The sequence below is a fragment of the Pseudomonas sp. GL-RE-29 genome, from assembly GCF_019947275.1.
In the GTDB taxonomy this organism is placed as follows: Bacteria; Pseudomonadota; Gammaproteobacteria; order Pseudomonadales; family Pseudomonadaceae; genus Aquipseudomonas; species Aquipseudomonas fluorescens_A.
This window is the reverse complement of sequence record NZ_JAGYGD010000024.1, coordinates 1-57,671: the sequence shown is the minus strand read 5'-3', so window position 1 is coordinate 57,671 and position 57,671 is coordinate 1. Positions and strand designations below refer to the sequence as shown.

Below are 57,671 nucleotides of genomic sequence, written 5' to 3'. Positions count from 1 at the left end.
TTACCGTGGCATGGACATTGGCACCGCCAAGCCTTCCAAAGAACTTTTGGCGCAGTTTCCGCACCGCTTGATCGATATTCTTGACCCGGCAGAGAGCTATTCGGCCGCGGATTTTCGCCGTGATGCCCTCGAAGCCATGGCCGAGATCACGTCGCGAGGAAAAATTCCGCTGTTGGTAGGCGGCACAATGCTCTACTACAAGGCTTTGCTCGAAGGTCTGGCGGACATGCCGGCAGCCGACCCCGAGGTCCGCGCGCAGATCGAAGAAGAAGCTGCACGCCTTGGCTGGCAAGCCTTGCACGACCAATTGGCAATCATCGACCCGGTTTCCGCTGCGCGCATTCACCCGAACGATCCGCAGCGTCTCAGTCGAGCACTGGAAGTATATCGCGTGAGCGGTCAGAGCATGACTGAGCTACGCTTGCAACAATCTGCGCAAAGTACTGAAGCAGCCGCTTCGGGACGTCAACAATTGCCCTATACTGTCGCGAACTTGGCCATTGCTCCGGCAAATCGTCAGGTACTTCACGAGCGAATTAAACAAAGATTCACTTTAATGTTGGAACAGGGATTCATCGACGAGGTCGTAGCCCTGCGTAAGCGAAGTGACCTGCATGCCGGGTTGCCGTCTATACGTGCGGTAGGCTACCGACAAGTCTGGGATTACCTGGATGGCAAACTGACGTCAGCCGAGATGCAGGAGCGTGGAATCATTGCCACGCGCCAATTGGCAAAGCGCCAGTTCACCTGGTTGCGCAGTTGGGCTGATTTACACTGGCTGGACAGCCTGGATTGCGACAATCTGCCGCGCGCCTTGAAATACTTGGGGACCATCTCCATATTGAGCTGAGTCCTTGCAATTGCCGTCTATCCTTGGGGGTGGGGCGGCCAAAGCCATTTTTTCACCTATTTTTATATTGAATCCTTAAAGGAGTGCGGCACATGTCAAAAGGGCATTCGCTACAAGACCCTTACTTGAATACTTTACGTAAAGAGAAAGTTGGGGTGTCCATCTACCTGGTCAACGGGATCAAATTGCAAGGTACGATCGAATCTTTCGACCAGTTCGTTATTTTGCTGAAAAATACCGTCAGCCAAATGGTCTACAAACACGCTATCTCTACAGTAGTGCCGGTTCGTCCAATTCGTCTGCCTAGCGCAACCGAATCGGAAGCGGGTGATGCTGAGCCAGGTAACGCCTGATAGGAGTCTCCTTTGTTCTTTGAGCGCCACGGTGGTGGTGAGCGAGTCATCCTCGTTCACTTGGATGGACAGGACCCTGAGGCGCGCGAAGATCCGCAGGAGTTTCAGGAATTGGCTAATTCGGCCGGCGCCGAGACCGTTGCGTTTTTTAACGTGCCGCGTCATCGGCCAACCGCCAAATTCCTGATTGGCAGCGGCAAGGTCGAGGAACTGCGCGACCTGGTTAAAGCCGAAGAAGCCGATCTGGTGATTTTCAATCACGTCCTCACGCCCAGTCAGGAACGTAACCTCGAACGTGTTTTCGAGTGTCGCGTGATCGACCGTACCGGTCTGATTCTCGATATTTTCGCCCAACGCGCCCGTACCCATGAAGGCAAGCTCCAGGTAGAACTGGCCCAGCTTGACCACATGAGCACCCGGCTGGTTCGCGGCTGGACTCACCTTGAGCGCCAGGGTGGCGGTATCGGCATGCGTGGCCCGGGTGAAACCCAACTGGAAACCGACCGCCGTTTGCTGCGGGTTCGCCTGCGCCAGATCAAGGGCCGGCTGGAGAAAGTGCGCAGCCAGCGTGAGCAGTCGCGTCGTGGCCGTTCGCGTGCAGATATCCCTACCGTGTCGCTGGTGGGATATACCAACGCCGGTAAATCCACGCTGTTCAATAACGTGACGAAATCCGACGTCTACGCGGCTGACCAATTGTTTGCCACGCTGGACCCGACCCTGCGTCGTCTGGATCTGGACGACCTGGGGCCGATTGTCCTGGCGGACACGGTAGGTTTTATTCGCCACTTGCCCCACAAGCTGGTCGAGGCATTTCGGTCTACCCTCGAAGAGTCGAGCAACTCCGACCTGTTGTTGCACGTGATCGACTCGGCCGAACCGGATCGCATGTTGCAGATCGAGCAAGTGATGGTGGTGTTGGGCGAGATTGGTGCCCAGGACTTGCCGATCCTCGAGGTCTATAACAAACTCGATTTGCTTGAAGGCGTTGAGCCACAAATCCAGCGCGATGAAAACGGCAAACCCCAGCGGGTCTGGCTGTCTGCGCGTGATGGCACTGGTCTGGAATTGCTTGAGCAAGCCATTGCCGAGTTACTCGGCGGTGATTTGTTTATCGGTACCCTGCGCTTGCCGCAACGATTCGCTCGACTGCGTGCGCAGTTTTTCGAACTCGGTGCGGTGCAAAAAGAAGAACACGACGAAGAAGGCATCAGTTTGCTGGCCGTTCGTTTGCCCCGGGTCGAGTTGAATCGACTGGTAAGCCGCGAAGGATTGCAGCCGATGGAATTCATCGAGCAACACACTTTGCAATAAAAGCCTGAGAAAGCGGTTGTGCCGTGGTGACAGGCATTCTGTAGCATTGGTCGGCGCGCCGTGGGTGCGTCTTTGCTTTATCAGATGGAGAGCGCTATGGCTTGGAATGAGCCGGGTGGCAACTCGAATAATCAGGATCCTTGGGGTGGCAAGCGCCGTAATAACGGCGATCGCAAGGGGCCGCCAGATCTCGACGAGGCCTTCCGAAAGCTGCAGGAAAGCCTCAACGGGTTGTTCGGTGGTGGTAAGAAACGCGGTGATGACGGCGGTGGATCGGGCAAGAGTGGCGGCTTCGGCGGCCTGCTCGGCATCGGTCTGGTCGTGTTGGCGGCCGTATGGCTGTACAGCGCGGTCTATGTAGTCGACGAGCAGGAGCAAGCCGTGGTGCTGCGCTTCGGCAAGTACTACGAAACTGTCGGCCCGGGTCTGAACATCTATTTCCCGCCGATCGACAAGAAGTACATGGAAAACGTCACGCGTGAGCGTGCGTACACCAAGCAAGGCCAGATGCTGACCGAAGACGAAAACATCGTCGAAGTGCCGCTGACCGTGCAGTACAAGATCAGCAACCTGCAGGACTTCGTGCTGAGCGTCGATCAGCCGGAAATCAGTCTGCAGCACGCGACCGACAGTGCCTTGCGCCATGTGGTGGGTTCCACCGCGATGGATCAGGTGCTGACCGAAGGTCGTGAATTGATGGCCAGCGAAATCAAGGAGCGTCTGCAACGCTTCATGGATACGTATCGCACCGGTATCACTGTCACCCAGGTCAACGTGCAGAGCGCAGCGGCACCGCGTGAAGTACAGGAAGCCTTCGATGACGTAATCCGTGCCCGTGAAGACGAGCAGCGTTCGCGTAACCAGGCTGAAACCTATGCCAACGGCGTCGTGCCGGAAGCCCGTGGTCAGGCCCAGCGCATTCTCGAAGATGCCAATGGTTACCGTGACGAAACCGTCTCGCGTGCCAAGGGTGAGGGTGATCGCTTCACCAAACTGGTCGCCGAGTATCGCAAGGCACCTGAAGTTACCCGCCAGCGTCTGTACCTGGACACCATGCAGGAAGTCTTCAGCAACACCAGCAAGGTTCTCGTGACCGGCAACAAGAATGGCCAGAGCAATCTGCTGTACTTGCCGCTGGACAAGATGGTCGAAAGTGGTCGCAGCTCCAGCACTCCGGTGACCGGCGCGGCAGCCAGCAGCAATGAAGCGAATGCGCGTGCGGCAGCTGATCTGCAGCAACAGCAAGCACGTACCAGGGAGAGTCGCTGATGAGCAATAAATCGCTGATCGCCCTTATTGTCGGCGTCGTCGTGGCGATCGCTGCCTGGAACTGCTTCTACATCGTGGCTCAGACCGAGCGTGCGGTGTTGCTGCAGTTCGGTCGCGTGGTCCAGACCGATGTTCAGCCTGGGCTGCATGTGAAAGTGCCTTACGTTAACCAGGTGCGTAAATTCGACGCCCGCCTGATGACGCTGGATGCACCGACGCAACGCTTCCTGACGCTGGAAAAGAAAGCCGTAATGGTCGATGCCTACGCCAAGTGGCGCGTGAAGGACGCTGAGCGTTTCTACACCGCGACTTCCGGTCTGAAGCAGATTGCCGACGAGCGTCTGTCTCGTCGTCTGGAATCGGGCCTGCGTGACCAGTTCGGTAAGCGCACCTTGCACGAAGTCGTGTCCGGTGAGCGTGATGCGCTGATGGCGGATATCACGGCTTCGCTGAACAAGATGGCCGAAAAAGAACTGGGCATCGAAGTTGTCGATGTTCGGGTCAAGACCATCGACCTGCCGAAAGAAGTAAACCGTAGCGTGTTCGAACGTATGAGCACCGAGCGTGAGCGTGAAGCTCGCGAGCACCGCGCCAAGGGTAACGAGCTGGCTGAAGGCATCCGTGCCGACGCCGATCGTCAACGCCGCGTGCTGCTGGCTGAAGCCTATCGTGAATCCGAAGAGATTCGCGGTGACGGTGATGCCCAGGCCGCTTCGATCTACTCCAAGGCGTACGGTCAGGATCAGGAATTCTACGCGTTCTATCGTAGCCTGCGTGCCTACCGTGAAAGCTTCGCGAACAAATCCGACGTCATGGTCCTCGACCCAAGCAGTGACTTCTTCCACTACCTGGAAAAAGCCAAGCCTTGATACGACGTTGACCTGATTCATCCCGCCGGGCGGCTAAAACCTCTGGCGGGGTGATCCTTTGGGAAAACGTGTGTATGATGCGGCAGCCGGGAAATTCCCGGCTTTTTTGCGTCTGCATGTTTGATTGCTGTTTTGTGCGGATGCCCGAGCCTGACGGCTCGACAGGTTTTACGAGGAAAGTGCTTGGCGAAGCCCATTTCAGGCTTTTCGCTTCGTCGCTCATGCGCGGGGTTTGCGCTGAGCTGATCATTTTCTGCTTCACTCAAGGCTCGCCCAAAGGCTTGCCGCCCGGATCATAGGGGAATGGCGTAATGGCAACGGTAGACCGCTGGCTGCTGCCAGATGGCATCGAAGAAGTACTGCCACCGGAAGCGGCGCGCATTGAAGTCGCGCGTCGTCAGGTGTTGGATCTGTTCCAGAGCTGGGGTTACGAGTTCGTCGTGACTCCCCATATCGAGTACCTGGAATCCCTGCTGACCGGCGCGGGCCAGGACCTGGATCTGCGTACCTTCAAGGTCATCGACCCGCAGTCGGGCCGGCAGATGGGTTTCCGCGCTGACATCACGCCACAGGTCGCGCGTATCGATGCGCACACCCTGCGTCGCGAAGGTCCGAGCCGCCTGTGCTACGCCGGCAGTGTGCTGCATGCTCAGCCCCGTGCCTTGTCGTCCTCGCGCAGCCCGATCCAGTTGGGCGCCGAGTTGTATGGCGATGGCAGCCCGAGCAGCGACGTCGAAGTCATCAGCCTGATGCTGGCCATGCTGCAACTGGCCGATGTGCCAGATGTGCACATGGATCTGGGGCATGTCGGTATCTACCGCGGCCTGGCCCGTGCCGCCGGTTTGTCCGGTGAAGTTGAACAACAGTTGTTCGATGCGTTGCAACGCAAGGCCATTGATGAGGTCATTACCTTGACCGAAGGCCTGCCGACCGATCTGTCGGGCATGCTGCGGGCGTTGGTCGATCTGTGTGGCGGTCGTGAAGTGCTGGCAGCTGCGCGTGAGCGTCTGGCCAAGGCGCCGGCCCCGGTTCTCGCGGCGCTGGACGATTTGCTGGCGATTGCCGAGCGTCTGTCCGTGCGTTTCCCGGAGCTGCCGCTTTACTTCGACCTGGGCGAGTTGCGCGGTTACCACTACCACACCGGTGTGGTGTTCGCGGTGTTCGTGCCGGGTGTTGGCCAGTCCATTGCCCAGGGCGGTCGTTACGACGACATCGGCGCCGATTTTGGTCGCGCCCGTCCGGCAACCGGCTTCTCCACCGATTTGAAAACCCTGGTGACCCTGGGGCGTGCTGAGATCGAGCTACCGTCTGGCGGTATCTGGATGCCTGACAGTACGGATGCGGCACTCTGGCAGCAGGTTTGCCAGTTGCGCAGTGAGGGTCAGCGTGTCGTTCAGGCTTTGCCTGGGCAACCTTTGGCCGCCGCCCGTGAAGCGGACTGCGACCGGCAATTGATTCAGCAGAACGGGCTTTGGCAAGTATCGCCACTGGCTTCTTGAGTTTTCCTGCCGGCTGCCGCCGGCACCAAGTTTGCGCGAATGAGGACAAGTGTTATGGGTAAGAATGTCGTAGTCCTGGGCACCCAATGGGGTGATGAGGGCAAAGGCAAGATCGTTGATCTGCTGACCGAACATGCTGCCGCCGTAGTGCGCTACCAGGGTGGCCACAACGCTGGTCACACCCTGGTGATCGACGGCGAAAAAACCGTCTTGCACCTGATCCCGTCGGGCGTGCTGCGCGAAGGCGTGCAGTGCCTGATCGGTAACGGCGTGGTGGTTGCACCTGACGCCCTGCTGCGCGAGATCACCAAGCTGGAAGAGAAGGGTGTGCCGGTGCGCGAGCGCCTGCGTATCAGCCCGTCCTGCCCGCTGATCCTGTCCTTCCACGTTGCGCTGGATCAGGCCCGTGAAAAGGCCCGTGGCGAGCTGAAGATCGGTACCACCGGTCGCGGCATCGGCCCGGCTTACGAAGACAAGGTTGCACGTCGTGGCCTGCGTGTGGGCGACCTGCTCAACATGCCGCGCTTTGAAGACAAGCTGCGTGAACTGGTGGATTACCACAACTTCATGCTGGTGGGTTACTACAAAGAGCCAGCCATCGAGTTCGACAAGACCCTGGCCGAGTGCAAAGAATACGCTGAGCTGCTCAAGCCGCTGATGCTGGACGTGACTGCCGAGCTGCACGACCTGCGTCGCGCTGGCAAAGACATCATGTTCGAGGGCGCCCAAGGTTCCCTGTTGGACATCGACCACGGCACCTACCCGTACGTGACCAGTTCGAACACCACCGCTGGCGGCGTTGCTACCGGTTCGGGCGTTGGTCCGATGTTCCTGGACTACATTCTGGGCATCACCAAGGCTTACACCACGCGTGTAGGTTCGGGTCCATTCCCGACAGAGCTGTTCGACGAAGTCGGCGCGCACTTGGCCAAACAAGGTCACGAGTTCGGCGCGACGACCGGCCGTGCTCGTCGTTGTGGCTGGTTCGATGCCGTAATCCTGCGTCGCGCTATCGATGTGAACAGCATCTCGGGCATTTGCCTGACCAAGCTGGACGTACTCGACGGTCTGGAAACCATCAATATCTGCGTCGGCTACAAAGATGCACAAGGTAATGCGGTTGCCCCGACTGATGCGGACAGCTACGTAGGTCTGCAGCCTGTATACGAAGAAGTGCCTGGCTGGACCGAGTCGACCGTGGGTGCCAAAACCCTGGAAGAGCTGCCAGCTAATGCTCGTGCTTACATCAAGCGCGTCGAAGAGCTGATCGCTGCACCGATCGACATTATTTCGACGGGTCCGGACCGCAACGAAACCATCGTTCTGCGCCATCCGTTTGCCTGATAAGCTGTTGATGTAAAACACAAAGGCCCCTTAATCGGGGCCTTTGTCGTTTATGCCTGTTGGACGGCATGACCTTTGCTATTAGCTTTGATTAAAACGCCACTTTTGGCGTGCCATCAATTTAATGGCGCTTATGCAGAGGGATATCAAGTGTCGGCCGTTCTCTCATTGTTACAAAGCCGTCTCTTGCGGCCAGTGTTCGTTACCCTCGGTATCGCCCTATTGGTGCAGGTGCTGGTGGCTGTTGCCCTGACCCGGAGCACAGTGACTGCGCTGGAAGCAGACTTGGGTGTGCGTCTGGGGGCGGACAGTCAAAAACTCTCCGGCGAACTTGAGCAGGCGGGGCGTGAAGTCACCTCGAGTCTCGACAGCCTCTCCACCAGTACGCGTCAACGACTCACGGCCGGTTTGTCCTCGCGTTTGGAGGAGGAGCAGGCGCAATTGCGGGCCACGCTGGAAAAAGACCTGAAGGACTCCGCCAATGACATGGCGCAGCTTCTGGCGTCGGTCGCACCCCGCGCCATGTGGGACAGCGACGTTCCGACCCTTTCCGAATTCGCCCGCCGGGCGCAGCGCAATCCCAACGTGTTGTTCGTCGTGTACGACGACGCAACAGGTCAACACCTGACGCGCTACCTCAACCGGGAAAATCCGATCAACAAGGCCTTGTTGGAAAAAGGTCAGGGTGAACGGGCGCTGGACAAGGTGTTGGACGCGGCGAAGAACGATCCGTCGGTCTACTACCTCGAGGCCTCGATCAATCCCAATGGCGTGGAAATCGGCAAGGTCTTGATGGGTGTCTCCACGGCTTCGGTGGAAACCGATCTCGCGGCCCTCGACAAGCGCTTCTCGGCCCTGATTGCCAGCAGCGATCAACTGGTGGGCGACAGCCTCAAGGGCGCGGCGGCGGACAGCGCAGCCGCAATGCGTGCGCGCCTGACCTCCGCTCAGTCCACCGCCTCTGAAATGAAAGCCAACACCACCAGCACCGTGCAGGAAGCGGCAGCCACTTTGCGCTGGCGCATCGGCATGGGCCTGGCGCTGGTAGGCGCCGGCGTTCTGCTGTTGCTCGCCGTGGTACTCGGGCGTCGTGTGGTTAACCGCCTGAAAATGCTGATTGCCGCCATGGACGATCTGGCCGCTGGCGAAGGTGATCTGACCAAGCGTGTGCAGATCAACAGTAAGGACGAAATCGGCGACATGGCCTCGGCGGTCAACCGTTTTGTGGATAAATTGCAGCCGATCGTGCGGGAGGCGGGTGATGTGGCCCAACGTACCGGCGTGGAAATCGGCGCCATGACCCTGCGCAATGCCGGCGCCGATGCGGCGGCGGGCCTGCAGCGCGATGAAGTGGCCGAGAGCCTGCGTGCGTTGTCGCGGATGGCGGACGAAGCTCAGTCGGAAAGCCATGCCATGCAAGCGGCTTTGAAACAGGTTGTGGATATCCGCCAGGCCACTGATGAAAACACTCGGACCTCGGCGAAAGTCGGCGGTCTGATCGAGGCGTTGGCCGGTCAGGTCGATACCGGGGCGCAAGTCATCGAGCGATTGGCGCAGCAAAGTGAGCAGATTGAAGTGGTGCTGACGGTGATTCACGGGATCGCCGAGCAAACCAACCTGCTGGCGCTGAACGCGGCCATCGAGGCGGCGCGAGCCGGGGAAACCGGACGCGGGTTTGCGGTGGTGGCTGACGAGGTTCGGGCGCTGGCGAGCAAGACCCAGAGCTCCACGGGCGATATTCAGGCGCATATTGTCGCGCTGCAGCAGGGCGCACGCGAGGCGGTGGCGGCGATCGGGCAGGCCGGGCGCCAGGCCAGCGAAGGTTTGCTGGTGTTGCGTGACAGTGCGCGGTTGCAGCAATCAGTGCAGGCGTCGGTGGAGCAAGTGCATGCGGCGATCGGTCTGGCGACCCAGGCGGCGGCACATCAGGCGCAAGGCGCACAGGCGGTGCGTGGTCGGGTCGAGACCATTCATGCGCAGGCCGAGAAAGCGGCTCAGGCGGTGGTGGAAACCACGGCCAGCGGCAAAGTGCTGGATGGGTTGGCGGCGCAGTTGAAGGCGAGCTTGGGGCAGTTCAGGGCTTGATGCCTTAAAGATCAAAAGATCGCAGCTTGCGGCAGCTCCTACATGGGAATACGCGTTTCACTGTAGGAGCTGCCGCAGGCTGCGATCTTTTTGCTTTATCAGCGGCTCAAATACATCCGGGTCGTTAACAGGTAGACGGGCAACCCCGACACCAATATCAGTAGCGCCGCATAAGGCGCCGCCGCCGCAAATTCCACATTCGCGGTATGCGCCCAAACTTCGGTAGCCAGCGTATTAAGCCCGGTCGGGCTCAATAGCAAGGTCGCCGTCAGCTCCTTCATCGCATCCAGAAACACCAGCGCGAACGCCGCTCCCAGCGCCGGAAAGATGATCGGCAGGGTCACTCGGCAGAACGCGCTGAACGACGATGCACCCAGCGTACGGGCCGCCTCTTCCAGTTGCGGTGCGGCCTTGTTCAGCGCCGTGCGGATCGGTGCCTGAGCCAGCGGCAGAAACAGCAGCGCATAAGCGATCAGCAACAATGCCGACGTCTGGTACAGCGCTGGCACATAGTGCAAGGCGAAATAGACCAGGGTCAGTGCGATGACCAATCCTGGCAGTGCATGCAGCAGATACGGCAAGCGTTCAGCCCAGATTGCCAATTGGCCTTTGTATCGCACGACCAACAGTCCCACCGGCACCGCCAGAACCAGGCAAAGCGCCGCGCCGCCCAGCGACAGCGCCAGGGACGAAAGCAGCGCTTCTCCGATGGCTGCCACCGGGAATGCCGCCGACGAGCCCACGGCCAGCCAATACGCCAGCATCCCCAGCGGAATGCCGCTGCCGATAATGGCCAGCAACAGGCAGTAAAGTTGTCCGGCGATCGCCCACGGTCCCAGACGAACCTGCTCCGCTTGCCTCGCTGCGCCTTGCCCTGTGCGAACGTGTCGGCCCTTGCCGCGAACGCGCAATTCCAGCCACAGCAGCATCAAGCACAGGGCCAGCAACACCGCCGACAGCATCGCGGCGTTGGCGTTGCTGAATTCCAGCTCAAACTGTTGATAGATCGCTGTGGTGAAGGTTTGCAGGCCGATGATCGACAGCGCGCCGAACTCCACCAGCATGTGCAGGGCGATCAGCAGGGAGCCGCCAAGCAGCGATGGCCAGAGCAAGGGCAGGGTGACTTTGAAGAACACACCCCAGCGATTCTGACCGAGGGTGCGGGCAGACTCTTCCAGGGACGGGTCAAGATTGCGCAGGGTTGCCGCGACCGGCAGAAAGATCAGCGGATATTTGGACAGGCTCATCACCAGAATCGCCCCGCCCAAACCTTCGAACTGAGCGCTCAGCGAAACCCAAGTGAAGCTGCTGACGAACGCTGGTACGGCGAACGGCAGGCACAGAATCACGCCCCAGAGCCGCCGTCCCGGCAGATTACTGCGTTCCAGCAGCCACGCCAGCGACAGGCCGATCACGCCGCACGCCAGCGTAACGCCGACCATCAGCGCAAGGGTGTTGCGCAGCAAACCAAACACATACGGCCGCCACAGCAGATGCAGCGCTTCGGCCCAACCCGCTTGCCAGGTCTTGAGCCCGACATAGGCCAGTGGCAGCAGGCTGAGTACGACCAGCAACAAAACCGGCAGCAGCAGCCAGATCGATGGCTGCTTGCGCCGCGGTACGTAACCGCCGTGTGCTGTGGGTGCGGGAAGCGATGGGTTCATCAGTTCAGACCAACATCACGTTCCAGGTCCAGGGCTTCTTCGGCATTGCCGAGGTCGGCTGGCGTGACGTTTGGTGCTTCCAGTTCGCTGAACGGCTTGAGGCCGCGATCCGACTCCATGCCCTTGTGCAGTGGATATTCAGCGGTGGTCTGGGTGATCACGCGCTGACCTTCTTCGCTGGCCATGTAGGCGAGGAATTGCTGGGCTTCTTTTGGATGCTTGCTGGATTTAAGTACGGCGGCGCTGGAAACCGTGATCAATCCACCGACGTCGCCACCGGTGAAGTAGTGCAGTTTCGAATCCAGCTGGCCTTTTTCGCGCTGCAAGGCGAACCAGTAGTAGTTGTTCACTAGAACAGTGGCCACTTCGCCGTTTTCCACAGCCTTCAACGCGACCATGTTGTTGCTGTAGGTCTTGCCGAATGCGCGCAGGCCGGTCAGCCATTCTTCGGCGGCGTCCATGCCGTGGACCTTGATGATCGCAACGGCTTGTTCCTGGAATGCACCGCTGGTAGGCACGAAGCCGACCTTGCCTTGCCATTTCGGATCGGAGAATTCCATCACCGATTTCGGCAGGTCTTTTTCATCGATCAGTTTCGGGTTGAAGGCAACGACGCGAACCCGGGCGGTTACGCCAATCCAGGTGCCATTGCCGGCGACGTATTCCTTGGGCAGAACCGCCAGGGTTGAATCGTCGGCCTTGGCCAGGAGCCCTTGTTCACCGAGTTTGTTCAGCGGTGGTGATTCTTCGGTGTAGATCACGTCGGCGGGGGAGCGATCACCTTCTTCGACGACTTGGCTGGCGAGCTGGTTGCTGCTGCCTTTGCGTACATTGACGTGAATGCCGGTCTTGGCTTCGAAGGCTTTGGCGATGGCATCGCCGACCTCCTTGTGTTGACCGTTATAGAGTGTCAGGGAAACTGGATCAGCAGCCTGGGTGAGGGGAGTGGCGATTGCCAGGCCGAGCAGGGTGATGGTCAGGCCGCGGCGCAGGGTATTTCGAAACATCATTCGCAGGGTTCCTCACTGTCGCATTGCAAAAACTTGCAACAATGATAAACGATATTGTTTCTCAAATGCGCCTTGCAGTGAGGGAGTCGTTCTGTTGGGGCAGGGTGAGGATGCTCATTGTGGCGAGGGAGCTTGCTCCCGCTCGGCTGCGAAGTAGTCGTATATTCTGCAGGCGGGATCTGACTCAAGGAAGAACTCGGGCCGCTTCGCGCCCAGCGGGAGCAAGCTCCCTCGCCACAAAAGGCTCAGCGCTGAAAATTTCAGAAGGGCAGAAACGCAAAAACCCGCTTTCGCGGGTTTCTGTGAAATCCAAGATCGTAACCTTGAATTTGAATTGGTGCCCAGAAGAAGACTCGAACTTCCACGACCTTGCGGTCACCAGCACCTGAAGCTGGCGTGTCTACCAATTTCACCATCTGGGCATTCATCTTCAGCGTTGCCGCTGTTGATGTGGCGCACTATACGGAGAGCGTTTTGATCTGTAAACCCCTGATTTTAAAATTAATAAACCAGTGGTCCAGAATGCAGAAAACCCGCTTTCGCGGGTTTTGTGTGAGCCTTGAAATTGATCTAATCTCAAGCTCGAAATTGGTGCCCAGAAGAAGACTCGAACTTCCACGACCTTGCGGTCACCAGCACCTGAAGCTGGCGTGTCTACCAATTTCACCATCTGGGCAGTATCGGCAACGTTGTCCGTCGTCGATGGCGCGCACTATACGGAGCGTCTTTTTAACTGTAAACCCCCGTCATCAAAAAAACCTGGAAAATTTCGCCAGCGGTCTGCAAATCAGCTTTGATGTGTCGATACAGGGCTTTAGATGGGTCGTCTTAGCTTGAAATTTCCCGTTTCATTACGCCTATGCCAAACTAACCCGCATATAGACAAGGTGAAAACTCTCTAATGGCCGATTGGCAGTCCCTCGATCCCGAGGCCGCTCGTGAAGCGGAAAAATATGAAAACCCTATCCCTAGCCGCGAACTGATCCTTCAGCACCTTGCTGATCGAGGTTCGCCTGCTAACCGCGAGCAGCTGGTCGAAGAGTTTGGTCTGACCACAGAAGACCAGATCGAAGCCCTGCGCCGCCGCCTGCGCGCCATGGAGCGCGATGCTCAACTCATCTATACCCGTCGCGGCACGTATGCACCGGTGGACAAGCTCGACCTGATCCTCGGTCGCATCAGCGGTCACCGTGACGGTTTCGGTTTCCTGGTGCCGGACGACGGCAGTGACGACCTGTTCATGAGCCCGGCGCAAATGCGCCTGGTGTTCGACGGTGACCGTGCCCTGGCCCGTGTTTCCGGCCTGGACCGTCGTGGTCGCCGCGAAGGCATGATCGTTGAAGTGGTGTCCCGCGCTCACGAAACCATCGTCGGCCGCTATTTCGAAGAGGGCGGTATCGGTTTCGTGGTTGCCGACAATCCGAAGATCCAGCAGGAAGTGCTGGTGACACCGGGTCGTAACGCCAACGCGCAGATCGGTCAGTTCGTCGAAGTGAAGATCACTCACTGGCCGACGCCACGTTTCCAGCCGCAGGGCGACGTGGTTGAAGTTGTGGGCAACTACATGGCGCCGGGCATGGAAATCGATGTCGCCCTGCGTACCTACGACATTCCTCACGTCTGGCCAGACGCCGTGCTCAAGGAAGCCGGCAAGCTCAAGCCGGAAGTCGAAGAGAAAGACAAAGAGAAGCGCATCGACCTGCGTCATCTGCCGTTCGTCACCATCGACGGCGAAGATGCCCGCGACTTCGATGATGCGGTCTACTGCGAAGCCCGTCCGGGCAAGCTTCGCCTGTTCTCCGGCGGCTGGAAGTTGTACGTGGCGATCGCCGACGTATCCAGCTACGTGAAACTCGGTTCGGCGCTGGATGCCGAGGCCCAGGTTCGCGGCAACTCGGTGTACTTCCCCGAGCGCGTGATCCCGATGCTGCCTGAGCAGTTGTCCAACGGACTTTGCTCGCTGAACCCGCAAGTCGATCGTCTGGCCATGGTTTGCGAGATGACCATCTCCAAATCCGGCGAAATGACCGACTACTGCTTCTACGAAGCGGTGATCCACTCCCATGCTCGTCTGACTTACAACAAAGTCAGCGCGATGCTCGAAACGCCGAAAGCCACCGAAGCGCGCAAGCTGCGCGGTGAGTACACCGACGTTGTGCCGCACCTCAAGCAGCTCTACTCGCTGTACAAGGTGCTGTTGGCCGCCCGTCATGTGCGTGGCGCGATCGATTTCGAAACCCAGGAAACCCGGATCATCTTCGGCTCCGAGCGCAAGATCGCCGAAATCCGGCCGACCGTGCGCAACGATGCGCACAAGCTGATCGAGGAATGCATGCTGGCGGCCAACGTGGCCACCGCTGAATTCCTGAAAAAGCACGAAATTCCTGCGCTGTACCGCGTTCACGATGGTCCGCCACCAGAGCGTCTGGAAAAACTGCGCGCGTTCCTTGGCGAGCTGGGTCTGTCCCTGCACAAAGGCAAGGACGGCCCATCGCCGAAGGATTACCAGGCACTGCTGGCCGGGATCAAGGATCGTCCGGATTTCCACCTGATCCAGACCGTCATGCTGCGTTCGTTGAGCCAAGCGGTGTACAGCGCTGATAACCAGGGTCACTTCGGCCTGAATTACGAAGCGTACACTCACTTCACTTCGCCGATCCGCCGCTACCCGGACTTGCTTACGCATCGGGCAATCCGCAGCGTGATCCATTCGAAACAGGACACCCCGCACGTTCGCCGTGCTGGTGCGATGACTATTCCGAAGGCGCGCATCTATCCGTACGACGAGGCGGCCCTGGAGCAACTCGGCGAGCAGTGCTCGATGAGCGAGCGCCGTGCCGACGAAGCGACCCGTGACGTAGTGAACTGGCTCAAGTGCGAGTTCATGAAAGATCGCGTGGGCGAGTCGTTCCCGGGTGTGATTACCGCAGTGACCGGTTTTGGTCTGTTCGTTGAACTGACCGACATCTACGTCGAAGGCCTGGTGCACGTCACCGCGCTGCCGGGCGATTACTACCACTTCGATCCTGTGCACCACCGCCTGGCCGGTGAGCGTACCGGTCGCAGCTTCCGCTTGGGCGACACCGTTGAAGTGCGTGTCATGCGCGTCGATCTCGACGAGCGCAAGATCGACTTCGAGATGGCTGAAAAAACCATCAGCGCGCCGATCGGTCGCAAAAAACGCGGCACCGAAACCGCAGCGCCAGCCGCCAAAACCGCAGCAGAGCCGGCCCCGGCGAAAACCGGTCGTCGTCCTGCCAAGGAGAAGGCTGTCGAAGCCTATCGCCCGAGCGATGCAGCGGCTAAAAATGCCGAAGTGCGCAAAAGTCGTGAAATGAAAAAGGCCTTGCTGGCCGATGCGAAAAGCGGCGGTAAAGCGGCGTCTGCGGGAAAGACCGGACGGTCGGCGCCTGAAAAGGCCCCCGGCGGCAAGCCAGCAAAACCAAGCAAACATCGTAAAGGCCCGCCAAAAGCGGGTTCCGCTCCAGCTGCGAAAAGCGGCGGGGCGCGTAAACCTAAGGCCAAGCCATGAGTCAGTTGGAAAAAATCTACGGCGTGCATGCGGTAGAAGCGTTGCTGCGTCATCACCCGAAACGCGTCAAGCAGATCTGGCTGGCGGAAGGTCGCAATGACCCTCGGGTCCAGACGCTGATTGAGCTGGCCAACGAAAATCGGGTCCAGGTCGGCCAGGCCGAGCGCCGTGAAATGGACGCCTGGGTTGAAGGCGTGCACCAGGGCGTGGTCGCGGACGTAAGTCCGAGCCAGGTCTGGGGTGAGGCGATGCTCGACGAGTTGCTCGATCGCACCGAAGGCGCGCCGTTGCTGCTGGTGCTCGACGGCGTGACCGATCCGCACAACCTCGGTGCCTGCCTGCGTTCCGCCGATGCGGCGGGCGCGCTGGCGGTGATTGTGCCGAAGGACAAGTCAGCGACCCTGACTCCGGTTGTACGAAAAATCGCCTGCGGCGCAGCGGAAGTGATTCCGCTGGTTGCCGTGACGAACCTGGCGCGCACTTTGGAAAAACTCCAGCAGCGCGGCTTGTGGGTTGTCGGTACGGCTGGTGAAGCTGAGGTCAGCCTGTATGACCAGGACCTCACTGGTCCGACCATCCTGATCATGGGGGCCGAAGGCAAGGGCATGCGTCGCTTGACCCGCGAGCATTGCGACTATCTGGTGAACCTGCCGATGGCCGGTAGCGTCAGCAGCCTCAACGTTTCGGTGGCAACCGGCGTTTGCCTGTTCGAAGCCCAGCGTCAGCGCAGCGTCAAGGCCAAGGCTGCCGCCAAGAAGTCCTGATTCCCGCATAACCTGTAGGGGCTGGCTTGCTGGCGATTCAAGCGACTCGGTTTGTCTGACATACCGAGTCGCTTGAATCGCCAGCAAGCCAGCTCCTGCAGTTATAGGGTAAATGGGGGTTGTTCAAATAATCACCAATTACCTTGCGCCTCTCTCGACCCTTCTCTACAATTGCGCCCCTTGCTGTGATGGCAGGCACGCATGTGTCTAGCGTCCGCAAGTCCATAAGTGTCATTCACTCCTTGTCTGACCGCTTTTGAGCGGCAGGCTACAACCCGTAAGGAGCATTCATGCGTCATTACGAAATCATCTTTTTGGTCCACCCGGATCAAAGCGAGCAAGTCGGCGGCATGGTTGAGCGTTACACCAAGCTGATCGAAGAAGACGGCGGCAAAATCCACCGTCTGGAAGATTGGGGCCGTCGTCAACTGGCCTACGCAATCAACAATGTTCACAAGGCTCACTACGTGATGCTGAACGTTGAGTGCACTGGCAAGGCCCTGGCCGAGCTGGAAGACAACTTCCGCTACAACGATGCAGTGATCCGTAACCTGGTCATCCGTCGCGAAGAAGCCGTTACCGGCCAATCCGAGATGCTCAAGGCTGAAGAAAACCGCAGTGAGCGCCGTGAGCGTCGCGACCGTCCTGAGCACGAAGGCGCTGAAAGCGCTGACAGTGATGACAGCGACAACAGCGATAACGCTGACGAGTAATCCACGGACCTTTTAAGGAGCCTATCAAATGGCACGTTTCTTCCGTCGTCGTAAATTCTGCCGCTTCACCGCTGAAGACGTGAAAGAGATCGATTACAAAGATCTCAACACTCTGAAAGCCTACGTATCCGAGACCGGCAAAATTGTTCCAAGCCGCATCACCGGTACCAAAGCTCGTTATCAGCGTCAGCTGGCCACCGCTATCAAGCGCGCCCGCTTCCTGGCCCTGCTGGCCTACACCGACAGCCACGGCCGCTGAGACCGGGCAGTCGACACGTAGCAAAGGATTGAATGTATGCGTGCCTTAGCTGAGTTCATCATGCGGGGCCGTATGCAGGCCACTCTGGTAGTGGCTGGATGCGCGGCATTGCCGTTGTTGTATTGGTTGGGTGCTGCCGCCGGATGCCTTGTGCTCCTGCGGCGCGGATTGAGGGACGCCTTGGGCGTTCTTGCTCTGGGACTGCTGCCGGCATTGGTCTGGTGGCTTAAATTCGACGACCCACGGGCACTTCTGGTGCTGCTGGGGTCTTCGGGCCTTGCGTTGGTTTTGCGCGCAAGCGAGTCCTGGAACCGCGTGCTGCTGGTCAGCATAGCGATGGGAGTGGTGTTTTCAGTGGTGCTGGGGACGGCTTTTGGTCCTCAGATCGAGATGCTGGCGCAGGCTTTGATAAAAGTCATGCCGTCGCTACTCGGTGAGGTCTACCAGAAGATGTCGGTAGACGAGCAAGCGCGTTTCGCGTCCCTGATAGCACCAATCCTGACCGGCCTGATTGCGGCCTTGTTGCAAATCGTCAGTGTGCTGAGCCTGATTATCGGGCGCTACTGGCAGGCGTTGTTGTACAACCCCGGTGGTTTCGGTCGCGAGTTTCGCGCCATCCGAATCCCGCTGGGTCCCGCGATGTTGCTGCTGGCGGGCATGGTTGTGACACCGAATTTCGGTGCCCAGATGTCCATGCTTGTGCCGTTGTGCAGCGTACCGCTGGTTTTCGCCGGGCTGGCCCTGATTCACGGGCTGGTGGCGCGAAAGCGACTGGCCAAATTCTGGCTGGTGGGGTTGTACGTCACGCTGTTGCTGTTCATGCAGCTGATCTATCCGTTGCTGGTGGTCCTGGCCATCGTCGACAGCCTGATTGATTTTCGCGGTCGTCTGGCGTCGAAAGACGCCGATAACGCGAACGGTGAAGGTTAAAAGTTAAGAGGATTTTCACATGCAACTGATCCTTCTGGAAAAAGTCACCAACCTGGGCAACCTGGGTGACAAAGTGAACGTTAAGGCTGGTTACGGTCGTAACTACCTGCTGCCTTACGGCAAAGCTACCGCCGCGACCCCAGCCAACCTGGCTGCGTTCGAAGAGCGTCGTGCTGAGCTGGAAAAAGCAGCAGCAGATCGTAAATCGTCGGCTGAAAGCCGCGCTGCCCAACTGGCCGAGCTGGAAGTGACTATCACTGCCACCGCTGGTGACGAAGGCAAGCTGTTCGGTTCGATCGGTACTCACGACATCGCTGACGCACTGACCGCCTCCGGCGTTGAAGTGCAGAAGAGCGAAGTTCGTCTGCCGAACGGCACCATCCGCAACGTAGGTGAATTCGACGTAGCCGTGCACCTGCACGCCGAAGTTGAAGCCACCGTACGCGTTGTCGTGGTAGCAGCTTAAGCAGCACTTGTCGGCTGGCACCCTCGGGTGCTTGCCGGTAACATCGGGCACGATCCTGTTTACAGGTCGTGCCCTTTGTCTTTCTGGTAACACCTGTTTTCAAACCCCTGCTTTTCCTTAAAAAACCAAGTGGCCATGAACGAAATCTCCGCTCCCGAGCAATACGATCTGCAAACCGCCGCGCTGAAAGTGCCGCCGCATTCCATCGAGGCCGAACAGGCTGTACTCGGTGGTCTGATGCTGGACAACAACGCCTGGGAACGCGTGCTCGACCAAGTCTCCGACGGCGATTTCTATCGACATGACCACCGACTGATTTTCCGTGCGATCGCCAAACTGGCCGATCAGAACTCCCCGATCGACGTCGTGACCCTTGCCGAGCAATTGGACAAGGAAGGTCAGACTTCGCAAGTCGGTGGCCTCGGTTACCTTGGCGAGCTGGCGAAGAACACGCCGTCCGTCGCCAACATCAAGGCCTATGCGCAAATCGTTCGCCAGCGAGCGACGTTGCGCCAACTGATCGGCATCAGCACCGAGATCGCCGACAGCGCTTTCAACCCGGAAGGCCGTACCGCCGAGGAAATCCTCGACGAAGCCGAGCGTCAGATCTTCGCGATTGCCGAGGCCCGCCCGAAAACCGGCGGCCCGGTAGGTGTGAATGACCTGTTGACCAAGGCCATTGACCGCATCGACACCTTGTTCAACACCGACAACGCCATCACCGGCCTGTCCACCGGTTACACCGACCTCGACGAGAAAACCAGCGGCCTGCAACCGGCCGACCTGATCATCGTCGCCGGCCGTCCATCGATGGGTAAAACCACCTTCGCCATGAACCTGGTGGAAAACGCCGTACTGCGCAGCGACAAAGCGGTGTTGGTGTATTCCCTCGAGATGCCAGGTGAATCGCTGGTCATGCGTATGCTCTCCTCGTTGGGGCGGATTGATCAGACCAAGGTGCGTTCCGGCCAACTGGAAGATGACGACTGGCCGCGCCTGACCTCGGCGGTCAACCTGCTCAACGATCGCAAGCTGTTCATCGACGATACCGCCGGCATCAGCCCGTCGGAAATGCGTGCGCGTACCCGACGTCTGGCGCGGGAACACGGTGACATCGGCCTGATCATGATCGACTACCTGCAACTGATGCAGATTCCAGGATCGGGCGGCGACAACCGAACGAACGAGATTTCTGAAATCTCGCGTTCCTTGAAGGCTCTGGCCAAGGAATTCAACTGCCCGGTGGTTGCCCTGTCCCAGCTCAACCGCTCCCTGGAGCAACGACCGAACAAGCGGCCAATCAACTCCGACCTCCGGGAATCCGGAGCGATCGAGCAGGACGCCGACGTCATCATGTTTGTGTACCGCGACGAGGTGTATCACCCCGAAACCGAGCACAAAGGCATTGCCGAAATCATCATCGGCAAACAGCGGAACGGCCCGATCGGGTTTATCCGCCTGGCCTTTATCGGTAAGTACACGCGATTCGAGAACCTGGCGCCGGGTAGCTATAACTTTGATGATGACGAATGATTTATAGCACCTGATCGGGCCCCATCGCTGGCAAGCCAGCTCCCACAGGGTTCTGTGTGATACCAAAATAGCAGGTACACCATAAATCATTGTGGGAGCTGGCTTGCCAGCGATGGGGTCACCGCAATTTCCGACCACAGCCGTCGGAATTGGTCAAAATTTGTGCTATATTCCGCGCCCGCGAAATTCAATGAAAGCCAACACCGGTTATCGACATGCAAGCAGCCAAGCCGTTATTTGACTATCCCAAGTACTGGGCCGAATGTTTCGGGCCAGCGCCATTCCTGCCAATGAGCAGGGAGGAGATGGATCAGCTTGGCTGGGATTCCTGCGACATCATCATCGTCACCGGTGATGCCTACGTCGATCACCCGTCGTTCGGCATGGCAATCATCGGCCGGCTGTTGGAGTCCCAGGGCTTCCGCGTCGGGATCATTGCCCAGCCAAACTGGCAGTCCAAAGACGATTTCATGAAGCTCGGCGAGCCGAATCTGTTCTTCGGTGTCGCGGCCGGCAACATGGACTCGATGATCAACCGCTACACCGCGGACAAGAAAATCCGTTCCGACGACGCCTACACCCCGGGTGGCCTGGCGGGCAAGCGTCCGGACCGCGCAAGCCTGGTCTACAGCCAGCGCTGCAAGGAAGCCTACAAAAACGTGCCAATCGTGCTCGGTGGCATCGAAGCGTCCCTGCGCCGCATCGCTCACTACGATTACTGGCAGGATCGGGTTCGCAACTCGATCCTGATCGACGCCTGCGCCGACATCCTGCTCTACGGCAACGCCGAGCGTGCGATCGTCGAAGTCGCCCAGCGCCTGTCCTACGGCCACAAGATCGAAGACATCACCGACGTGCGCGGCACCGCGTTCATTCGTCGCGACACGCCGAAAGACTGGTACGAAGTCGATTCCACTCGCATCGACCGTCCGGGCAAGATCGACAAGATCATCAACCCGTACGTGAACACCCAGGACACTCAGGCCTGCGCGATCGAGCAGGAAAAAGGTCCGGTTGAAGATCCGCAGGAAGCCAAGGTCGTGCAAATCCTGGCCAGCCCGAAGATGACCCGCGACAAGACCGTGATTCGTCTGCCGTCGGTGGAAAAAGTCCGTGGCGACGCCGTTCTGTATGCTCACGCCAACCGCGTGCTTCACCTGGAAACCAACCCGGGCAACGCCCGTGCGCTGGTGCAGAAACATGGCGAAGTCGATGTCTGGTTCAACCCGCCACCGATTCCGATGACCACCGAAGAAATGGACTACGTGTTCGGCATGCCTTACGCGCGCATTCCGCACCCGGCGTACGGCAAGGAGAAAATTCCAGCCTACGACATGATCCGTTTCTCGGTGAACATCATGCGTGGCTGCTTCGGCGGCTGCACCTTCTGCTCGATTACCGAGCACGAAGGCCGGATCATCCAGAACCGTTCCCACGAGTCGATCATTCGCGAAATCGAAGAAATTCGTGACAAGGTCCCTGGCTTTACCGGCGTGATCTCCGACCTCGGCGGCCCGACCGCTAACATGTACCGCATCGCGTGCAAGAGCCCGGAAATCGAATCCGCGTGCCGCAAGCCATCGTGCGTGTTCCCTGGCATTTGCCCGAACCTGAACACCGACCACTCGGCGCTGATCCAGCTGTATCGCAGTGCCCGTGAATTGCCGGGTGTGAAGAAGATCCTGATTGCTTCCGGCCTGCGCTACGACCTCGCGGTCGAGTCGCCGGAGTACGTGAAAGAGCTGGTGACCCACCACGTCGGTGGCTACCTGAAGATCGCCCCGGAACACACCGAGGAAGGTCCGCTCAACCAGATGATGAAACCGGGCATCGGCAGCTATGACAAGTTCAAGCGCATGTTCGAGAAGTACTCCAAGGAAGCGGGCAAAGAGCAGTACCTGATTCCGTACTTCATCGCCGCCCACCCGGGCACCACCGATGAAGACATGATGAACCTGGCACTGTGGCTCAAGGGCAACGGTTTCCGTGCCGACCAGGTGCAGGCGTTCTACCCGTCGCCGATGGCCACCGCCACCGCGATGTACCACTCGGGCAAGAACCCGCTGCGCAAGGTGACTTACAAGTCTGACGCGGTGACCATCGTCAAGAGCGAAGAGCAGCGTCGTCTGCACAAGGCGTTCTTGCGTTATCACGACCCGAAAGGCTGGCCGATGCTGCGTGAAGCGCTGACCCGCATGGGCCGCGCCGACCTGATCGGCCCTGGCAAGAACCAGTTGATCCCGCTGCACCAGCCGTCCACCGACAGCTACCAGAGTGCCCGTCGCAAGAACTCGACGCCGGCCGGCAGCCACAAGGTTGCAGGGGAAAAGACCACCAAGATCCTGACCCAGCACACTGGCTTGCCACCGCGCGCCAGCGATGGCGGTAATCCGTGGGACAAGCGTGAACAGGCCAAGGCAGCGGCATTCGCCCGCAACCAGCAGGCGGCCAAGGATCGCAAGGATGCGGCTAAAGGCAAGGGGCCAAAGCCGACCCGCAAGCCAGTCGTGCCACGCTAAGCTGCGCTTGAGCTGAACAGAACGCCAACCTTCGGGTTGGCGTTTTGCATTTCAGGGTGAAGATCAAAAGATCGCAGCCTGCGGCAGCTCCTACAGGGAAACGCGAACTCCTGTGTAGGAGCTGCCGCAGGCTGCGATCTTTTGATCTTCGCCACATTTACGTGCAAACGATGCAAACCATTTTCCCGCCTCGCCCGATTTTGGTGCTGTACTGCCTCCAGTAACCGGAGAAAGCGCCAGCGCTGCTGGATGGCATAAGTCTTGCGCGCTTTCGAATACGCTTAGGGCTCGCAGGAGGCACGCCGTGTCGATTCATGTCGCATTGCACCACGTCACGCATTACCGCTACGACCGCGCCATCGAGCTCGGTCCGCAGATCGTTCGCCTGCGCCCGGCCGCCCACAGTCGCACGCGGATTCTGTCCTATGCGCTGAAAGTGTCGCCCGAGCAGCACTTCATCAACTGGCAGCAGGACCCGCAGGGCAATTACCTGGCGCGTCTGGTGTTCCCGGAGAAAACCAGCGAGTTGCGGATCGAAGTCGATCTGTTGGCCGAAATGGCGGTGTTCAATCCATTCGACTTCTTCCTTGAACCGTACGCCGAAAAAATCCCTTTCGCCTACGCCGCAGACGAGCGCAAGGAACTGGCGCCGTACTTGGAAACCTTGCCGCTGACGCCAAAATTCAAGGCGTATCTGGACGGTATTGATCGCACGCCGTTGCCCGCTGTGGATTTCCTCGTCGCCCTCAACCAGCGCCTGAGCGAAGACATCGGCTACCTGATCCGCATGGAACCGGGTGTGCAAACGCCCGAGCACACCCTCGAACAGGCTTCCGGCTCCTGCCGCGATTCCGCGTGGTTGCTGGTGCAACTGCTGCGCAACCTGGGTCTGGCCGCGCGATTTGTTTCCGGCTACTTGATCCAGCTGACGGCCGATGTGAAGAGCCTCGACGGACCTTCGGGTACCGAAGTCGACTTCACCGATCTGCACGCCTGGTGCGAAGTGTATTTGCCCGGCGCTGGCTGGATCGGCCTGGACGCGACGTCAGGGCTGTTTGCCGGTGAAGGACACATTCCGTTGGCCTGTAGTCCCGATCCGTCCTCAGCGGCACCCATCAGTGGCTTGGTGGAACCGTGCGAGTGCGAATTCAGCCACGAAATGTCGGTGGAGCGGATTTGGGAAGCGCCACGGGTAACCAAGCCCTACACCGAAGAGCAGTGGCTGGCGATTCAGACGCTGGGCCGGCAGATCGATGCCGACCTGCTGGAAGGTGATGTGCGCCTGACCATGGGGGGCGAGCCGACCTTCGTGTCCATCGACGACCCGGATGGTGCAGAGTGGAATACCGCTGCATTGGGCCCGGACAAACGTCGTCTGTCCGCCGAACTGTTCCAGCGCATGCGCCAGCACTACGCACCCAAGGGCCTGGTGCATTTCGGGCAGGGCAAGTGGTACCCCGGCGAGCAATTGCCGCGCTGGTCACTCAACTGCTACTGGCGCCGCGATGGCGTGCCGATCTGGCACAACGCCGCGCTGATCGCCGACGAGCAGGAAGACTACGGCGCCAATGGCGAATTGGCTGGGCGTTTCCTGGCGAGCGTTGCCGAACGCCTGAAAATTCCGACACGTTTCGTGTTCCCGGCCTACGAAGACAATTTCTATTACCTCTGGCGCGAAGGCACTTTGCCGCAGAATGTCAGCGCCGAAGACTCGCGCCTGGAAGAACCGCTCGAGCGTGCGCGTTTGCGCAAAGTCTTCAGCCAGGGCCTGGACAAAGTGATTGGCCAAGTCCTGCCGCTGGCGCGCACCGCCAAGGGTGATCAGTGGCAGAGCGGACGCTGGTATTTGCGTGACGAGCATTGCCGACTGGTGCCGGGGGATTCGCCGCTGGGCTATCGCTTGCCGCTCGGCTCGCAGCCTTGGGTGAAAGCGGCGGAGTATCCGTTCATTCATCCGCAGGACCCGAATCAGGATTTCCCGCCACTACCCGATACCGCGCAACTGCAGAGCCAAGGCACTGCTGCCCTTGTTGAGGATCGAGCTCCGAAAGTAGACGAGTCCGCCGACTGGCTGACTCGCACCGCGTTTTGCGCCGAGGCGCGCGAAGGACGGTTGTACCTGTTCATGCCGCCGCTGGAGCGGGTCGAGGACTACCTGGAACTGGTCGCTGCCATCGAAGCCACTGCCGAAGAACTGCGTTGCCCGGTTCTGCTGGAAGGCTATGAACCGCCGAGCGATCCGCGTTTGAGCAACTTCCGCGTCACGCCGGATCCGGGCGTGATTGAGGTCAACGTTCAGCCATCCGCGACGTGGGACGAGTTGGTCGAGCGCACTGAATTCCTCTACGAAGAGGCACGCCAGACGCGCCTGACCACCGAGAAATTCATGATCGACGGCCGACACACCGGCACCGGCGGAGGTAACCATTTCGTACTGGGTGGCGCGACACCGGCTGACTCACCGTTTCTGCGGCGTCCGGATTTGCTGCGCAGCCTGATCAGTTACTGGCATAACCATCCGTCGCTGTCCTATCTGTTTTCCGGATTGTTCATTGGGCCGACTTCGCAAGCGCCGCGCGTTGATGAAGCGCGCAACGATGCCTTGTATGAACTGGAAATCGCCTTCGCGCAGATGCCTGAGCCAGGCGAGGAGTGTGCGCCGTGGCTGGTCGACCGGTTGCTGCGCAATCTGTTGATCGACGTCACCGGCAACACCCACCGTGCCGAATTCTGCATCGACAAACTCTATTCGCCCGATGGAGCGACAGGTCGCCTTGGCTTGCTGGAACTGCGCGCCTTCGAAATGCCGCCCCACGCACGCATGAGCCTGGCCCAGCAGTTATTGCTGCGGGCGCTGGTGGCGCGGTTCTGGCGCGAGCCGTATGCGCCGCCAAAACTGGCGCGCTGGGGCACGGAGCTGCACGACCGCTTCCTGTTGCCGCACTTTATCGAACAGGATTTCGCCGACGTCATCGTCGATCTCAACGCCGCCGGTTATCCGGTGCGGGCCGAGTGGTTTGCGGCGCATCTGGAATTCCGTTTTCCCAAGGTCGGTGATTACGCCGTCAGTGGCGTGGCGCTGGAACTGCGTCAGGCGCTTGAGCCGTGGCATGTGCTGGGCGAGGAGGGCGCGGTCGGTGGCACGGTGCGTTACGTGGATTCGTCGCTGGAGCGCTTGCAGGTCAAGCTCACCGGTCTGGCGCCCCAGCGTTATCTGCTGACCTGCAACGGGATCCCGGTGCCGTTGCAGCCGACAGGGCGGGTTGGCGAGTTTGTCGCGGGGGTACGTTTCCGCGCGTGGCAACCGGCCAATTGTCTGCAACCGACCATCCCGGTGCATGCGCCGCTGGTGTTCGACCTGCTCGACACCTGGATGGGCCGCTCCTTGGGCGGTTGCCAGTACCACGTAGCCCACCCGGGCGGGCGCAACTATGACAGCTTGCCGGTGAACGCCAACGAGGCTGAGAGCCGGCGAATGGCGCGTTTCTTCCGGATCGGACACACGCCTGGGAAACTTCCTATACCGATTCTGGAAATTAACGACGAGCTGCCGATGACTCTCGATTTGCGACGTTTCTAAACCGTACGCGACGCTCGGATTTTTCGTATATCCGGGCGTCATGAGCCTGCGTTAGTCTGACCGTTCCTTGCTGTCTGCCGAGCTTTCCATGCCTGACCTGCTAGACCGCTACCCGCTGACAGCGGGCACCTATCATGAACTGCTCGACGACAGCGGCGCGGTACGCCCGCACTGGCGTCGATTGTTCGACCAATTGCAGCGCAGCACGCCAGCGCAACTGGTGCAGCGTCAGGCATTGTTGAGCCGGCAGATTCAGGAAAACGGCGTCACCTACAACGTCTACGCCGACCCAAAGGGCGCCGATCGCCCGTGGGAACTCGATCTGCTGCCCCATGTCATTGCGGCTGATGAATGGGACCAGTTGTCGGCGGGCATCGCCCAACGCGCTCGACTGCTCAATGCCGTGCTGGCCGACCTGTACGGGCCGCAACGCTTGATCGCTGAAGGTTTGCTGCCCGCCGAACTGGTATTTGGCCACAACAACTTCCTCTGGCCTTGTCAGGGCATCAGCCCGCCTGACGGGGCCTTCTTGCATCTATATGCCGTGGATCTGGCGCGCACCCCCGATGGTCGCTGGTGGGTGACGGCGGACCGCACGCAAGCGCCGTCCGGTGCCGGTTATGCGCTGGAAAACCGCACGATCGTGTCCCGGGCCTTCCCTGAGCTGTACCGTGACTTGAAGGTGCAGCATCTGGCCGGATTCTTCCGCACGCTTCAGGAGACGCTCGCCCGCCAGGCGCCGAGCGATGACGAAGCGCCGCTAATCGTGTTGCTGACGCCGGGACGATTCAACGAAAGCTACTTCGAACATCTCTATCTGGCGCGCCAACTCGGTTATCCCTTGGTGGAGGGCGGCGACCTTACGGTGCGCGATGCCACGGTTTACTTGAAAACCCTGAATGGCCTGCGTCGGGTCCACGCGATCATGCGCAGGCTCGACGATGACTTCTGCGATCCGCTGGAACTGCGCACTGATTCGGCCCTTGGCGTGCCGGGGCTGCTCGAAGCCGTGCGGCAGGGGCGGGTGCTGGTGGCCAATGCCCTCGGCAGCGGCGTGCTGGAGTCGCCGGGTTTGCTGGGGTTTCTGCCGAGGATCAATCAGTTTCTGTTTGGTGAAGAGCTGATCCTGCCGTCCATTGCCACGTGGTGGTGCGGTGAGGCGCCGGTTCTGGCCCAAGCCCTGGAAAAACTGCCGGAACTGCTGATAAAACCAGCGTTTCCGTCCCAGAGCTTCGCTCCGGTTTTTGGCCGGGACTTGAGTGAAAAACAGCGTCAGGCGCTTGCCGAGCGCATGCAGGCGCGGCCTTACGCTTATGTTGCGCAAGAACTCGCGCAGTTGTCCCAAGCGCCAATTTGGCAAGCCGAGGACGGTCAGTTGCAACCCCGGGCCATCGGCATGCGGGTGTATGCGGTGGCCAGTCGCGACGGCTATCGAGTCCTGCCCGGTGGCTTGACTCGTGTCGCCGCCGAGGCTGATGCCGAAGTGGTGTCGATGCAGCGCGGCGGCGCAAGCAAGGACACCTGGGTGCTGGGTGACCGACCACCGAGCGGCGAACAATGGAAAGCCCAGCGCAACATTGGCGTGCATGATCTGGTTCGACGCGATCCCTATCTGCCGTCACGTGTGGTGGAAAATTTGTATTGGTTCGGCCGTTACTGCGAGCGCTGCGATGACAGCGCGAGGTTGCTGCGGATCATGCTGGCGCGCTATGTCGACGGCGATGACCCGCAGGCGCTGGACGCTGCGGTCAATCTTGGCGAGCGGCTAAATCTGTTGCCTGAAGAAGGTGAACTGTCTGAGCGGTTATTGGCCGCAATCCTCGGCGATGACTGGCCATTCAGCCTGCGTTCCAACCTGCAACGGTTGCAATGGGCGGCGTCGCAGGTGCGCGGCAAGCTCTCGCGGGAAAACTGGCAGGCGCTGGTGGAGTTGCAGCGCGAAGCGATGGAGCTGGAAACCGAAGAACCGGACTTCGGTGAGTTGCTGGACTTCCTCAATCGGTTGGTGATGTCCCTGGCGGCACTGTCCGGGTTTGCCCTGGATGACATGACCCGGGACGAAGGCTGGCGCTTTTTGATGATCGGCCGGCGGATCGAGCGTCTGCAATTCCTCAGTGGCAGTCTGGCGGCGTTCCTGCGTGGTACCGGGGCTTTCGATCAGGCTGGGTTGGAATGGCTATTGGAACTGGGCAACAGCAGCATCACTTACCGCTCGCGTTACCTCGCGGTGGCGCAATTGATCCCGGTGCTTGATCTGTTGTTGCTCGATGAACAGAACCCGCACGCGGTGCTGTTCCAGTTGAAACTGGTGACTCGTTCGCTCAAACGCCTGTGCGACGACTTTGGCGCACCTCGCGAGGCAGGCCTGCCGCAGTTGGTGGAGCGCTTGGCGCGCTTCGATCTGGGCTGCCTGGAAAATCCGTTGTTTGGCGCTGCCAGCGTGCGTGCCGCCATCGAGGGCTTGGCCGGTCTGCTGCAAGAGATTGCCGATGCCAGCGGGCAAGTCTCGGATCGTCTGGCCTTGCGACACTTCGCCCATGTCGATGATGTCAGCCAGCGCACGGTGTCCGTCTGATGAGCGCCCGATACCAGATTTTCCACGACACCCATTATCACTACGACAGCCCGGTGTCTTTGGCCCAGCAACTGGCGCACCTGTGGCCGCGCTCATGCACTTGGCAGCGCTGCACCGCTCAGCAATTGCAGATCAGCCCCGAGCCGACATCACGCCGCGATGAACTGGATGTCTTCGGCAATCCGCTGACTCGCCTGGCGTTCGAGCGTCCGCATGATGAACTGCTGGTCAACGCCAGCCTGACGATCGAAGTGTTGCCCCGACCTGTGCCGGACTTCAAATTGTCTCCGGCATGGGAAGACACTCGCAGCGCGCTGACCTATAGCAGCCAACCGCTTTCGCCCGATTTGCTCGAAGCGTGCCGTTACCGGTTCGAATCGCCTTATGTGCATTTGAAACGCAACTTCGTCGAATTTTCCGAGAGCTGCTTTCCGCCGGGCCGGCCGTTACTGCTTGGCGTTCAGGCCTTGATGGAAAAGATCTTCAGTGAATTCACCTTCGATGCCGAAGCGACGCAAGTGGCGACTCCACTGGTGGAAGTGCTGGAGCGTCGGCGCGGGGTCTGTCAGGACTTTGCGCACCTGATGCTCGCTTGTGTGCGCTCCCGTGGGCTGGCGGCGAGGTACATCAGTGGTTATCTGCTGACGCAGCCCCCACCGGGCCAGCCACGATTGATCGGCGCCGATGCGTCCCATGCCTGGGTGTCGGTGTACTGCCCGGTGCTGGGCTGGGTCGATTTCGATCCGACCAACAATGTGCAGCCGGCGTTGGAACACATCACTTTGGCCTGGGGGCGGGATTTTTCCGATGTGTCGCCGCTACGCGGGGTGATTCTGGGCGGCGGCAATCACGACCCGGAAGTCAGCGTCACCGTAATGCCATTGGAGTAACGAAGATCAACTGTAGGAGCGAGCCTGCTCGCGATGGTCGTTAACGAAAACGCGGGCAGCCTGATACCCCTTGGCGCTCTCAGGTTCATCGCGAGCAGGCTCGCTCCTACAGGGGAATGTGTGGGCATTTCAGGTTGGCCTGTAAGGGTCAGCAAAGGTACTGCTGACCCTGTACACAGATCCGGTGGGCCTGATCAGATCATCCGGCCCGGAGGGTCTCAGGCGTCGGGCGCCTGATCTTTCGGTGCATCAACATCATCTTCTGCTGCCACTTCACCATCAGGGTTCAGTGCTGCTTCTTCAGCTGTAGCTTTCTTGCGCTGAAGCTTTTCCTCTTTCTTCTGCTCCTTGGCCAAGTCACGCTGACGTTTGGCGAAGGAATAATTGGGTTTAGCCATGGGCGATCCTCTGGGGTCGAAGGTGAGGTTGAGCGGCGCGTATTCTGCCCTGTATCGGTGCCGAATCGTTAGTCGGGTTTTTGCTCGACCCATTTCGGCAGCACTGTCGGTTGCCAGCTATCAAGGGCGTCGAGCAGAATTTGCGGCGATTCGCTCACCTGCAGCATGTCACGGTGCGCGGCGCGAACGAAGCCTTCGCCGACGATGTGATCAAGAAAACCGGTGAGTTTGCTGTAAAAACCATTCACTTCCAGCAATCCCAGTGGTTTGCCGTGGTAGCCGAGCTGGCCCCAGGTCCAGACTTCGAACAGCTCTTCGAGCGTGCCCAAGCCACCGGGCAGGGCGATGAACGCGTCGCTGAGTTCGGCCATCCGCGCCTTGCGCGCGTGCATGCCGTCGACCACTTCCAGGCGAGTCAGGCCTTTGTGGCCGATTTCCTTGTCCATGAGGCTTTGCGGAATGATCCCAACCACTTCACCGCCAGCCGCCAGGGCCGCATCAGCGACGATGCCCATCAGGCCTACGGCGCCACCGCCATAAACCAGGGTCAACTGGCGTTCGGCCAACGCTTGGCCCAAGGCTACGGCCGCTTCACGATAAGCGGGGTTGGTGCCAGTGCTGGCACCACAAAATACACAAACGGATGCTAAAGACATGCCTTCCTCCATGGTCGATCAGGACCACAGAGTAAAGGCAGGCGCGCGCCGCTCCAAGGGCTAGACTTCGCGTTTGGGCGTTTCGTAGGTTCCGCTGGCGCCACAGGCGTAGGCGGCGAGCAAGCTGCACAACAGGCTATTGATGGACATGACAGACGCTCCGGCAAGTGATGATGGCCTGATCTTAGGCCCGGGCCAGACGTCTGGCTGGTAGATTCTTTCGATGGATGCCATAGCCCGAAAGTTGTATACAATTTTTGATTCAAGTCATAGGAACTTGCGAAGTTTTCAGGCAGTCTTCTGTCCATTCGCATTTCTGCTAACCCTGCCTTGGAGATTCACCATGTTTGCCAAACTTGTTGCGGTATCCCTGTTGACGCTGGCCAGCAGCCAATTGATGGCTGCAGAGTGCAAAACCACTATCGATTCCACTGATCAAATGTCCTTCAACACCAAGGCCATTGAAATCGACAAGAGCTGCAAAACCTTCACCGTCGAACTGACCCACTCCGGCAACTTGCCGAAAAACGTCATGGGCCATAACTGGGTGTTGAGCAAAGAAGCGGACATGCAGCCAATCGCTACCGACGGCCTGAGCGCCGGCATCGACAAGCAGTACCTGAAAGAAGGCGATGCCCGCGTGATCGCGCACACCAAGGTTATCGGCGCCAAGGAAACCGACTCGGTGACCTTCGATGTGTCGAAGCTTGATGCCAACGAAAAATACGGTTTCTTCTGCTCGTTCCCGGGCCACATCTCGATGATGAAAGGTACGGTTACGCTGAAGTAATCGAGCCCATAAAAAAAGCGTCCGCATTGGACGCTTTTTTTGTGCCTGGCGTTTGACCGCATCCTCGTTCATCGCCAGCAAGCCGGCTCCTACAGGTTCAGTGCCGCTTCCGTAGGAGCCGGCTTGCTGGCGATGGCGTCGGTTCAAACGCCACTTTACTCACGGCGCAAACGGCATCACACGTTTGTGGTGGGTTTTGTTGTACGTGCTGACGATGATCTTGAACGCTTCCTCGCGCACCGGCTCGCCGTGCAGGAAGGCATCGATTTCGGCATAGGTCACGCCATGGGACGCTTCGTCCGGTTTGCCCGGAGACAAGTCTTCCAGGTCAGCAGTCGGAATTTTTTCCACCAGCGATTCCGGCGCGCCGAAGCTGCGGGCGATGGCCCGGACCTGGTTTTTCACCAGCCCGCTGAGTGGTGCCAGGTCGCAGGCGCCGTCACCAAACTTGGTGAAGAAACCCATCACCGCTTCCGCCGCGTGGTCGGTTCCGATCACCAGGCCGTGGGCAGCGCCGGCGATGGTGTACTGGGCCACCATGCGCATCCGCGCCTTGGTGTTTCCGAGCACGAAGTCTACCGAGACCGCTTGCTTGCCTTCGAACGCCGCGACTTCACTGGCCAGGGATTTGACCGCCGGGCCGATGTTCACCGTGTGGCGCTCGTCCGGTGCGATGAAATCCACCGAGGCCTGGGCGTCGTGTTCGTCAAATTGAGTCTCGTACGGCAGGCGCACGGCGATGAACTTATAGCTCGTGTCACCCGTACGCTGGCGCAGTTCACGCATGGCGCGCTGGGCCAGCAGGCCTGCGGTCAGGGAGTCGACGCCACCACTGATGCCCAGCACCAGGGTCTTGAGCCCGGAATTGACCAGGCAATCCTGAATAAAAGTGATCCGGCGGGCGACTTCAGCTTCGAGGGCGGCTTCGTCGGCGAATGGCGGCTGGACCTTGAGCTGTTCAGCAATCTCACGCTGTACGGCTTGCATGAATTCACTCCTTGCTAGATGGGCTTGATGCGCTGGAAAGGGCGGCAGGTACTTGGAAAACGTGTCGCAAATAGGCGACGAAATTCGGGTCTTTGCAGTGAGTCTTGCCAGGCTCATCGGAGATCTTCGCCACCGGTTGGCCGTTGCAGGCGGTCATTTTAAGCACGATGCTCATCGGTTCGACACCCGGAATGTCACACGTCAGGTTGGTGCCGATACCGAAGCTGACATTGATCCGCCCCCGCAGCGCCCGGAATATCTCCAGGGACTTGGGCAGCGTGAGGCTGTCGGAGAAGGTCAGCGTCTTGCTCATCGGGTCGATACCGAGCCGGTGATAGTGCGCGATGGCTTTTTCAGCCCAAACCACCGGGTCGCCCGAGTCGTGGCGCAAACCGTCGAAAAGCTTGGCGAAAAACAGGTCGAAATCGCCGAGAAAGGCATCCATGGTGATGCAGTCGGTCAGGGCAATCCCCAGCAGGCCACGGTATTCGCGGACCCAGCAATCGAGGGCGGCAATCTGGCTGTCGATCAGCCGCGGGCCGAGTTGCTGGTGGGCCATGATCCATTCGTGGGCCATGGTGCCCAAGGGTTTCATGTCCAGCTCGCGAGACAGATGCACGTTGCTGGTGCCGACGAAGCGCCCAGGGAAATCGTGCTTGAGCACGTTCACCACTTCTTCCTGCACACGGTACGAAAAGCGACGACGGGTGCCGAAATCGGCTACCTGCAATTCGGACAATTCGTCGCTGCTGGCGTTGGCGGTCAGCCAGTCGAACTTGCGATAGAGCTGTTCACGCGCCTGTTCCAGGACAATTTCCCGGTAGCGATAGCGGTTACGCACTTCACTGACGATCGCCAGCATCGGCACTTCGAACAGGATCACATGCAGCCACGGGCCACGCAGGCGGATGAACAATTCGCCGTTTTCGATGCCGGTCTGGACGTAGCGCAAGTTGAAACGAAACAGTCCGAGAAAACGCAGGAAATCCGGTTTCAGGAAGGTGATGCGCTCCAGAAAACTCAACTGATCGGCGCTCAGGCTCAACTCGGCCAGGCGCTCGAACTGGTAACGAATCTCCGCCAGGTACGGGCGCAGATCTTCACTGTTTCGGCAACGAAACTCCCATTCGACTTCCACGTTCGGGTAGTTGTGCAGCACCGCCTGCATCATCGTCAGTTTGTAGAAGTCGGTGTCGAGCAGGTTCTGCACGATGCGATCGGCAAACACGCTCTCGCTCATAACGGGATTCTCCACATTGAATACAGATAGTGGCGCATATCGGCGGAGGGAATTGCCAGCAATTTTTTGGACACCAGATCTCCTGTGGCGAGGGAGCTTGCTCCCGCTGGGGTGCGCAGCGCCCCTAATAACAGACGATGTGTTCGATCTGGATGAATTCGTTATCCGTTCCGCGGCTGCTTCGCACCCGAGCGGGAGCAAGCTCCCTCGCCACAGGGTTTGTGCCTGGCCACAGATTGATGTGCCGGCCTAAGGTTGTGGAGTGTCCGGACTATCAATCTGCTCCAACATCCACTTCACAAAATCCCGCACCTTTGGCACTTCCGCCGAGTGCTCCGGGTACGCCAGGTAATAGGCATCCGTACTCGGCATTGCATGCTGCCAGGGAATGACCAGTTTGCCGTCGGCCAGTTCCTCTTCCACCAGAAAGCGCGGCAACAAGGCCACGCCGCAGCCGACCTGTGCCGCGCGGATGCACATATAGAAGGTTTCGAAGCGCGGGCCGTGGTAGCTGTGTTCGGTGTGGTAGCCCTGACTGTCGAACCAGTCATGCCAGGCTTGGGGGCGGGAAGCGTTTTGCAACAGGACCAGGTCGGTGAGTTGCGTCGGGTCGGTGAATGGCGTGTCGGGCAGGCTGCCGGGGGCACAGACCGGCACCAGCTCTTCGCCGAACAGCTTCAGGCATTCGGTGCCGGGCCGAGAGCCTTGGCCGAAATAGAACGCCAGGTCGCTGCGCCCTTGCAGCAGGTCGTCGGCTTCCTGCTCGCTGCACAGGTCCAGATGAATCGACGGATGACGCAGGCGCCAGCCTTTCAGGCGCGGCACCAGCCAGCGTGCGCCGAAGGTCGGTGGCGTCGAGACGCGCAGGACTTCGGTTTCGCCGCCGTAGGAACGCAGGTAATGGGTCGACATCTCGACCTGCGTGAGGATTTTTCGTACTTCGACCAGGTACAAATCCCCCGCAGGGGTCATTTGCAGGCGTCGGCGCACCCGGCGAAACAACAAGTGTTGCAACAGTTCTTCCAGTTGCGCGACCTGTTTGCTGACCGCGCTCTGGGTCAGGTTCAGCTCTTCGGCGGCCCGGGTGAAGCTCAAATGCCGGGTCACGGCTTCGAAACACTGCAACGCAGCGATCGATGGCAAATAGCGTTTGTTCAGCATGGGCGGTCCTTTGTTCTTGTCTCTTTATTGCCAGCAATGCACAGCATGAATAAACGGAATGATATCTCTCTTAAAGGTCGTTTGTTGAGTAACCTCCGGGGAGCTAAAACTACAGGCCTGATCAGCCGTGATTTTCCGGCTGCACCCGTTCCGTTTTTTGCTTGAGGAGTAACCCATGGTTGCCGCATTGCTTGATCGTCTTGGCGTGAACCCGGCCCTGTACCAGAACGGCAAAGTGCCGGTGCATTCGCCTATTGATGGCAGTCGCATCGCCGCTGTTAACTGGGAAGGCGCCGCTGAAGTCGAGCAGCACATCAGTCGCGCAGATCATGCGTTCGAGCTGTGGCGCAAGGTTCCGGCGCCGCGCCGTGGCGAACTGGTGCGTCAACTGGGCGACATCCTGCGTGAATACAAGGCCGATCTCGGCGAGCTGGTTTCCTGGGAAGCCGGCAAGATCACTCAGGAAGGCCTGGGTGAAGTTCAGGAAATGATCGACATCTGCGATTTCGCCGTCGGCCTGTCCCGCCAGTTATACGGTTTGACCATCGCCTCCGAGCGTCCTGGCCACCACATGCGCGAAACCTGGCATCCGCTGGGCGTCGTTGGTGTGATCAGCGCCTTCAACTTCCCGGTGGCAGTCTGGGCCTGGAATGCCACGTTGGCGCTGGTTTGCGGCAACCCGGTGATCTGGAAACCGTCGGAAAAAACCCCGCTGACCGCGCTGGCCTGCCAGGCACTGTTCGACCGCGTGCTGAAGAATTTCAGCGATGCGCCACCGCACCTGAGCCAAGTCATCATCGGCGGTCGCGATGCTGGCGAAGCCCTGGTCGATGATCCGCGTGTCGCGCTGGTCAGCGCCACTGGCAGCACCCGCATGGGCCGTGAAGTGGCGCCGAAAATCGCCGCACGTTTCGCCCGCAGCATTCTGGAACTGGGCGGCAACAACGCGATGATCCTCGGCCCAAGCGCCGATCTGGACATGGCCGTTCGCGCCATCCTGTTCAGCGCCGTCGGCACTGCCGGTCAGCGTTGCACCACTTTGCGTCGCTTGATTGCCCACGAATCGGTCAAGGAAGAGATTGTCACCCGCCTGAAAGCCGCGTACTCCAAAGTCCGCATCGGCCATCCGCTGGAAGGCAACCTGATCGGTCCGCTGATCGACAAGCAAAGCTTTGAGAACATGCAGGACGCCCTGGAACAGGCCCTGAGCGAAGGCGGCAAGGTGTTCGGCGGCAAGCGTCAGCTGGAAGACAAATTCCCTAACGCTTACTACGTGTCGCCGGCCATCGTTGAAATGCCGGAGCAGAGCGATGTGGTCTGCCACGAAACCTTCGCGCCGATCCTGTACGTGGTCGGTTACAGCGATTTCCAGGAAGCCCTGCGTTTGAACAATGCTGTACCGCAAGGTCTGTCCTCGTGCATCTTCACCACCGACGTGCGTGAAGCCGAGCAGTTCATGTCGGCGGTGGGCAGCGATTGCGGCATCGCCAACGTCAACATCGGCCCGAGCGGCGCGGAAATCGGCGGCGCGTTCGGCGGCGAGAAAGAAACCGGCGGCGGTCGTGAGTCCGGTTCCGATGCATGGCGCGGCTACATGCGCCGCCAGACCAACACCGTGAACTATTCGTTGGAGTTGCCGTTGGCTCAAGGGATCACGTTCGACTAAGTAATGGTGGTGGGCTTGAAAAGATCGCAGCCTTCGGCAGCTCCTACAGGATCGCGCCTGGCTGCGGTTCTGTAGGAGCTGCCGGAGGCTGCGATCTTTTTGGTGGCTGGTTAGGTTTCTGTTGGAGTCTGGCAATGCCGTTACGCGAAGAGTGTCTGTGGGAAAAACTGACGCCGCAAAGGCCCGACAACGCGGCGCTCAAGGGTGAAGTAAAAGTCGATGTCTGCGTCATCGGCGCCGGGTTCACCGGGCTGTCGGCGGCGGTGCATTTGCTGGAACAGGGCAAGACCGTTTGTGTGCTGGAAGCCCATCGCGCCGGGCATGGCGGTTCGGGGCGCAACGTCGGTTTGGTCAACGCGGGAATGTGGATTCCGCCGGACGAAATCGAAGCCGGGTTCGGCGAAGAAGTCGGCAGTCAGCTCAATCGCATGCTGGGTGCGGCTCCGTCCCTGGTTTTCAGCCTTGTGGATAAGTACAACATTGATTGCCAGCTGCGTCGCGAAGGCACGCTGCACATGGCGCACAATGCCCGTGGCGAAGCGGATCTGCGCAGTCGTGAACAACAATGGAAGCGCCGTGGTGCGCCGGTTGAATTGCTGACCGGCCAGGCCTGCGAACAAGCCACGGGCACCAAGAAAATCGCCGCCGCACTGCTCGATCGCCGTGCTGGCACGATCAATCCGATGGCTTACACCACGGGGCTGGCCAAAGCGGCCATCGGCCTCGGCGGTCAACTATTCGATCATTCCCCGGTAACCCGACTCGAACGTCAGGGCCAACGCTGGTCGGTGCAAACCGCGCAGGGCTCGGTACTGGCCGAGCAAGTGGTGATCGCTTCCAACGCTTATACCGAAGGCGACTGGACCGAGTTGCGACGCAATTTCTTCCCCGGTTATTACTACCAAGTGGCCTCAGTCCCTCTGACCGAAGACGCCGCGCAGCAAATTCTGCCGGGCGGCCAGGGTTCCTGGGACACCCGTCAGGTGCTCAGCAGTATTCGTCGGGACAAGGATGGTCGTCTGTTGCTCGGCAGTCTGGGTAACGGTAATCAGAAACCGACGTGGTTCCTCAAGGCATGGGCTGATCGAGTCCAGCAGCACTACTTCCCCTATCTAAAACCGGTGGAGTGGGAGTGCACATGGACCGGTTGCATTGCCTTCACGCCCGATCATTTGATGCGTCTGTTCGAACCGGCGCCCGGTCTAGTGGCAGTCACCGGTTATAACGGTCGGGGCGTGACCACGGGTACGGTGGTTGGCAAAGCCTTTGCCGATTATTTGTGTAACGGAAATCCTCAGGCGCTACCTATTCCATTCGCACCCATGCAGCCATTGGCCGGAGTGGGCTTGCGCAGCTGTTTGTACGAGGCGGGGTTTTCGCTGTATCACGCAGGCCAGTGCCTGCGGATCGTGATTTGATTGTAGAAATTTGTTGCTGGAAGCGGCGCTTTTTGGCTTGGCGACTAGCCTGTAGTGGTGCGGGTTGTAGCAGTTGCGCACCAGTAGTGTGCAGTTAGGTGACGCACGTTGTTACAGGCTGGTTGCACGCTGTTTGGTGTCGCGGTTGCAATGATGGCGCGGTCGGGTTGCGCCTCAAAAAAATATTGGTTTCACCTTCAGCGGTTTAGACGGTTGCACGCTCAATGAAAATGGGCCCGAAACAGTCGAAATAACAATAAAGCAGCGACTTTTTTCAGAATAAAAAACCGATGGCACAACACTTGCTCTGAGCATTCAGTGAAGTCGCAGTGCCAATTAAAAAAAAACCTTGGAGCACCACCTCATGTCCCAGACGTTTTACAAGAAAGGCTTTCTGGCCCTCGCAGTGGCAACTGCGTTGGGTGTTTCTGCGTTTGCTCAGGCTGACATCAAGATCGGCGTAGCGGGTCCAATGACGGGCGCCAACGCGGCATTTGGCGAGCAGTACATGAAGGGTGCACAGGCAGCAGCCGATGCGGTCAACGCAGCGGGCGGCGTGAACGGGGAAAAAATCGTACTGGTCAAGGGCGATGACGCCTGCGAACCGAAACAGGCTGTGACGGTCGCCAAGGACCTGACCAACCAGAAAGTCGCTGGCGTGGTCGGTCACTTCTGCTCCTCGTCGACCATCCCGGCGTCGGAGATCTACGACGAAGCGGGCATCATCGCCATCACGCCAGGTTCCACCAACCCGGCAGTGACCGAGCGTGGCCTGAGCGCCATGTTCCGTATGTGCGGTCGTGACGACCAGCAAGGCATCGTGGCCGGCGACTACATCGTCGACGTGCTCAAGGGCAAGAAGGTTGTCGTGCTGCATGACAAGGACACCTACGGCCAAGGTCTGGCGGATGCCACCAAGGCGCAACTGGTCAAGCGCGGCGTAACGCCGGTGCTGTATGAAGGCCTGACCCGTGGCGAGAAAGACTTCAGCACCATCGTCACCAAGATCCGCGGCGCTGGCGCCGATGTCGTTTACTTCGGCGGTCTGCACCCGGAAGCCGGTCCGCTGGTTCGCCAGCTGCGTGAACAAGGCCTGAAAGACGTCAAGTTCATGTCCGATGACGGCATCGTGACCGACGAACTGGTGACCACCGCTGGCGGTCCGCAATTCGTCGACGGCGTGCTGATGACCTTCGGCGCCGACCCACGCCTGCTGCCAGACAGCAAGGCCGTGGTAGACGCCTTCCGCAAGGCCGGTACCGAGCCTGAAGGCTACACCCTGTACGCCTACGCTTCGGTCCAGACCCTGGCTGCAGCTTTCAACGGTGCCAAGTCCAACAAGGGCGAAGAAGCGGCTGCCTGGCTGAAGAAAAACCCGGTCAAGACCGTCATGGGCGAGAAGACCTGGGACAGCAAGGGTGACCTGAAAGTCTCCGACTACGTGGTTTACCAGTGGGACAAGGACGGCAAATACCACCAGCTGGAAAAACAGAAGTAAGGGCTGTTCCGATTACTTGAACCCACAGATCCCATGTGGGAGCGGGCTTGCCCGCGATGGCGGACTGGCAGGAGACAATTTCGTCGAATGTTCAACCGCTATCGCTGGCAAGCCAGCTCCCACAGGGGGCGGTGTGGGCCAGGTTGATCGTGATTGACATTGCTCCGACGTAAATCTGTATTTTCCTTAGAGGAACCGCACACCCCCAGGTGTGCAGGTTCTCATTGCGTGAGATTGCGTTATGGATGGTATTTTCCTGCAGCAACTGGTCAACGGCCTGACCCTCGGGTCGGTCTATGGCCTGATCGCCATCGGCTACACAATGGTCTATGGCATCATCGGCATGATCAACTTCGCCCACGGCGAGGTTTACATGATTTCCGCTTACCTCGCGGCGATCAGTCTGGCTCTGCTGGCATACTTCGGTATTGAATCCTTCCCGCTGTTGATGCTCGGAACACTGATCTTCACTATCGTCGTCACGGCGGTGTATGGCTGGGTCATCGAGCGTGTCGCCTACAAACCCCTGCGTAACTCCACCCGACTGGCACCGCTGATCAGCGCCATCGGTATTTCGCTGATCCTGCAAAACTATGCACAGATCGCCCAAGGCGCGAAGCAACAAGGTGTGCCTACCTTGCTGACCGGTGCCTGGCGCGTCGAGATCGGCACAGGTTTCGTGCAGTTGACCTACACCAAGGTCTTCATTCTGGTCGCCGCGTTTGTCGGGATGGCCGCGCTGACCTACATCATCAAGTACACCAAGCTCGGCCGCATGTGCCGTGCAACCCAGCAAGACCGCAAGATGGCTTCGATCCTGGGGATCAACACCGACCGGGTGATTTCCTATGTGTTCATCATCGGTGCAGCGATGGCGGCCCTGGCCGGCGTGCTGATCACCATGAACTACGGCACATTCGACTTCTATGCCGGCTTCATCATCGGGATCAAGGCGTTCACCGCCGCGGTACTCGGCGGGATCGGCTCGCTGCCTGGCGCCATGCTCGGCGGGATCATCCTCGGGATTTCCGAGTCGCTGTTCTCTGGTCTGGTCAACTCGGACTACAAAGACGTTTTCAGCTTCTCGCTGCTGGTTCTCGTTCTGGTCTTTCGGCCTCAAGGCCTGCTCGGCCGTCCTCTTGTGTCGAAGGTGTAAGCGATGTCTTCAACCACTAAAAAAACCATTGATCTCAAAAAAAGTCTGGTTGATGCGATTCTTGCCGGCCTCATTGCCCTGATCGTGTTCGGGCCGATTGTCGGCGTCGTCCTCGATGGCTATGGCTTCAACCTGGAAACCTCCCGGGTGGCATGGATCGTCGCCATCGTCATGGCCGGTCGTTTTGCCCTGAGCATGTTCCTGCAAACCCCCAAGGGCCTGAGGATCCTCGAGGGTTTTGAATCCACCGGTTCCGGGGTTCATGTTCTGGCGCCCGATTACAAATCCCGCCTGCGCTGGATCATCCCGCTGATGATCGTCATCGCCGTGGTGTTCCCGTTCTTCTCCAACTCGTACCTGCTGGGCGTGGTCATCCTCGGGCTTATCTACGTACTGCTGGGTCTGGGGCTGAACATCGTGGTTGGCCTGGCCGGCCTGCTCGACCTCGGTTACGTGGCGTTCTACGCCATTGGCGCCTACGGTCTGGCACTCGGTTATCAATACCTTGGGCTGGGCTTCTGGACGGTGCTGCCATTGGCCGCGATTACTGCCGGGCTGGCTGGTTGCATCCTCGGTTTTCCGGTGCTGCGACTGCACGGTGATTACCTGGCGATCGTGACCCTGGGCTTCGGTGAAATCATCCGCCTGATCCTCAACAACTGGCTGTCCCTGACTGGTGGCCCGAACGGTATGCCAGCCCCATTGCCGACCTTCTTCGGCCTGGAGTTCGGCAAAAGAGCGAAGGATGGCGGCGTGCCGTTCCATGAGTTCTTCGGCATCGCCTACAACCCGGACGTGAAGTACTACTTCATCTACGCGGTGTTGTTCCTGGTGGTGTTGGCCGTGCTGTACATCAAGCATCGTCTGGTGAAGATGCCGGTCGGTCGTGCCTGGGAAGCGTTGCGTGAAGACGAAATCGCCTGCCGGTCCATGGGCCTGAACCACGTACTGGTCAAACTCTCGGCATTCACCATCGGCGCCTCGACGGCTGGCCTGGCCGGTGTGTTCTTCGCCACCTACCAAGGCTTCGTCAACCCGACCTCTTTCACCTTCTTCGAATCGGCCCTGATCCTCGCCATCGTGGTACTTGGCGGCATGGGCTCGACCATCGGCGTGGTGATTGCGGCGTTCGTACTGACCGTGGCCCCGGAACTGCTGCGTGGCTTCGCCGAATACCGCGTACTGCTGTTCGGCATCCTGATGGTGTTGATGATGATCTGGCGACCGCGCGGCCTGATTCGGATCAGCCGTACCGGTGTGACCCCGCGTAAAGGAGTAGCGCCATGAGCGAAGTCGTACTCTCCGTAGAGAAGCTGATGATGCACTTCGGCGGCATCAAGGCGCTCAATGATGTGAGCATGAAGGTCAAGCGCAACTCGATCTTCGCCCTGATCGGCCCCAACGGCGCCGGCAAGACCACCGTGTTCAACTGCCTGACCGGGTTTTACAAGGCCTCCGGCGGCAAGATTGAACTCAATGTGCGCGGGCAACAGACCAACGTCATCCAGTTGCTGGGGGAATCGTTCAAGCCGACCGATTTCGTCTCGCCAAAAAACTTCATCACCCGGCTGCGCTACAAGATGTTTGGCGGCACCCACCTGGTCAACCGTGCCGGGCTGGCGCGGACTTTCCAGAACATTCGCCTGTTCAAGGAAATGTCGGTGCTGGAAAACCTGCTGGTTGCCCAGCACATGTGGGTCAACCGCAGCATGCTGGCCGGCATCCTCAACACCAAGGGCTACCGCAAGGCTGAAAGCGATGCGCTGGACCACGCGTTCTACTGGCTGGAAGTGGTGGACCTGGTGGACTGCGCCAACCGTCTGGCCGGTGAACTGTCCTACGGTCAGCAACGTCGCCTGGAGATTTCCCGGGCCATGTGCACCCGTCCGCAGATCATCTGCCTCGACGAACCGGCCGCCGGCCTCAACCCTCAGGAAACCGAAGCGCTGAGCGCGATGATCCGGCTGCTGCGCGACGAGCACGATCTGACCGTGGTGCTGATCGAACACGACATGGGCATGGTAATGAGTATTTCCGACCACATCGTGGTGCTGGACCACGGCATCGTCATCGCCGAGGGCGGCCCCGACGACATCCGCAACGACCCGAAAGTGATTGCCGCGTACCTGGGCGCCGATGAAGAGGAGCTCGTATGACTAACGGTGCCATCCTCGAACTCAAGGAGCTGGACGTGTTTTACGGGCCGATCCAGGCCCTGAAGAAAGTCTCGTTGCACATCAATGAAGGTGAAACCGTCAGCCTTATCGGCTCCAACGGTGCCGGCAAGTCGACCCTGCTGATGTCGATTTTCGGCCAGCCACGGGCGGCGAACGGGCAGATTCTCTATCAAGGTGTGGATATCACTCACAAGTCGTCCCACTACATCGCGTCCAACGGCATCGCGCAATCGCCGGAAGGGCGGCGGGTATTCCCCGACATGACCGTTGAGGAAAACCTGCTGATGGGCACCATCCCGATCGGTGACAAGTACGCCAAGGAAGACATGCAGCGCATGTTCGAGCTGTTCCCGCGGCTCGAAGAGCGGCGTACACAACGGGCGATGACCATGTCTGGCGGCGAACAGCAAATGCTCGCCATTGCGCGGGCGTTGATGAGTCGGCCGAAACTGCTGTTGCTTGATGAGCCGAGCCTGGGGTTGGCGCCCATCGTGGTGAAACAGATTTTCGCCACCCTGCGGGAATTGGCCAAGACCGGCATGACCATCTTCCTGGTGGAGCAGAACGCCAACCACGCCCTTCGGTTGTCGGATCGGGCGTACGTGATGGTCAACGGCGAAATTCGCATGACCGGCACGGGCAAGGAGCTGCTGGTTAACGAGGATGTGCGAAACGCCTATCTCGGCGGGCACTAATCCTTAGCGTCGAATGAAAACGCCCTGACAAAATCAGGGCGTTTTTTTATGCCCACTAAACCCCTGTAGGAGCTGACGAGAGAAACGAGGCTGCGATCTTTTGATCTTGTTTTTCAAGAATCAAAATCAAAAGATCGCAGCCTGCGGCAGCTCCTACACGGGACGGTGAATTGTGGTAAGGCGAAATTGTGGAAAACAAAATTGACGACCTCCCAAAGCGCGACATAAAGCCGCTGCAAATAGTTGTTTTGTCACGGTTTTGACTTGTCCCCGTTTGCTGTGGAGCTGACTGTGAATAACGTGGGAGTAGCTGGCTGAAGGCCTTTGAAACCGTGGCTTGCAGCGTTGCGGTTGTTTTTTGATCAGGCGTTTTTACGAAGCCATAAGGCAGCTTTGTCAACCTTTTTGTTAGAGGCGAAACGGCGAAGAATCCACTTGAATGGGCCTGTGGATAAGTCTGTGGTTAAACTCTGGAAAGACTCGGCTAAAGGCCGTCGTTACTGGCTTGGCGCCATCGTCGGATTGACCGCCCGGTCGGAAAAATGGCCATGGGCTACACAGCAGGCCAATTGGGGTCAAGCAAAAAAATTTCAAAATCCCTCGCTAAGCCTTGTGGACAGCGGCTTGCAGCTTTTCTACTTGCCCCCGGAAACTGTGGACCGGCCTGTGGATAAGGTGCGTGCATATGGCTACAGACCGCGGCTTATATGGCTTTCCTGCTGTTGATCGTTTTTTGAGCAGAATCGCAACAGGGGAACGTGGTTGCCGGTAAGTGCGTGGCCGGGCATGCTGCCTGCTGATTTTCTATTCCAATGGCTGTCGATCAGCCGAAGCAAGGAGAACACGATGTCCAACACCCTGTTTATTACCGGCGCGACCTCCGGTTTTGGTGAAGCCTGTGCCCGTCGTTTTGCCGAGGCCGGCTGGAAACTGGTGCTGACCGGCCGTCGTGAAGAACGCCTCAATGCGCTGTGTGCCGAGTTGTCGAAGCAGACTGAAGTGCATGGCCTGGTGCTCGATGTGCGCGACCGCAAAGCCATGGAAGAAGCCATCGCCAGCCTGCCGCCGTCCTTCGCCAAACTGCGCGGACTTATCAACAATGCTGGCCTGGCCCTGGGCGTTGATCCGGCGCCAAAATGCGACCTGGATGATTGGGACACCATGGTCGACACCAACATCAAAGGCCTGATGTACAGCACCCGCTTGCTGCTGCCGCGCTTGATCGCCCACGGTCGCGGCGCCGGCATCGTCAACCTCGGTTCCATCGCCGGCAATTACCCGTACCCGGGCAGCCACGTGTATGGCGCGAGCAAGGCGTTCGTCAAACAATTCTCCCTGAACCTGCGCTGTGACCTGCAAGGCACAGGTGTGCGGGTCAGCAACATTGAGCCGGGCCTGTGCGAGAGCGAGTTCTCCCTGGTGCGTTTCGCCGGTGACCAGGAGCGTTACAACGCCACCTACGCCGGTGCCGAGCCGATCCAGCCGCAGGACATTGCCGATACCATTTTCTGGGTACTCAATGCGCCGGCGCATATCAACATCAACAGCCTGGAGCTGATGCCGGTTAGCCAGACCTGGGCTGGTTTTGCGATTGATCGCAGTGGTGGCAAGGCGTAAGACCGAGTCGCGGCCAATCGCGAGCAGGCTCGCTCCTACAGGGATTGCGTTGAGCCTGCTCGCGAAAGCGTCGGACTAGACAAAGCAGGACATCAGCTAGACTCCTCATCCAACAGACCTCCGCGCCCAGCGGTTCAAAGGATTCCGAGGAGATTCAGTGAGCAATCGAGGCGAGCAGTCGCTGCTCAAACAATCGACCTTCCTGATGCTCGCCGTGACATTCGCCGGGATCATCACCGGTTTTGTTTCGGGCGCCCAATCCATCCTGTTCGATGGCTTTTTTTCGCTAATCGCGGCCTTCATCAAGGTCCTGATGCTGATCACCGCCCGGCTGATCGCCAAGGAAAGCAATCAGCGCTTCCAGTTCGGTTCCTGGCACCTGGAGCCCATGGTGCTGGTGATCGAGGGCAGCTTCATATTTCTCGTGGCTGTTTATGCCTTTCTCAACGGCGTGTTCGGCATCATCAGTGGTGGCCGCGAGGTCGAGCTGGGGCTGGTGATTTTCTACGCGGCGTTCTTCACCGTCGTTGAGCTCATCTATTTTTTCTACGTCCGCCGACGCAATCGCACACTCAAATCATCGCTGATCCAGTTCGACAACATCAGTTGGCTGGTGGACGCGATGCTGTCGGCTGGACTGCTGGTGAGCTTCCTCATCGCGCTGCTGCTCAAGACTCAGGGTTATGACGAGTGGGCGGTGTACGTCGACCCGATGATTCTGATTCTGCTGGCCTTGGGCATGCTTCCTCCCGCGTTCAAAATCCTCGGGCCGGCATTGCGCGATGTGTTGGGGATCGTCCCGGATCAACTGGACGACAAGGTGAACCAGGTGCTGGCGGCGGCGAAGATCGAGCATGGATTCGATGACTACATTTCTTACGTGCAGAAGCACGGGCGGGCCTGTTTTATCGAGATTCATATCGTCTTGCCGACGGATTATCGGCTGCACAGCGTGGTGCAACTGGATGCACTGCGGGAGGAAATTTCGGCGAAGCTCGGCAAGCCTGATGCGGCGCGATGGCTGACTATCAGCTTTACCGGGGACAGGAAGTGGATTGCGTGATTTTCGATTGAATCGCCAAGATCGCAGCCTGCGGCAGCTCCTACAGGATGTACGCGATCCCTGTAGGAGCTGCCAAAGGCTGCGATCTTTTAGCGGTCAGCGAAGATATTCGGCCAACCCGCGATAACACGTCGCCAAGTGATAAGGCGTGGTCGACGGCATGTCCCGACGGCTCACTTCCCCGTGCTCGTCGCGGCACTCATACCAGCCGCCCGCATGCAGCGAGCGCTGTTGCAATGCCTGCAATTGACGCAAAACCAAAGCCTCGCTGCCCGGGCGCAACGTCAAGGCGCGCAGGTACTCGGCCTGGGCCCAGATACGCTGCGTCGCGTCGCGGGAACCACCGTTAGGCCCCAGATCCAGCATGGCCCGCACGGCACCGGTCTGTTGATCGACGCCCAGTTGCTCGGTGAAGGCAAAGGCGCGCTCCAGCGACGCATGCAATTGCGAGCCGCGCAGCAGCTCGGACGACTCCAACAGGAAATACCACTCGAACTGATGGCCCGGTTCAAACCAGTTATCCACAGCGCCCAGCGGTTTTTCCATCAGCACGCCGTGCTGCGGATCGATAAATCGCTTCTGCATACCTGTGCATAACTCGACGAGCGCCCGTTGTACGGCGAGGTCTTCACGCACCGACAACGTCGCGAGGAAGGCTTCGGCGAGGTGCATCAGCGGGTTTTGCAGGGGGCCGCTGTTGAGCGATGACCAGTCACGGTCGAGGCTGGCTTCGTAGAGGCCATCACCGCTGGCGAAGCGCTTCGCGATGACTTCCAGGGCGGCGTTGAGCACCGACTCCACCAATGGCTCACGCACTTTGTCCCAGTAATGGGCGCAGGCGAACAGGATAAAGGCGTGGGTGTAGAGGTCTTTGCGTTGATCCAGCGGCGCCCCTAGCGGGTCGATGCTGTAGAACCAGCCGCCATGCTCGGCGTCGTGGAAATGCCGCTGCAAGGAACGGAACAGCGCCGCCGCCCGTTCTTCGGCGCCCGGCACCTGGCCGATCAGGCTGGCAAACAGATACAACTGCCGCGCGCAGGCCATCGCGCGGTAGCGCTGTGGTGGCAGTGGTTGGTGCCCGGCATCCAGCGCCTCGTAGGGCAACGCCATGTCGGCATTCCAGCCCGGACCTTGCCAGAGCGGCACGATCACGTCCTTGAAGTGCTGTTGCACCGAGGCAAACAGGGCGGTCAGTTCAGGCTGGGAGGCGGAGCGGGAAACAGGCGGCATTGGCTGGCGTCGTCACGGCAGGGTTGATTGCGCGACATGTTAACAGGCCTGAGAGGTGTGTTGTCTGTCAGGCCGTCATCGCTGCAACCCAGCTCCCACAGGTTAAGTGCAAATCCCTGTGGGAGCTGGCTTGCCAGCGATGACGGCCCTGACAGGCGCTAAAGAAATCAGCCGGCCAACAACCAAACCCCGGTCGCCGCCGAAGCCGCCCCTGCCAGTCGAACCAACGGCGCAGCCGCTTGCGGCAACACTCGCACCAGCGCATAACCCGCCGCATGCAACGCTGCCGTCGCCGCCACAAACCCTGCCGCATACGCCCAAGGGCTGGACATGTCCGGCAGCTCCAGACCATGCGCCACACCATGGAACAGCGCAAACAGCGCAGTCGCAGCCACTGCAATGCTCAGCGGTGGACGCACCGCCAAAGCCACCGCCAAGCCCAGCGCCAGAACAGATGCGGCAATCCCGCTTTCCATTGCTGGCAGGTTCAGCCCTTCAAAACCCAGCAATCCACCGATCAGCATGGTGCCGACGAAGGTGCACGGCAGCGCCCAACGCGCGGCGCCTTTCTGCTGCGCCGCCCACAGGCCAACGGCGAGCATGGCCAGCAAGTGGTCGAGGCCGCCGATCGGATGGCTGATACCGGCGATCAAGCCGTTGTCATCGTGCCCCGGGTGGGCGAAGGCGATGGCCGGGGTCAGCAGCAGGGCCATGGCGCCCAGGATGCGTTTCAGTGTCATGGATAAGCTTCCTTGTTGATAAGTGTCGATCAGGCTGCGGTCAGCAGGCCCTGGCGTTCGATGAAGGCGATGATGTCTTCCAGGCCCTGGCCGGTTTTCTGGTTGCTGAAAACGAACGGCTTGCCGTTGCGCATGCGCGTGGTGTCGCTGTCCATCAGGGTCAGCGAAGCCCCTACCAGCGGCGCGAGGTCGATCTTGTTGATCACCAGCAGATCGGACTTGCAGATCCCCGGCCCGCCCTTGCGCGGCAGCTTGTCGCCGGCCGAGACGTCGATCACGTAGATGGTCAGGTCCGACAACTCGGGACTGAAAGTCGCCGAGAGGTTGTCGCCACCGGACTCCACCAGAATCAGGTCCAGACCCGGAAAGCGGCGGTTGAGCTGATCCACGGCTTCGAGGTTGATCGAGGCGTCTTCGCGGATCGCCGTGTGCGGGCAACCACCGGTTTCGACGCCGATGATGCGTTCCGGCGCCAACGCTTGGTTACGCACCAGAAAGTCGGCATCTTCGCGGGTGTAGATGTCGTTAGTGACCACTGCCAGGTTGTAGCGGTCGCGCAGGGCCAGGCAAAGCGCCAGGGTCAGGGCGGTTTTACCGGAGCCGACCGGGCCGCCGATGCCGACGCGCAGAGGTTGTGTGTTCATGTGGTTCTCCAAAATAAAACAGGCCCTAGGAACGGAACAGACGGCTGTACTGGCGCTCGTGGGCCATACACGCCAGGGACAGGCCGAAAGCGGCGCTGCCAAAGTGTTCGGGTTTGATTCGGGTGGCGTTTTGCTGGGCCTGTTGCAACAGCGGCAGCAATTCGCTGGTCAGGCGCTGGGCGGCTTGCTGACCTAGCGGCAAGGTTTTCATCAGCACTGCCAATTGGTTTTCCAGCCAGCTCCAGAGCCATGCGGCCAGTGCATCCTGCGGACTGATCTGCCAGGCGCGCGCGGCCAGCGCCCAGCCGAGGGCCAGATGCGGTTCCGGGCGTTGTTCGAGGAAGGCGCGGGCCGAGGCATCGAGCTCCGGCAAACCATTGAGCAGTTGTTGCAAGGAGTAGCCCATCTGGCGGCTCTCCTGATGCAGCTCGCGAGTCTCCCGGCTGGCGCGGTGCTCTTCGCAGCGTTGCAGCAGTTCGTGCCAGTTTTCCTCGGCGGCCGCCTCGCAATGGGCAAGCAACAATGGCGCCTCGAAGCGGGCCAGGTTCAGCAGCAACTGATCGCTGATCCAGCGACGGGCACTGTCAGGATCGTGCACGCGGCCATTCTCCACCGCCATTTCCAGGCCTTGGGAATAGCTGTAGCCGCCAATCGGCAATTGCGGACTGGCCAGACGCAGGAGCGCCCAGGCCGGGTTCATAGGCGCACGCCGAACTGGTGCAATTTCGGCGGGTAGTTGAAATCCTCATCACCGTGACGCGAGTGGTGATGACCTCCGCCGTAAGCGCCGTGTTCCGGCTGGAACGGCGCTTCGATGTGTTCGGTGGTGGCGCCCAGCTGTTCGAGCATGGCCTTGAGCACGTAGTCATCAAGCAGGCGCAACCAGCCGTCCCCGACTTGCAAGGCGACGTGGCGATTGCCCAGGTGATAGGCCGCGCGGGTCAGTTCGAAGGCATTGGCGCAGGTGACGTGCAGCAGTTGTTCGGGGCGGGCGCAGACTCGGACGATGCGCCCGTCTTCGGCTTGCAAACATTCGCCGTCATGCAGCGGCGGCTGACCGCGCTCCAAAAACAACCCGACGTCTTCGCCCTCGGCACTGAAACAGCGCAAACGACTCTTGCTCCGGGCTTCGAAGGTCAGGTGCAGCTCGGCGGCCCAGTCGGGTTGAGGGTCGATTCTGCGATGAATCACCAGCATCGGAAAACTTCCAGCAATGGACAATGCTCAGGCTAGAGCAAGGGGCTTGCCAATCGCGGGGAAGTGTAGGAAATGCCTGTGGGAAAGGTAGGACGAGGCCAGGTTGGGCACGGGTTTTGGGTGATGTTGGTGCGTTGAGTTTTTACTATGCACCAAATTGCGGCGCACAAAAAAAGATCGCAGCCTGCAGTTGCTCCTACAGAGATACGCGATTTCTGTAGGAGCTGCCGCAGGCTGCGATCTTTTAGGGCATCACTCGGTACTGCCGAGCCCCTGCCAATGCTTCAACCCGATAAAGATAAACCGCAACTGCTGGGTAATCTTCGCCTGGGGCGTCAAATGCTCAGGCAGCGCCTCGGCCGGCGGGTCGATGATGTCCGGCAAGGTGGCGAACACGCTTTTGACGATGAGGTCCGCCATGACGCTTAGACCGGCGATATCCAGGTGTTGCAGTTTCGGCATCAGCGACAAATCGGCCGCCAGGTCCGAACTGATGTTTTCGCGCAGACGGCCGATGGCCAGTCGCACCGGCAACGAACCGCCGTACTGCTCGCGGGCCAGAAACAGAAATTGCGAGCGGTTGGCCGACACCACGTCGAGGAAGATTCGCACCGACGCATCGATGATGCCGCCCATGACGAACTCATTGTGCCGCACCAGGCGGATGGTTTCGCGGAAGGTCTGGCCCACTTCGCTCACCAGCACCAGGCCCAGTTGATCCATATCGGCGAAATGCCGGTAGAAACCGGTGGGCACGATCCCGGCGGTTTTCGCCACTTCGCGCAGGCTCAAGCTGCCGAATCCTCGGCCGCCTTCCATCAAATGGCGAGCAGCGTCCATCAGGGCGTTGCGGGTCTGTTGTTTCTGTTCGGCGCGGGGCAGCATCGCAGGGGCGTTTTCTGAAGTAGGACAGCGGCGCACTCTAGCAAATCGGCTTTGCCGGCGTCGAACGACGATAGGGGATCGAGCGGGGGAGTGGCGGTGCTTCTATTAAGTGAAGAGCCAGAAAGTCAAAAGCCCAATCCGGTGATTGGGCTTTTTTTCGGGGCCGTCATGGGCTTAGCTCATCGAGCTGTTGCGTTCGATCACACGGTCACCACCGCCTTCGGCGAGGGTTTGGCCTGGGGTGCGGTCGGAACCGTCAGCGGCAACTGTTTGACCTTGTGGCGTCTGGTCGTAGCCATCTTCAGCAACCGTTTGGCCTTGTGGAGTCTGGTCGTAGCCATCTTCAGCAACAGTCTGACCTTGTGGGGTCTGGTCGTAACCGTCTTCAGTGATCAGGTTTTTTTCTTTCAGGCGATCGTTACCACCTTCAGCGAGGGTTTGACCTGGGGTACGGTCGGAGCCATCAGCTGCAACGGTTTGGCTGAACACCGAGTGAGTGTCTTTCACTTGTGGGGTGGCTTGGTCAGCGGCAGGCAGTGCAAAAGCAGTGCTGGCTAGCATCGAGAGTGTAAGGCTAAGTAGAAGTTGGCGTTTCATGATCGGGTGCTCCGTGGGAGGGCAATAAATTGGGTACGAGGGCAATGCTACTCTCGATAAGTCGATATAAAAGTTCATAAACGCAATGTTAATAATCAACGGAATTGATTGTTCTCTGCAGCCCTTGTAAACCGGGCGTTTCCGGCCGATGTTTTTGCACCGGGATGGGTATTTTCGACTCACTCTCGCTGCGCAAAAGTGCGGGGCCGGTAACGCGGGACGGGAGGGGAAAGCCGCGTTCGACCGATCAATTACGGCAAAATCGTTTTTTCGATTAAACCTGCGGGCCATTTGCCAGTCGTAGATGTCATAGCGGGCCAGTTCTGGTCCCAGCGTTTTTCTTGAGCGTCGCAGTCGGGGGCGTTCAGTCGTATCAGGAGCCCTGTGCAATGACGCGCACTCGTAAAATTCTCGCCTGGACCTTCACCAGCCTTGTTGTGTTGTTGGCGGTTCTGGTGCTGGTCATCGTGTTCTTCGATTGGAACCGGATCAAACCTCCCCTCAACGCCAAAGTTTCCGAAGAGCTGCATCGCCCCTTCGCCATCAATGGCAACCTGGCCGTGGTCTGGCGGCGCGAGCTTGGCGAAGGCGGCTGGCGCGCCTGGGTGCCGTGGCCGCACGTGGTGGCCGAAGACTTGAGCCTGGGCAACCCGGACTGGTCGAAAACGCCGCAAATGGCCAGTCTCAAACGCGTCGAGCTGCGCATATCGCCCCTGGCCCTGCTGGCGCAGCGCGTAGTGATCCCGCGCATCGACCTCACCGAACCCAATGCCGAGCTGCAACGCCTGGCCGACGGTCGCGCTAACTGGACGTTCAAGTTTGACCCGAAAGACCCGAACGCCGAACCTTCTCCTTGGGTGGTGGACATCGGCGCGATCGGCTTCGACAAGGGCCATGTCACCCTCGACGATCAAAACCTGAAGACTCAGCTCGACCTGCTGATCGACCCGCTGGGCAAGCCGATCCCGTTCAGCGATATCGTCGGCGACAAAGCCGCGAAGACTGCGCAAGTGAAAGGCAATGCACCCCAGGACTACGCGTTTGCGTTGAAGGTCAAAGGCCAGTACCACGGCCAGAAACTGGCAGGGCAGGGCAAAATCGGCGGCCTGCTGGCCTTGCAGGATTCCGCCACGCCGTTTCCGCTGCAGGCTCAGGTGCAAATCGCCGACACCAATGTCGAGCTCGCCGGCACCCTGACCGATCCGCTGAACCTCGGCGCCCTGGATCTGCGCCTGAAGCTGGCCGGCGCCAGCCTGGGCAATCTCTATCCGCTGACCGGCGTGATCCTGCCCGACACTCCGCCGTATGCCACCGACGGTCACCTGGTCGCCAAGCTGCATGAGCCGGGGGGCGCGGTGTTCCGCTATGAAGAGTTCAACGGCAAGATCGGCGCCAGCGATATCCATGGCAACCTGGCCTACGTCGCCAGCCAGCCAAGGCCAAAACTCAGTGGCTCGCTGCTGTCCAATCAACTGCTGTTTGCCGACCTGGCCCCGCTGATCGGCGCCGACTCCAACGCCAAGCAAAAGGCCCGGGGCGGTGAGAGCAAACAACCGGCGGACAAAGTGCTGCCGGTTGAAGAGTTCAAGACCGAGCGCTGGCGCGATATGGACGCCGATGTCGAGTTCACCGGCAAGCGCATCGTCCACAGTGAAAAACTGCCGTTCAACGACCTCTACACACACTTGGTACTCACCGATGGCGTACTCAGCCTAGAGCCCCTGCGCTTTGGCGTGGCTGGCGGCAAGCTGGATGCACAGATTCGCTTGAACGGTCACACCGATCCCATGGAAGGCAGGGCGAAACTCACCGCACGCGGTTTCAAACTGAAGCAGCTGTTTCCGACCTTTGAACCGATGAAAACCAGTTTCGGCGAGCTCAATGGCGATGCCGACATCACTGGCCGCGGCAACTCGGTGGCGAAATTGCTGGGCAGTGCCAACGGCAATCTGAAGATGCTGATCAACGACGGTGCCATCAGTCGCGAGCTGATGGAGCTGGCCGGGCTGAACGTCGGCAACTATGTGGTCGGTCGGATCTTTGGCGACAAGGAAGTGAAGATCAACTGCGCGGCTGCCGATTTCGATATCAAAAGCGGTCTGGCCACCACTCGGTTGTTTGTCTTCGATACAGAGAACGCGATCGTCTACATCGATGGCACGGCAAATATGGCGACCGAGCAACTGGACCTGACCATCACGCCGGAATCCAAGGGCTGGCGCCTGATTTCATTGCGTTCGCCGCTGTACGTGCGGGGCAAGTTCATCAAGCCTGATGCCGGTGTGAAGGCTGTGCCGTTGATGTTGCGCGGGGCCGGGATGGTGGCGCTTGGAGTGATCGCCGCGCCAGCGGCAGGTTTGCTGGCGCTGATAGCGCCGAGTGGCGGCGAGCCGAATCAATGTGCGCCGTTGCTGGAACAGATGAAGTCGGGCAAGGCGCCAGTAACCGTCAAACCCACCCGATAATCGCGCGTCTGCACTGACGTCATCGCGGGCAAGCCCGCTCCCACAGGGGATCACCGTACTTGTGGGAGCGGGCTTGCCCGCGATGGCGGACAGACAAGCGCTGCGTATCGCAATGTGAAGCACTCACGCCAAGGCATGCCCCGATATCAATGCCTCTTCACGCAACCACGCAAAAAACGCCCGCACCGGCGGATGCCGTTCGCGCCCCGGAACGCACAGCGCGCTATACCCGGCGCCGTCCACTTGCACGTTCCCTCGATAGGCCACCAGCAATCCGCTGGCCACGCTTTCGGACACCAGAATATTGCTGGCCAGTACCAGGCCTTGCCCGGCAATGGCTGCTTGCAGGGCGTAATGCTCTTCGTCGTATTCGCGCACCGCGGGCTCGCCTGTCAGCCAGTTCTCGCCCGACCGCGCGCACCAGGCCTCCCAGCCATGGGCGTAGAGCTTGGAGTTGTGCCAGCGCACGCTGATCAGTGTCGGCGTGCGGGTCGTCGCCAAGGCCACTTGTTCGGGGGAGCCATAAACGCCGAAGGACTCGTCGAACAGGCACAGGCCATACAGATTGGGATAGTCATCAAGGCTGTAGCGCACCGCCAGATCGACACTGGCGTCCTGATGCAAATCGATGACTTCGCAATGGGTATCGAGGCGCAGGCTGATGTTCGGGTGCCGAGCGTAAAAGCGCCCGAGTCGCGGTACCAGCCACAGGGCGGCGAAAGCGGCGGTGGTGGAGATCGTCAGGCTCGCGCCGCTGCGCTGCGGGCGCAGCGTGTCGACACTTTGTGCCACTTCCAGAAAGGCGCCATGCAGGCTGTGGAACAGCCGTTCACCGCACTCGGTCAGTCGCACCTGCCGTGGCAAGCGATCGAACAACGGCACGCCGAGCCAGGTTTCCAGCGAGCGAATCTGATGGGATACCGCCGTCGGCGTCACTGCGAGTTCTTCGGCAGCAGCCTTGAAGCTCAGCAGGCGTGAGGCGGATTCAAAAGCGCGCAGGGCGGTCAGCGGCAATGAGGCAAACATTGAACACTCCACGGATGAAATGGATTCATCCAGACTGATTTTTGCTCATTTGAAAAACGGCAGCTGCGAGCTTCAAGCTGCAAGCCACAAGCAGTTTGAGTTTAGTCCTTAAGGAGAATCAGATGAGCACAATTCTTGCGATTCATGCCAGTCCCCGTGGCGAGCGTTCTCATTCGCGGCGTTTGGCGGAAGTGTTTCTTTCAGCTTGGCAGGCTCGACATCCTCAGTCGCGGCTGACTCGCAGAGAGGTTGGGCGGGCATTGATTCCGCCGGTCAATGAAGCGTTCGTGGCTGCCGCGTTTTATCCGCAACCTGACGCGCGCCCATTGTCGATGCAGGCGGATCTGGCGTTCAGCGATGAGCTGGTTGGCGAGTTGTTGGAACATGACTTGCTGGTGATTTCCACGCCAATGCACAACTTCAGTGTGCCCAGCGGCTTGAAAGCGTGGATCGATCAGATCGTGCGGCTCGGGTTGACGTTTAACCACACCCTGGACAACGGCGTGGCGCAGTACGAACCGCTGGTGCGGGGCAAAAAGGCCTTGATCGTCACCAGTCGCGGCGGCTTCGGTTTTGGCCCTGGCGGTGAACTGGAAGCCATGAACCATGCCGATCCATTGCTGCGCACGGCGCTGGGCTTCATCGGCATCACCGATGTCACGGTGGTCGCTGCCGAGGGCGAAGAGTCCGAGGCGCGCACGTTCGAGGTTTCTGCCGCCGAGGCCGAACAGCGCCTATTGGCGCTGGCCAGGGAGTTCTAGATGGCCTGGCTGTTTTTGCTGATCGCCGCCGGTTTTGAAGTGACGTTCGCCATGGGCATGAAGTACGCCGAAGGCTTCACCCGGCTCTGGCCGTCGCTGATTACCGTCGTCGCGGCGGTGGGCGGGATTTACTTCCTGACCCTGGCCATGCGCGAATTGCCGGTGAGCATCGCGTACCCGATCTGGACCGCCATCGGCTCACTGGGCACTGTGTTTCTCGGGTTTGCGCTGCTGGGTGAAAGCTTGACGGCGGTTAAGTTGGTGTCAGTCGGATTAATCGTCGCGGGTGTGGTGGGGCTGAAGTAAGGTATTTCGCGCCCCACCCGGGTCGGATCCCTGTAGGCGCTGGCTTGCTGGCGATGGTCGTTGACGATAACGCGTAGGGGCTGGTTAAACGCGGCGCACTTGAGACCATCGCCAGCAAGCCGGCTCCTACAGGGGGGGCGTGAAGAACGTGGAACGAGGACGGATGTCATAGACTGGTCGTCGAGTTGTCATGTTCGCTGGTGATGCTTGGCGGATGTCTTGCATCACGCCTTGCGTCACTTCACCGATCACAAGGATGTCCGCCCATGTCGCAAGGTTCCGCCCCGCGTTATCCGATTGTGTTGGTCCCGGGAATGCTCGGGTTTATTCGTCTGGTGCTTTATCCGTACTGGTACGGGATCATTTCGGCGCTGCGCCAGGGTGGTGCGGTGGTGTTTGCAGTGCAGGTTTCGCCGCTCAATTCCAGCGAAGTACGCGGTGAGCAACTGTTGGCGCGCATCGAAGAGATTCTGCGCGAGACCGGGGCCGGGAAGGTCAATCTGATCGGCCACAGCCAAGGTTCGCTGACGGCCCGATATGCTGCCGCCAAGCGCCCGGATTGGGTGGCGTCGGTGACGTCGGTGGCAGGGCCGAATCATGGCTCGGAGCTGGCGGATTATCTGCACAAACATTATCCCCATGACAGCGCCGCAGGCCGGCTGATGACCTTTTTGCTGCGGATGATCGCTGCCCTGATGAGCCTGTTGGAAACCGGTTATCGCGGGCCGAAATTTCCCGTGGATGTTCATGCGTCCCACCACGCACTCACCACCGAAGGCGTGGCGCTGTTCAATCAGCGTTATCCACAGGGCTTGCCCGAAACCTGGGGCGGGCAGGGGCCGGAAGAGGTCAATGGTGTGCGGTATTACTCGTGGTCCGGCACCTTGCAGCCGGGCAAAACGGACAGCGGACGAAACATGCTCGACGGCACCAACCGCAGTTGCCGGTTGTTTGCCAAGACCTTCGTTCGTGAAGCCGGGCATTGCGACGGGATGGTCGGGCGCTACAGTTCGCACCTGGGGACGGTGATTGGCGACGAGTACCCGCTGGATCACTTCGACATCGTCAATCAGTCGTTGGGGTTGGTGGGGAAGGGGGCGGAGCCGATTCGGTTGTTTGTTGAGCATGCGGCGCGGTTGAAAGCGGCAGGGCTATAGATTCCTGTGGCGAGGGAGCTTGCTCCCGCTGGGGCGCGAAGCGGCCCCAAAAAATGGGACTGCTTCGCAGTCCAGCGGGAGCAAGCTCCCTCGCCACAGGGTCAGTGTCAGGCCTAATTGATC

General features: G+C 59.5%; 48 protein-coding genes and 2 tRNA genes (1 of these 50 running past the window's edge). 33 read left to right on the top strand and 17 right to left on the bottom strand.

Annotated elements, in window-relative coordinates:
• The 8 genes from miaA to KGB21_RS19605 all read left to right on the top strand — a co-directional run.
• On the top strand, nt 1-850 hold the 3' portion of the coding sequence (gene miaA, locus KGB21_RS19640) for a tRNA (adenosine(37)-N6)-dimethylallyltransferase MiaA (protein ID WP_034148742.1). Its footprint begins 122 nt before the window's first position; 850 of the gene's 972 nt are visible here — the last part of the coding sequence; its start codon lies beyond the left edge, outside the window; the stop codon is at nt 848-850.
• A gap of 92 nt (nt 851-942) precedes the next feature.
• Nucleotides 943-1,203 (top strand): RNA chaperone Hfq, encoded by a 261-nt coding sequence (gene hfq, locus KGB21_RS19635; protein WP_007902656.1) that lies wholly within the window; start codon nt 943-945, stop codon nt 1,201-1,203.
• A 12-nt stretch (nt 1,204-1,215) separates the two neighbouring features.
• Complete coding sequence (hflX, locus tag KGB21_RS19630; RefSeq protein WP_034148743.1) at nt 1,216-2,517, top strand: ribosome rescue GTPase HflX; 1,302 nt, start codon at nt 1,216-1,218, stop codon at nt 2,515-2,517.
• 96 nt (nt 2,518-2,613) lie between these two features.
• On the top strand, nt 2,614-3,786 hold the full coding sequence (gene hflK / locus KGB21_RS19625; protein WP_034148744.1) for an FtsH protease activity modulator HflK: 1,173 nt from the start codon (nt 2,614-2,616) through the stop codon (nt 3,784-3,786).
• Nucleotides 3,786-4,655, top strand: a complete 870-nt coding sequence (hflC, locus tag KGB21_RS19620; RefSeq protein WP_008064109.1) for a protease modulator HflC — start codon at nt 3,786-3,788, stop codon at nt 4,653-4,655. Before hflK ends, hflC begins: the two co-directional genes overlap by 1 nt.
• Before the next feature lie 311 nt (nt 4,656-4,966).
• The gene (locus KGB21_RS19615) at nt 4,967-6,154 is read left to right on the top strand and encodes an ATP phosphoribosyltransferase regulatory subunit (RefSeq protein WP_034148745.1); all 1,188 of its coding nucleotides are present in this window, start codon (nt 4,967-4,969) and stop codon (nt 6,152-6,154) included.
• 54 nt (nt 6,155-6,208) lie between these two features.
• Complete coding sequence (locus tag KGB21_RS19610; protein WP_034148746.1) at nt 6,209-7,498, top strand: adenylosuccinate synthase; 1,290 nt, start codon at nt 6,209-6,211, stop codon at nt 7,496-7,498.
• Between the two features lie 150 nt (nt 7,499-7,648).
• The gene (locus tag KGB21_RS19605) at nt 7,649-9,583 is read left to right on the top strand and encodes a methyl-accepting chemotaxis protein (protein WP_034148747.1); all 1,935 of its coding nucleotides are present in this window, start codon (nt 7,649-7,651) and stop codon (nt 9,581-9,583) included.
• A 98-nt stretch (nt 9,584-9,681) separates the two neighbouring features.
• Here KGB21_RS19605 and KGB21_RS19600 read toward each other — a convergent pair whose 3' ends face one another.
• The 4 genes from KGB21_RS19600 to KGB21_RS19585 form a co-directional block, all read right to left on the bottom strand.
• Nucleotides 9,682-11,247: an ABC transporter permease gene (locus KGB21_RS19600; protein ID WP_034148748.1), complete on the bottom strand. Its 1,566-nt coding sequence runs from the start codon at nt 11,245-11,247 to the stop codon at nt 9,682-9,684.
• On the bottom strand, nt 11,247-12,257 hold the full coding sequence (locus KGB21_RS19595; RefSeq protein WP_034148749.1) for an extracellular solute-binding protein: 1,011 nt from the start codon (nt 12,255-12,257) through the stop codon (nt 11,247-11,249). Before KGB21_RS19595 ends, KGB21_RS19600 begins: the two co-directional genes overlap by 1 nt.
• A gap of 335 nt (nt 12,258-12,592) precedes the next feature.
• Nucleotides 12,593-12,679: transfer RNA gene (locus tag KGB21_RS19590), tRNA-Leu, on the bottom strand.
• Nucleotides 12,680-12,846: 167 nt separating this feature from the next.
• Nucleotides 12,847-12,933 (bottom strand) — tRNA-Leu (locus KGB21_RS19585).
• 225 nt (nt 12,934-13,158) lie between these two features.
• On the opposite strand from KGB21_RS19585, the gene rnr reads away from it, so the two are divergent.
• The 11 genes from rnr (at nt 13,159) to KGB21_RS19530 (ending at nt 30,018) form a co-directional block, all read left to right on the top strand.
• Nucleotides 13,159-15,789, top strand: a complete 2,631-nt coding sequence (rnr, locus tag KGB21_RS19580; RefSeq protein WP_034148750.1) for a ribonuclease R — start codon at nt 13,159-13,161, stop codon at nt 15,787-15,789.
• Nucleotides 15,786-16,553, top strand: coding sequence for a 23S rRNA (guanosine(2251)-2'-O)-methyltransferase RlmB (gene rlmB / locus KGB21_RS19575; RefSeq protein ID WP_007995003.1), 768 nt, complete (start codon nt 15,786-15,788; stop codon nt 16,551-16,553). Before rnr ends, rlmB begins: the two co-directional genes overlap by 4 nt.
• A 290-nt stretch (nt 16,554-16,843) precedes the next feature.
• Nucleotides 16,844-17,266: a 30S ribosomal protein S6 gene (rpsF, locus tag KGB21_RS19570; protein WP_003217491.1), complete on the top strand. Its 423-nt coding sequence runs from the start codon at nt 16,844-16,846 to the stop codon at nt 17,264-17,266.
• 28 nt (nt 17,267-17,294) lie between these two features.
• On the top strand, nt 17,295-17,525 hold the full coding sequence (gene rpsR, locus KGB21_RS19565; protein ID WP_002551829.1) for a 30S ribosomal protein S18: 231 nt from the start codon (nt 17,295-17,297) through the stop codon (nt 17,523-17,525).
• A 36-nt stretch (nt 17,526-17,561) separates the two neighbouring features.
• Entirely contained in the window at nt 17,562-18,455 is an 894-nt protein-coding gene (locus KGB21_RS19560) for a hypothetical protein (protein ID WP_034149635.1), read from the top strand.
• A 19-nt stretch (nt 18,456-18,474) separates the two neighbouring features.
• Nucleotides 18,475-18,921 (top strand): 50S ribosomal protein L9, encoded by a 447-nt coding sequence (gene rplI / locus KGB21_RS19555; RefSeq protein WP_034149636.1) that lies wholly within the window; start codon nt 18,475-18,477, stop codon nt 18,919-18,921.
• 135 nt (nt 18,922-19,056) lie between these two features.
• Nucleotides 19,057-20,454, top strand: a complete 1,398-nt coding sequence (dnaB, locus tag KGB21_RS19550; protein WP_034149637.1) for a replicative DNA helicase — start codon at nt 19,057-19,059, stop codon at nt 20,452-20,454.
• Nucleotides 20,455-20,669: 215 nt separating this feature from the next.
• Nucleotides 20,670-22,973 (top strand): YgiQ family radical SAM protein, encoded by a 2,304-nt coding sequence (locus KGB21_RS19545; protein ID WP_223506413.1) that lies wholly within the window; start codon nt 20,670-20,672, stop codon nt 22,971-22,973.
• Between the two features lie 304 nt (nt 22,974-23,277).
• Nucleotides 23,278-26,553, top strand: a complete 3,276-nt coding sequence (locus KGB21_RS19540) for a DUF2126 domain-containing protein (protein WP_223506411.1) — start codon at nt 23,278-23,280, stop codon at nt 26,551-26,553.
• Between the two features lie 88 nt (nt 26,554-26,641).
• The gene (locus KGB21_RS19535) at nt 26,642-29,128 is read left to right on the top strand and encodes a circularly permuted type 2 ATP-grasp protein (protein ID WP_223506410.1); all 2,487 of its coding nucleotides are present in this window, start codon (nt 26,642-26,644) and stop codon (nt 29,126-29,128) included.
• Nucleotides 29,128-30,018, top strand: a complete 891-nt coding sequence (locus KGB21_RS19530; protein WP_034149641.1) for a transglutaminase N-terminal domain-containing protein — start codon at nt 29,128-29,130, stop codon at nt 30,016-30,018. Before KGB21_RS19535 ends, KGB21_RS19530 begins: the two co-directional genes overlap by 1 nt.
• Nucleotides 30,019-30,236: 218 nt before the next feature.
• Here the strand turns inward: KGB21_RS19530 and KGB21_RS19525 are convergent, their stop codons facing one another.
• Both KGB21_RS19525 and KGB21_RS19520 read right to left on the bottom strand, forming a co-directional pair.
• A complete protein-coding gene (locus KGB21_RS19525; RefSeq protein WP_034149642.1) occupies nt 30,237-30,416 on the bottom strand; it encodes a hypothetical protein in 180 nt (59 codons plus the stop codon).
• 68 nt (nt 30,417-30,484) lie between these two features.
• Nucleotides 30,485-31,072 (bottom strand): TIGR00730 family Rossman fold protein, encoded by a 588-nt coding sequence (locus tag KGB21_RS19520; RefSeq protein WP_034149643.1) that lies wholly within the window; start codon nt 31,070-31,072, stop codon nt 30,485-30,487.
• A gap of 343 nt (nt 31,073-31,415) precedes the next feature.
• Here KGB21_RS19520 and azu point away from each other — a divergent pair, with 343 nt between their 5' ends.
• Nucleotides 31,416-31,862 carry an azurin gene (gene azu / locus KGB21_RS19515; protein ID WP_034149644.1) on the top strand — a complete coding sequence of 149 codons (447 nt, stop codon included), beginning with the start codon at nt 31,416-31,418 and terminating at the stop codon, nt 31,860-31,862.
• 159 nt (nt 31,863-32,021) lie between these two features.
• On the opposite strand, the gene nadE is transcribed toward azu, so the two are convergent.
• The 3 genes from nadE to KGB21_RS19500 form a co-directional block, all read right to left on the bottom strand.
• Nucleotides 32,022-32,849, bottom strand: a complete 828-nt coding sequence (gene nadE / locus KGB21_RS19510; RefSeq protein WP_034149645.1) for an ammonia-dependent NAD(+) synthetase — start codon at nt 32,847-32,849, stop codon at nt 32,022-32,024.
• A gap of 4 nt (nt 32,850-32,853) precedes the next feature.
• Nucleotides 32,854-34,089, bottom strand: coding sequence for a nicotinate phosphoribosyltransferase (gene pncB / locus KGB21_RS19505; protein ID WP_223506407.1), 1,236 nt, complete (start codon nt 34,087-34,089; stop codon nt 32,854-32,856).
• A 249-nt stretch (nt 34,090-34,338) separates the two neighbouring features.
• Entirely contained in the window at nt 34,339-35,250 is a 912-nt protein-coding gene (locus KGB21_RS19500) for a LysR family transcriptional regulator (protein WP_223506406.1), read from the bottom strand.
• A 175-nt stretch (nt 35,251-35,425) separates the two neighbouring features.
• Here KGB21_RS19500 and KGB21_RS19495 point away from each other — a divergent pair, with 175 nt between their 5' ends.
• From KGB21_RS19495 to KGB21_RS19455, 9 genes are all read left to right on the top strand, one after another.
• Nucleotides 35,426-36,916: an aldehyde dehydrogenase family protein gene (locus tag KGB21_RS19495; RefSeq protein WP_034149648.1), complete on the top strand. Its 1,491-nt coding sequence runs from the start codon at nt 35,426-35,428 to the stop codon at nt 36,914-36,916.
• 134 nt (nt 36,917-37,050) lie between these two features.
• Entirely contained in the window at nt 37,051-38,334 is a 1,284-nt protein-coding gene (locus KGB21_RS19490) for an NAD(P)/FAD-dependent oxidoreductase (protein WP_034149649.1), read from the top strand.
• A 364-nt stretch (nt 38,335-38,698) separates the two neighbouring features.
• A complete protein-coding gene (locus KGB21_RS19485; protein ID WP_034149650.1) occupies nt 38,699-39,832 on the top strand; it encodes an ABC transporter substrate-binding protein in 1,134 nt (377 codons plus the stop codon).
• Nucleotides 39,833-40,073: 241 nt separating this feature from the next.
• Nucleotides 40,074-40,988 (top strand): ABC transporter permease subunit, encoded by a 915-nt coding sequence (locus KGB21_RS19480; protein ID WP_034149651.1) that lies wholly within the window; start codon nt 40,074-40,076, stop codon nt 40,986-40,988.
• Nucleotides 40,989-40,991: 3 nt separating this feature from the next.
• Nucleotides 40,992-42,275 (top strand): high-affinity branched-chain amino acid ABC transporter permease LivM, encoded by a 1,284-nt coding sequence (gene livM, locus KGB21_RS19475; protein ID WP_034149652.1) that lies wholly within the window; start codon nt 40,992-40,994, stop codon nt 42,273-42,275.
• Entirely contained in the window at nt 42,272-43,144 is an 873-nt protein-coding gene (locus tag KGB21_RS19470; RefSeq protein ID WP_223506404.1) for an ABC transporter ATP-binding protein, read from the top strand. The genes livM and KGB21_RS19470 overlap by 4 nt, the downstream gene beginning before the upstream one ends.
• A complete protein-coding gene (locus KGB21_RS19465) occupies nt 43,141-43,860 on the top strand; it encodes an ABC transporter ATP-binding protein (protein WP_034149654.1) in 720 nt (239 codons plus the stop codon). Before KGB21_RS19470 ends, KGB21_RS19465 begins: the two co-directional genes overlap by 4 nt.
• 846 nt (nt 43,861-44,706) lie before the next feature.
• Entirely contained in the window at nt 44,707-45,477 is a 771-nt protein-coding gene (locus tag KGB21_RS19460; RefSeq protein ID WP_223506402.1) for an SDR family oxidoreductase, read from the top strand.
• Between the two features lie 157 nt (nt 45,478-45,634).
• The gene (locus tag KGB21_RS19455) at nt 45,635-46,540 is read left to right on the top strand and encodes a cation diffusion facilitator family transporter (protein WP_034149656.1); all 906 of its coding nucleotides are present in this window, start codon (nt 45,635-45,637) and stop codon (nt 46,538-46,540) included.
• Between the two features lie 96 nt (nt 46,541-46,636).
• Here the strand turns inward: KGB21_RS19455 and KGB21_RS19450 are convergent, their stop codons facing one another.
• The 7 genes from KGB21_RS19450 to KGB21_RS19420 form a co-directional block, all read right to left on the bottom strand.
• On the bottom strand, nt 46,637-47,770 hold the full coding sequence (locus KGB21_RS19450; RefSeq protein WP_223506400.1) for an AGE family epimerase/isomerase: 1,134 nt from the start codon (nt 47,768-47,770) through the stop codon (nt 46,637-46,639).
• A 167-nt stretch (nt 47,771-47,937) separates the two neighbouring features.
• Nucleotides 47,938-48,510 (bottom strand): HupE/UreJ family protein, encoded by a 573-nt coding sequence (locus KGB21_RS19445; protein ID WP_034149658.1) that lies wholly within the window; start codon nt 48,508-48,510, stop codon nt 47,938-47,940.
• Nucleotides 48,511-48,539: 29 nt separating this feature from the next.
• Nucleotides 48,540-49,154 (bottom strand): urease accessory protein UreG, encoded by a 615-nt coding sequence (gene ureG, locus KGB21_RS19440; protein ID WP_034149659.1) that lies wholly within the window; start codon nt 49,152-49,154, stop codon nt 48,540-48,542.
• 25 nt (nt 49,155-49,179) lie between these two features.
• Complete coding sequence (locus tag KGB21_RS19435; RefSeq protein WP_034149660.1) at nt 49,180-49,854, bottom strand: urease accessory protein UreF; 675 nt, start codon at nt 49,852-49,854, stop codon at nt 49,180-49,182.
• The gene (ureE, locus tag KGB21_RS19430; protein ID WP_034149661.1) at nt 49,851-50,351 is read right to left on the bottom strand and encodes an urease accessory protein UreE; all 501 of its coding nucleotides are present in this window, start codon (nt 50,349-50,351) and stop codon (nt 49,851-49,853) included. Before ureE ends, KGB21_RS19435 begins: the two co-directional genes overlap by 4 nt.
• Before the next feature lie 252 nt (nt 50,352-50,603).
• Nucleotides 50,604-51,236 (bottom strand): TetR family transcriptional regulator, encoded by a 633-nt coding sequence (locus KGB21_RS19425; RefSeq protein WP_034149662.1) that lies wholly within the window; start codon nt 51,234-51,236, stop codon nt 50,604-50,606.
• 174 nt (nt 51,237-51,410) lie between these two features.
• Entirely contained in the window at nt 51,411-51,833 is a 423-nt protein-coding gene (locus tag KGB21_RS19420; RefSeq protein ID WP_034149663.1) for a hypothetical protein, read from the bottom strand.
• 389 nt (nt 51,834-52,222) lie between these two features.
• Between KGB21_RS19420 and KGB21_RS19415 the strand changes: the two genes are divergently transcribed.
• Entirely contained in the window at nt 52,223-54,298 is a 2,076-nt protein-coding gene (locus KGB21_RS19415) for an AsmA family protein (RefSeq protein WP_223506399.1), read from the top strand.
• Nucleotides 54,299-54,421: 123 nt separating this feature from the next.
• Here the strand turns inward: KGB21_RS19415 and KGB21_RS19410 are convergent, their stop codons facing one another.
• Nucleotides 54,422-55,336, bottom strand: a complete 915-nt coding sequence (locus KGB21_RS19410) for a LysR substrate-binding domain-containing protein (RefSeq protein ID WP_223506398.1) — start codon at nt 55,334-55,336, stop codon at nt 54,422-54,424.
• A gap of 110 nt (nt 55,337-55,446) precedes the next feature.
• Between KGB21_RS19410 and KGB21_RS19405 the strand changes: the two genes are divergently transcribed.
• From KGB21_RS19405 to KGB21_RS19395, 3 genes are all read left to right on the top strand, one after another.
• Entirely contained in the window at nt 55,447-56,085 is a 639-nt protein-coding gene (locus KGB21_RS19405; RefSeq protein WP_223506397.1) for an FMN-dependent NADH-azoreductase, read from the top strand.
• Nucleotides 56,086-56,391 (top strand): DMT family transporter, encoded by a 306-nt coding sequence (locus KGB21_RS19400; RefSeq protein WP_034149667.1) that lies wholly within the window; start codon nt 56,086-56,088, stop codon nt 56,389-56,391.
• A 266-nt stretch (nt 56,392-56,657) separates the two neighbouring features.
• Nucleotides 56,658-57,548, top strand: coding sequence for an esterase/lipase family protein (locus KGB21_RS19395; protein WP_223506396.1), 891 nt, complete (start codon nt 56,658-56,660; stop codon nt 57,546-57,548).
• Nucleotides 57,549-57,671 lie beyond the last annotated feature (123 nt).

Coding starts and splice junctions, on each gene's coding strand:
- KGB21_RS19535 (WP_223506410.1), top strand. CDS start 26,642: ATGCCTGACCTGCTAGACCGCTACCCGCTGACAGCGGGCACCTATCAT.
- KGB21_RS19520 (WP_034149643.1), bottom strand. CDS start 31,072: ATGTCTTTAGCATCCGTTTGTGTATTTTGTGGTGCCAGCACTGGCACC.
- hflC (WP_008064109.1), top strand. CDS start 3,786: ATGAGCAATAAATCGCTGATCGCCCTTATTGTCGGCGTCGTCGTGGCG.
- KGB21_RS19425 (WP_034149662.1), bottom strand. CDS start 51,236: ATGCTGCCCCGCGCCGAACAGAAACAACAGACCCGCAACGCCCTGATG.
- KGB21_RS19420 (WP_034149663.1), bottom strand. CDS start 51,833: ATGAAACGCCAACTTCTACTTAGCCTTACACTCTCGATGCTAGCCAGC.
- KGB21_RS19600 (WP_034148748.1), bottom strand. CDS start 11,247: ATGAACCCATCGCTTCCCGCACCCACAGCACACGGCGGTTACGTACCG.
- hflK (WP_034148744.1), top strand. CDS start 2,614: ATGGCTTGGAATGAGCCGGGTGGCAACTCGAATAATCAGGATCCTTGG.
- KGB21_RS19595 (WP_034148749.1), bottom strand. CDS start 12,257: ATGATGTTTCGAAATACCCTGCGCCGCGGCCTGACCATCACCCTGCTC.
- KGB21_RS19500 (WP_223506406.1), bottom strand. CDS start 35,250: ATGCTGAACAAACGCTATTTGCCATCGATCGCTGCGTTGCAGTGTTTC.
- KGB21_RS19495 (WP_034149648.1), top strand. CDS start 35,426: ATGGTTGCCGCATTGCTTGATCGTCTTGGCGTGAACCCGGCCCTGTAC.
- KGB21_RS19395 (WP_223506396.1), top strand. CDS start 56,658: ATGTCGCAAGGTTCCGCCCCGCGTTATCCGATTGTGTTGGTCCCGGGA.
- KGB21_RS19485 (WP_034149650.1), top strand. CDS start 38,699: ATGTCCCAGACGTTTTACAAGAAAGGCTTTCTGGCCCTCGCAGTGGCA.
- rnr (WP_034148750.1), top strand. CDS start 13,159: ATGGCCGATTGGCAGTCCCTCGATCCCGAGGCCGCTCGTGAAGCGGAA.
- KGB21_RS19470 (WP_223506404.1), top strand. CDS start 42,272: ATGAGCGAAGTCGTACTCTCCGTAGAGAAGCTGATGATGCACTTCGGC.
- rplI (WP_034149636.1), top strand. CDS start 18,475: ATGCAACTGATCCTTCTGGAAAAAGTCACCAACCTGGGCAACCTGGGT.
- KGB21_RS19530 (WP_034149641.1), top strand. CDS start 29,128: ATGAGCGCCCGATACCAGATTTTCCACGACACCCATTATCACTACGAC.
- KGB21_RS19460 (WP_223506402.1), top strand. CDS start 44,707: ATGTCCAACACCCTGTTTATTACCGGCGCGACCTCCGGTTTTGGTGAA.
- rpsF (WP_003217491.1), top strand. CDS start 16,844: ATGCGTCATTACGAAATCATCTTTTTGGTCCACCCGGATCAAAGCGAG.
- KGB21_RS19465 (WP_034149654.1), top strand. CDS start 43,141: ATGACTAACGGTGCCATCCTCGAACTCAAGGAGCTGGACGTGTTTTAC.
- rpsR (WP_002551829.1), top strand. CDS start 17,295: ATGGCACGTTTCTTCCGTCGTCGTAAATTCTGCCGCTTCACCGCTGAA.
- ureE (WP_034149661.1), bottom strand. CDS start 50,351: ATGCTGGTGATTCATCGCAGAATCGACCCTCAACCCGACTGGGCCGCC.
- nadE (WP_034149645.1), bottom strand. CDS start 32,849: ATGCAAGCCGTACAGCGTGAGATTGCTGAACAGCTCAAGGTCCAGCCG.
- KGB21_RS19610 (WP_034148746.1), top strand. CDS start 6,209: ATGGGTAAGAATGTCGTAGTCCTGGGCACCCAATGGGGTGATGAGGGC.
- hfq (WP_007902656.1), top strand. CDS start 943: ATGTCAAAAGGGCATTCGCTACAAGACCCTTACTTGAATACTTTACGT.
- KGB21_RS19400 (WP_034149667.1), top strand. CDS start 56,086: ATGGCCTGGCTGTTTTTGCTGATCGCCGCCGGTTTTGAAGTGACGTTC.
- KGB21_RS19525 (WP_034149642.1), bottom strand. CDS start 30,416: ATGGCTAAACCCAATTATTCCTTCGCCAAACGTCAGCGTGACTTGGCC.
- KGB21_RS19560 (WP_034149635.1), top strand. CDS start 17,562: ATGCGTGCCTTAGCTGAGTTCATCATGCGGGGCCGTATGCAGGCCACT.
- livM (WP_034149652.1), top strand. CDS start 40,992: ATGTCTTCAACCACTAAAAAAACCATTGATCTCAAAAAAAGTCTGGTT.
- KGB21_RS19450 (WP_223506400.1), bottom strand. CDS start 47,770: ATGCCGCCTGTTTCCCGCTCCGCCTCCCAGCCTGAACTGACCGCCCTG.
- pncB (WP_223506407.1), bottom strand. CDS start 34,089: ATGAGCGAGAGCGTGTTTGCCGATCGCATCGTGCAGAACCTGCTCGAC.
- azu (WP_034149644.1), top strand. CDS start 31,416: ATGTTTGCCAAACTTGTTGCGGTATCCCTGTTGACGCTGGCCAGCAGC.
- rlmB (WP_007995003.1), top strand. CDS start 15,786: ATGAGTCAGTTGGAAAAAATCTACGGCGTGCATGCGGTAGAAGCGTTG.
- dnaB (WP_034149637.1), top strand. CDS start 19,057: ATGAACGAAATCTCCGCTCCCGAGCAATACGATCTGCAAACCGCCGCG.
- ureG (WP_034149659.1), bottom strand. CDS start 49,154: ATGAACACACAACCTCTGCGCGTCGGCATCGGCGGCCCGGTCGGCTCC.
- KGB21_RS19415 (WP_223506399.1), top strand. CDS start 52,223: ATGACGCGCACTCGTAAAATTCTCGCCTGGACCTTCACCAGCCTTGTT.
- KGB21_RS19615 (WP_034148745.1), top strand. CDS start 4,967: ATGGCAACGGTAGACCGCTGGCTGCTGCCAGATGGCATCGAAGAAGTA.
- KGB21_RS19490 (WP_034149649.1), top strand. CDS start 37,051: ATGCCGTTACGCGAAGAGTGTCTGTGGGAAAAACTGACGCCGCAAAGG.
- KGB21_RS19480 (WP_034149651.1), top strand. CDS start 40,074: ATGGATGGTATTTTCCTGCAGCAACTGGTCAACGGCCTGACCCTCGGG.
- KGB21_RS19545 (WP_223506413.1), top strand. CDS start 20,670: ATGCAAGCAGCCAAGCCGTTATTTGACTATCCCAAGTACTGGGCCGAA.
- KGB21_RS19445 (WP_034149658.1), bottom strand. CDS start 48,510: ATGACACTGAAACGCATCCTGGGCGCCATGGCCCTGCTGCTGACCCCG.
- KGB21_RS19405 (WP_223506397.1), top strand. CDS start 55,447: ATGAGCACAATTCTTGCGATTCATGCCAGTCCCCGTGGCGAGCGTTCT.
- KGB21_RS19435 (WP_034149660.1), bottom strand. CDS start 49,854: ATGAACCCGGCCTGGGCGCTCCTGCGTCTGGCCAGTCCGCAATTGCCG.